Below are 56,341 nucleotides of genomic sequence, written 5' to 3'. Positions count from 1 at the left end.
CCGTCCGCATCGGCGCATGGGATCTCCCGAACCGTATCGTCATGGCCCCGCTCACGCGTTGCCGCTCCAGCGAAGGCCGAGTGCCGAACGCGATGATGGCCGAGTACTACAAGCAACGTAGTTCCGCCGGCCTGATCCTCGCCGAGGCCACGTCCATCTCACCGCAAGGCGTCGGCTACCCCGACACGCCGGGCCTCTGGTCCGCCGCGCAAGTCGAGGGCTGGAAGCTCGTCACCAAGGCCGTCCACGAAGCCGGCGGGCGCATCCTCGCCCAGCTCTGGCACGTCGGCCGCATTTCCGATCCGCATTATCTGAATGGCGATCAGCCCGTGTCCTCCAGCGCCATCGCCGCGCCGGGGCACGTCAGCCTGCTGCGCCCGCAGAAGCCTTATGATACTCCACGCGCGCTGGAGCTCACGGAGATCCCTGCCATCATCGAGGACTATCGCAAGGCCGCCGAGAACGCGCTCGCCGCCGGCTTCGATGGCGTGGAGATCCACGGTGCGAACGGCTACCTGCCGCACCAGTTTCTCAACGACCGCATCAACCAGCGCACCGACTCCTTCGGTGGCAGCATCGAAAATCGCGCCCGCTTCATGCTGGAAGCCGTGGACGCCGCCGTCTCCGTTTGGGGAGCAGACCGCGTGGGCCTGCACCTCTCGCCCAATCCAGACGACGATTCCGATCCCGCCGCCACCTATGGCTTCATCGCCCGCGAGGCCACGGCCCGCGACATCGCCTTTCTCTTCGTCCGCGAACCGCTCGGCGCCGACCCGCGCATCAGCAAGACCATCCGCAAGTCCTTCACCGGAGCCTTCATCGCAAACCAGGAGCTGACCAAGGCGGAAGGCGAACAACTCCTCGCTGCGAACGAAGCCGACGCCATCTCCTACGGCCGCCTCTACATCGCGAATCCCGATCTCGTCGAACGCCTCGCCACCGACGCCCCGTTCAACCAACCCGATCCCTCAAAATTCTACGGCGGCGGCCCCGAGGGCTACCTCGACTACCCGACGCTAGAGGAAGCCGGGCAGCCCGCCTGATCCACCGGCAGCGCCCATCCCCTGGGAACGCGGAATTCATTCCGCCCGAATGGTCCCCTGAGCTCACCACTCCAACAACGAAGTCAGGCGGGATAAACCCCGCGCTCCCAGTCCCTGCCCATCATCAACCTAATCCAACCCAATCACCCAATCCAACCCAATCCCCCCATCTAACAAAATGAAACGCCTAGCGGACACTCCCCTCTCAGTGCTCGACCTTTCCCCTCTCGCGGAAGGCGGCACCGTCGCGGACAGCTTCCGCAACAGCGCCGACCTCGCCCGCCACGTCGAAGCGCTCGGCTACCGGCGCTTCTGGCTGGCCGAGCACCACAATATCCCCGGTATCGCCAGTGCCGCCACGTCCGTCCTCATCGGCCACGTCGCGGCGGCGACCACCACCATCCGCGTCGGCTCCGGCGGCATCATGCTGCCGAATCACCCGCCGCTGATCATCGCCGAGCAATTCGGCACCTTGGAAGCCCTCTTCCCCGGCCGCATCGACCTCGGTCTCGGCCGTGCGCCGGGAACCGACCAAACGACCTCTCGCGCCCTGCGCCGCGATCCTTCCGCCGCCGACGATTTCCCGGATCAAGTCCAGGAACTCATCTCGCTGTTAGGCCCCGTAAAGGCCGCCCAACGAGTGAAAGCCATCCCCGGCGCGAACTCAAACGTGCCCGTGTGGCTGCTCGGCTCCAGCACCTTCAGCGCGCAGCTCGCCGCCTTCCTCGGCCTGCCCTTCGCCTTCGCCGCCCACTTCGCGCCGCGGCTGCTGCTCCAGGCGCTCAAGATCTACCGCGAGAATTTCCAACCGTCCACCGCGTGGCCGGAGCCTTACGCGATGGTCGGCCTGCCCGTCATCGCCGCGGACACGGATGAAGAAGCGCGCCATCTCTCGACTTCCGTCCAGCAGATGATCCTCCAGCTCATCCGCCACGCGCCCATCCCGGTCCCTCCACCCGTCGTCACCATGGACTTCCGCTGGAGCGCCGCCGAGAAGGCCGCAGTCGATGAACACCTCGGCGCCGCCATCATCGGCGGGCCGGAAACCGTCAAGGCCAAGCTCGAAGAAGTCCTCGCCGCTACCGGCGCCGACGAACTCATGATTCACTCCGGCTTCTACCGCCACGAGGACCGCAAGCGCAGCTACGAGATCGTCGCCGAAGTAGCGCGCCCATAAGGAGTGTCGACATTCTGTCGACACGGCATGGACAGCATGTCCACGCCCCTCACTCCCCATCCAACGGATCCGGCCTCCCCGGCAGTTCACTCCTCAATCCTCGTGACCTTGTAGCCCTTCTTCTCAAGCAGCGAGGGCACCCCTTCGGCACCCGCATAATGCGCTGCTCCCGCCGCGAAGAAATGAACCTTCGCCGGATCCTTCTTCAGGGTCGTCTCGATATAGTCCGCCATGATCCCGTCGCGCTTCTTCAGTATGGAATCCATGAGCTTCTTCATGACCGGGGCCTCCTTGCCTCCCGCAACCTCGGTCATCCACTCCAGCGCGAGGTCGTTGATCTTCTTCACATCGCCGGTGGCGTAGATCTCCGCCGCCTCCTTCATCCGGTCCTTTCCCGCACGCCGGTCTTTCTCAAGGAAGTCGAGGGTCGATGCGAGGAACGTGGTCTGCTCCTCTTCCGTCAGCGCATTGAAGCCTTCCACCTGATCCTTGATTTCCTGCATTCCGGCGGTCTTCTTGCCCTCCTTTTCCGCGCGTTCCCACAGCACCATGTCCAGTGGCTTGATGCCCTTCATCTGCTCCGGCAGGAAAGGCAGCGAATAGGCCACCATCCAGGTTTTCATCGGCTGGAATGGCGTGGCATCCAGCTCAGGATTGATCGCCTTCAATTCGGCCGCCAAGCGCTTCGCGAGGTCCTCGCCGATCACCGCATCGAGCTTCTTCCCGTCGTCGCGCATCATCAGCGGCATCGAAGCCATCTGGCTCTCCATGTCGAAAGCTGCTTCGGTGTGGACCACCGCGGACTCCTTGAAAGCCTTGTCCGCCGCCGGGTGCAGCGTCACCACCTTCTTGTCGCCCACATGCAAGGTGCCGAAGAGATAGGACGGCTTCTCAATGCCGGGCCCCTCGACCTTCCACAGCAGCGGCTTCGCCGGATGCTCCGCCTCTGCGCGCACGGGCGAGATGGAGCAAAGGACAGCCGTGGCGGAGATCGCTAGACAAGGAATCGAACGGGACAGGAGATACATGATCATCACTCTGGCAGCCCGCCGCGGCCCTGCACCAGTAGGAATTGCTGCCCGGTTTCCAATTACCGGATCAATCCCCATCCAGGGGATCCGGGCACTTGTCCCGCAACCGGCATTTCCCGCAGAACTCCCCGAGAAACAACTCATCCACCCAGCGGACGAGCTTCTCCAGATCCTCCCGCTCATCGGTAAGGAAGCCCGCCTCGAAGTTCCGCTTGTCCGCGTGCTTCGCGCCCATCCCGGCACCTGTTAGATTCGGCGAACCGACGAACGCCTTCTTGCCATCCGCGATCACCGCCTTCGTATGAACTCGCGGACAGAGCACCCGCTCGAAGAGATCGCTTTCCACCAGCACGGGATAGCGGTCGAAGTCCTCGCGGAACCGCGGCCCCGGCTCCTTCGCATGGATCAGGCGCACCGCCACCCCCTCCTCCACCAGCTCCGCCAGTACCTGGAGAAACGGCACCGCCCGCCTCCCGCGAGCGACATGCATGTCCTTGATATCCGCCGTGACGATCCACAGGAAGCGCCGCGCCTGCGGCACCAGCTCCCCGATCACCCGGGTGTGGATCTCCTCGTTCAGGATCAACTCGCGCACGTCGTCATTGAAGCCCGGCCCGGCCGATCCGTCGATCCCGCGATGTCCGAAAGGATCTCAATCATCTTCCGGTTCGTCACCGCGTCCTTCACCGCCAGCCGCACCGCGCGCTCGCCGAGATGCGAGCCCATCGCCGCGGCATCGCGAAGGAAGAGCTCCCGCTCGCGACACGCGGCCACGATTTCGCGGGCGGCAGGGACATCTTCCGGCACATGGGCCAGCAGGAAATTCGCCGAGCCCGGAATCACCTCCCAACCCAGCTTACGCAAATCCCTCGCCATCGAGTCCCGCAGCGAGGCCGTTTGCTTCCAACGACGAACATAGTAGCTCGTGCTTTCCAAAGCCTTCACCGCCGCCACCTGCGACGGCAACCCGACCACCCACGGCGGCGTGAGCGCGCGCAATTCTTCGAGGTGATGTTGCCCGGCGCACAGATACGCCACCCGCATGCCGCTGAGCGCATAGGCCTTCGACATCGACTTGCACACGATCAGGTTCTCGTGGCGCGCCACCAATCGCTCCACGCTCTCGCCGGTGTAGTCGATGTAGGTTTCATCGATCCACACGCGGGTCCGCGATGGCGCTGCCGCAAGGATCACCTCGATCTCCGCGGCCGTCAGGCCCCGCCCTGTCGGGCTGTTGGGATTCACCAGCACCACCAGATCCGGACCCGAGGAAATCCACTCCACGAGCTTTCCAATGTTCACCTCATAGCCATCGGCCCGCTCCAGCGGAAAGCGCTCCACCCGGCAGCCGATCACCTTCTCCAGCACGTGCGCATACTCGCCATAAGTCGGATCGAGCAACACGGCCCGCGACCGCGGCGTCAGCCATCGCGGCAATGCGCGGAAGATCAGATCGGACGAGCCCGCGCCGGGAAGGATGCAGGATTCGGGAACCCCACACGCCGCAGCAATGGCCGCCACCAGCCCTTCACAGGCGGTCGGCGGAGAAGTCCGCATCAGCCACGGCAGGTGCTCGCGCAGGGCCTCCATCACCGCCGGCGCCGGCGGGAACCACGCGTCGAGCACATCCGCATTGATGATCGATCGATGCCGCCCCAGCGACGCGAAGTCCGCACCGATCGCACCGAAGAATGCCCCGCCATGGAAACACGATGCCGGCTTCCGCAGCGGCACCTGCAATTGCCAGTCCACCGCGGCCTCGATGCGATCTAACAACTTCCTCTTCCGGTCCACCGTCCCGCGAAGGGTCGCGATCCCGGCGTGTAGCAGATCGTAGGTCACCGCACCGGCCTTCACCGAGCGCCCGGTGTCGCTCATGCCCGCCTTCAGATACATCGTCTTCACTTCGCGGCGACCGATCGCCACCACGCGGCTTCCACCGCGCGCTTCGATCCAGCGGAAGGCAGCCATCATCAGCGCCGCCGCCAGTTCCGAGGAGCGATGACCCGGCATCACCGTGAGCAGGCGGATCTCGAATAGACCCTCGTCCACCACGAAAGGCAGCTCATCGCGACCGAAGTACTTGTCGATCGAATAGCCAGCCTCACCCGGCGGCGTGATGCTGACGAAGCCCGCCAGCTCATCGCCATCCATCGCAACCAAGTAGCGGTTCGAGGCGTCGAGCGCATCGGTCAGCCTTGCCTCCGGATTCGGTGAATGCTGGCCGATCTCAAGCGCATAAACGCGGTGCCGTGCTCGATAGATTCGCTGGCGGATCTCCTCGCTTGCCCCGGTGATGACGATTCGATGGTCCGACATGCTGGGCATGATGCGGCCATTGCGTCATCGCCGGGCATCGATAATCCGATGCGACTCATCGCGAACAGCGATCGTCAGAATCTCACGAGGTCGGCTCACTCAGCTCGCTGCCGACCATTTCGGCGATGCCGGCAAAGGTCTCCTCGATCAGGCTCAGCGAGCGGTCGGACTTATAGAAGATCCCCCACTCGCGCTCGATCGGTTCGCCAGCGACCGGAATGCGCACCAGCGAGCCATCGTCGAATTCGCGCTTGGCGACCCATGGTGCGACCAAGCCGACACCGAGGCCGATCTTGGCCATGCCCTTGATCGCCTCCATGTCGCCGAGCACCAACGGCGGACGAAGCCGCACGCCGAGCTTGTCGAAGTGCTCCTCCACCAGGCGATGCGTCTCGGTCCCACGTGCGTAGGTAATGAACTGGACCTTCCCAAGATCCTCCGGATCCGCACGCCCGGTCTCGGCCCATGCATGGACCGGTGGCACGACAAACGTCAGCCGGTCACGGAAAAGCGGCCGATAGGCCTCCGTGGTGCCCACCCGCGGTCGCATGCCGAGCACGATGTCGAGGTCGTGGTCGGCCATCTTCTCCAGAAGCTTCGCCGTATCGTCCGCCTCGATCGTCGGCTCGCAGCGCGGAAAGCAGTCGCGGAATTCGCGCAGCACGGTTGGCAGCAGGAATTGGCAGAGCGAATGCGGCGCGCCGATGCGGATGCGTCCCTGGCCCCAGCGCTTCAGGCCGTCGAGTTCGCGCCCGGCGTCCTCCAGCTCGCCCAGCACCCGGCGGCAGCGGCGGAGAAACACCTCTCCCTCCTCCGTGAGCACGGTCTTCTTTCCCAGCCGCTCTAACAGGCGGCAGCCGAGGCTATCCTCGAGCGCCTTCATCGAGTGACTGATCGCCGACTGGGTAAGGAACAGCTTTTTGGCAGCGAGCGTGAAGCTCCCCTCGTCCGCCACGGATACGAAAGCACGGAGTTGGCGTAGGTCGGGCAGCAGGTCAGTCATGAACCGGTCTCATCGAAAATTCATCTGCAATCCAGCACGGGACATGCCAAGGGCGCGGGGTTGGCACCCTTTCCGCTACGCCAGCCGGTCATGGAGAGCCCCACCATCGTCGAATCCCGTTCGCCCATCCGCCTCGGCTTCGTGCCGTTGAACGATTGCGCGCCGGTCGCGGTGGCGCACGAGCTGGGACTCTTCAAGAGCTACGGCCTGAACGTCAGGCTGTCGCGCCAACCCGGCTGGGCCACGGTGCGCGACATGCTCTCCTACGGCGAGCTCGATGCCGCGCAGTCGATCGCCGGCCTCGCCTTCTATTTGGCGCTTGGCCTGAACAAGATGCGCCGGGAAATCGCGGTGCCGCTGGTACTAAGTGCCCATGGAAATGCAATCACCCTCTCCCGGGAGCTGCCGCCCGAGTCGATCCGCCGCGGCGAGGGCCTCGCCGCCCACCTTTCGCACCGCTGGCGGAAAAACCGGCCGTTCACGCTGGCCGCTGCCCACCGCTTTTCCTCTCACCACCTCTTGCTGCACGCGTGGCTCCGCCGTCACGGAGTCCAGCCCGGCCGCGATGCCGAGATCGTCTTCCTCCCACCGCCACTCATGCCGCGGAACCTCGCCGCCGGCCACATCGATGGCTATTGCGTCGGCGAGCCATGGAATTCGGAGAGCATCCTCGGAGGTCAGGGCTGGTGCCCGGCGACCTCCGCCGAGCTGGCCACCGGCCATCCGGAAAAGGTCCTGCTGGTCACCGGTGAATTCGCAGGCGACAGCCGCGAGGAATGCGTGGCGCTCGGAGCCGCGCTGCTCCACGCCTGCCGCATGTGTCAGGACCCGGCCTTCCGGAATGAACTGATCACCATCCTCGCCAAGCCCGCCTACACCGGCTGCTCGCCGACCACCCTGCGCAACAGCCTCGGCCCTGTATTCGACTCCGGCCGCGGCAACATCGACGCGTCCGATTTCCACCTCTTCTTCGGCGGCGACCTGAATTGCCCCACCGCCGACAAGGCCTCGTGGTTCCTCTCCGGCATGCGCGGCGCCGGCCTGCTCCCGGAAACCACCGCCGCCCCCCTCACACGGCTCTACCGCCAGGACCTCTACCGCGCCTCCGAGAAGATCCTGCTGCCCGCGTGACCTCATCCGCCATCCGAATCCCCGCGTAGTCCGGGAGCGCCATCCGAATCCCGGAGGGATTCCAGCAAGTAGCCGGGGGTTGAGCGCAGCGATACCCCCGGGTCCGCAATGTCATGAGAGGAATCCCGGATGGGATTCAAGCCGGGCGCGAAGAACGGACACGACCACCCATCATCTTCATCTCCGCTTTATCAAGCCAGCGCGCGGTGCATTGCTAACCTCGCTGGAATCCTCCTCCGGGATTCGAGAGGTTTTGGGAGAACGATTCTACGGATTTTGCGCCAGATTGACCCATCCATGCATATCCCGCATGCATATGGCCCAGGAAAATGAATTCCGCCGATTTCAAGGCGCCCGATATGAAGCCCTCTTGCCGGGCGCATGAGATTTCACCGCATGCAACTCATCGCCACGTTGGCACCATGGCGTGGAGAAAGCTGTTCCAAGGGTGATTCACATCCTCGCCATGAACCACAGCCAACCTCTCTCGCGCCGCGACTTCCTCGCCCGCTCCACCAAAGTCACCGCCCTCGGCCTTCTCGCTTCCGGCCTGCCCACCGGCTGGGTTGGCGCACAGACCGCCTCCGATGCCCCCGAGACCGCGAACGTCAATTTCGGCATCATCGCCCTGACCGACTGTTCGCCCATCGTGATCGCCCACGAAAAGGGACTCTTCAAGAAATACGGCATCAACTCCACCGTCACCAAGGGCGCGAGCTGGGCGGCCATCCGCGACTCGCTGGCCAATGGCGACATCCAGGCGACCCACATGCTGCTCGGCATGCCCATCGCCTCGACCATGGGTCTCGGCGGCGCGCCGAAGGTGCCGATGGTCGTGCCGTGGATCCTCAACCGCAACGGCCAGTCGATCAGCCTCGCCAACTCGCTAAAAGGAAAAGTCGGTGCCGATCCGAAGGCGCTCAAGCCTCTGGTCGATGCCGCGAAAGCCTCCGGCAACCCGATGACCTTCGCGATGACCTTCCCGCCGGGCACTCACGCCATGTGGATCCGCTACTGGCTCGCCGCTGGCGGCATCAATCCCGGCGACGCGGCGGGCGCAGGGGCCGACATCTCCCTCATCACCATCCCGCCGCCGCAGATGGTGGCAAACATGCAGGTCGGCAAGATGGATGGCTTCTGCGTCGGCGAGCCGTGGAATGGCAAAACCGTCGCCGACGGCATCGGCTTCACCGGCATCAATACCCAGGCGATCTGGAAGGATCACCCGGAAAAGGTATGCGCCTTCACCGAGGAGTTCGCCAACAAGAATCCGAAGACCGTCAAGGCCATCCTCAAGGCCCTCCATGAAGCCAGCGTCTGGCTCGACGTCATGGAGAACCGTCCCGAGCAGGCGAAGATCGTCAGCGCTCCCACCTACATCAACTGCCCGCCGGAATCGATCCTGCCACGCCTGCAGGGCAAGTACGACATGGGCGACGGCCGCAAGTTCCGCGACCCGGACTATATGATCTACAGCAGCCGCAACTGCAACTACCCGCAGCCGAAGTACTGCAAGTGGTGGCTCACGCAGCTTCGCCGCTGGGGCTTCACGCAAGGCGCGCCGGACTATGAAGCCATCACCAAGCAAGTGATGCGCACCGATCTCTACGAATCCGCGATGAAGGAGATCGGCTATACCCACGACGGCCTCAGCAATGCTGCCGAGTCGTTCTTCGACGACACCAAGTTCGACCCCACCGCCGACATGGAAGCCTTCGCCGCGTCCTTCTCCGTCAAGACCCTCAAGGGCTAACCCTCTCCTGATCTTCTTCCTGGTTGCACATTCGGTTCCCCGCGGGTGCCCGGTGCCGGGACGCCCGCGGGCTTTCTTCCTCACTCGTTCGTTCCCATGAAATTTCTCCAATCTCTCAAGCTCGAAATTGTCCTGTTGCCGCTCGTCGGCATCATGCTTTGCCTCGGTGGCTGGGCCATCATCTCCGGCAAAGCTTCCACCACCACCCTGGTCGACGACTGGGGCGACACGGTCACCAAGACCGAGCGCCACGGCATTTCCAAGAACCTGCCATCGCCCACCGAGACCTGGACCGCCAGCAAGCCCTACATCGTCGAACCGGTCGCCAAGCGCGGTGAACTCGACCAAGGCATCCTGCGCTTTGCCTGGCTGTCGCTGAAGCTGGTCGCTCAGGGTTACTTCATCGCGCTGCTCATCGGCACGCCGATCGGCTTCCTGCTCGGCCTGTCGAAGAATTTCACCAAGGCCTTCGACCCGATCATCCAGATCCTCCGCCCGGTTTCGCCGCTCGCATGGCTGCCACTCGGCATGGTGCTGTTCAGCGGCCTGAGCATTGCGGATGCGAACGGTCGCGTGACCTTCGGCACGTCGGATGCTGCCGCCCTCTTCACCATCGCCATCTGTGCCATGTGGCCCACCGTGCTGAATACCGCCGTCGGCGTCCGCGCCGTCCCGCAGGACTACCTGAACGTGGCGAAAGTACTAAAGCTCTCGAAGATGAAGACGCTCTTCAAGGTGCTCATTCCCTCGGCACTGCCCTACATGTTCACCGGCTTCCGCCTCTCGCTCGGGATCGCTTGGCTGGTCATCGTCGCGGTGGAAATGCTGATCGGAAAGCCCGGTGTCGGCGGCTTCCTGTGGCAGCAGTACAATGCGAACAGCTACGCCCACATCATCCTCTCCATCCTCACCATCGGCGTGATCGGCTACGTGCTGGACCGCTTGATGAGCGTCGTGGAAGGCCGCTTCCGGACCGCGTGAACAGACCATAGGATCTAAAAGCCACATACGACCTATGCCACCTATTCTCCAGCTCACCTCGGCCTCAAAAAGCTTCGGCCGCGGCTACGCGCAGACCACCGTCCTCCGCGACCTGAACCTCACCGTCGAGGAAGGCGACTTCGTCTCCATCATCGGCTACTCGGGCACCGGCAAGAGCACCCTCATCAACCTCGTCGCCGGCTTGCTCAAGCCGGACACCGGCACGGCGAAAATGGACGGAGCCGACATCAAGGGCCCCGGCCCCGAGCGCGGCATCGTCTTCCAAAACTACTCGCTGCTGCCGTGGCTCACCGTCACGGAAAACGTCCGCCTCGCCGTCGATCAGATCTTCCCGAAAATGTCGGAGAAGGAACGAGCCGACCGCGCCGCAGAATACATCGACATGGTCAAATTGACCCCCGCTTCCGGGAAGCTCCCACGCGAACTCTCCGGCGGCATGCGCCAGCGCGTGTCGGTCGCCCGCACGCTCGCGGTGAACCCGCGCATCCTCCTGCTCGATGAACCGCTGTCCGCGCTCGACGCCCTCACCCGCGCCACCTTGCAGGACGAGATCGCCGACATCTGGCAAAAGAATCGCACCACGGTCATCTGGATCACCAATGACCCCGATGAAGCATTGCTCGTCGCCGACCGCGTGATCCCGCTCCTACCCGGCCGCGACGGCGCCACACTCGGCGAAGAAATCACCGTCGATCTCGCCCGCCCCCGCGACCGCAAGCAACTACTAGGAATGCTGGAGTTCAAGGACCTCAAGCTGCGCCTCGTCAATACCCTGCTCGGCGCGAAGAAGGACAGCACCCCGGTGGTCACCAAGAAGCTCTCGCCGCCGGACATCCTGCCCGAAGACCTCGCCAAGCCCCGCAGCTCCTCCTTCTTCGACCGCCCCGCCCCGCGCCGCCGTTCCCAGCTCCACCGCGAGGAACTCCAGATCGAGGTCTGACCGCAAAAGTGGCCGCGGCTTCCAGCCGCAAGCCCTCAATCACCCAATCTCTTAATTCCCTAATTTCTCAATCTCCATGGCCCCCGTCCTCGAACTCTTCAAGCTCTCCAAGGCCTACGGAAAGGCCGTCATCGTCAAGGAGTTCAACCTCAACATTGCTCCCGGCGAGTTCGTCACCCTCATCGGCCACTCCGGCTGCGGGAAATCCACCGTGCTCTCGATGGTCGCCGGCCTCACCGGCGTGACCGACGGCGCGATGATCCTGTCCGGCCGCGAAACCACCGAAGCCGGCCCCGACCGCGGCGTGGTCTTCCAGTCTCCCTGCCTGCTGCCGTGGATGACCGCTTTCGAAAACGTCATGCTCGGCGTGAACCAGGTTTACTTCACCGCGCCCAAAGCCGAGCGCAAGGAGCTCGCCGAATACTACCTCACCGTCGTCGGCCTCGGTGGCGCGATGCACAAGTATCCCGGCGAGCTTTCCCAAGGCATGCGCCAGCGCGTCGGCATCGCCCGCGCCTTCGCCCTGCAGCCGAAGATGCTCCTGCTCGACGAGCCCTTCGGCATGCTCGACGCCCTCACCAAGATGGAGCTGCAGGAAGTCCTGTTAGAACTCTGGCGGCGCAACAAGCTCACCACCCTCATGGTCACCCACGACGTCGATGAGGCCATCTTCCTCTCCGACCGCGTCGTCATGATGACCGACGGCCCCGAGGCCGAAGTCGGCGACATCCTAACGATTCCCTTCGAGCGTCCCCGCAACCGCGCCGCCATGCTCGCCGACCCCCGCTACCCGGAAATCCGCAACCACCTGCTGACCTTCCTCAACGAGCGCTCCCACATCCGCCCGAGCCGCATCGTCTCGCCCGAGCCGGAAATGATCGCCGCGTCAGCGCGCCCCCTGCCCGCCGGAGCGACCGCCTCAAGCCACTGAAAAGGCGTAAGCCAATCCATCCGTAGGCGCGGTGGTGACACCGCGGAAGCTACCTGAAAAGCGGCGGTTTCCCTCGGTTCCCGTGTTCTCACGACTGCGCCTACGGCCGAGAGAATCGAGCCGCCAGCGTCCAAACTGCTCCCCGGCGGAACTCCCGTGAGCCGGATTCATGCATCCGGTGCCGGTGAATTCATCCCATTCCCACCGCATCCGGCCATCCCCGCATGCCGGATGCTCCTTCAACCGCTGAACAAACTCGCGCCATGGTCAATCTCAGCGACTCCGGCTTCACCGCCGAACAAACCTCCTACCTCTCCGGTTTCGTGTCCGGCATCCTGCAGGGACGCGAACTTCCGTTCCTCGGGCAGGACGGCGACAGCCGTTTCACCCACGAGCCCGAGCAGGCCGTCTTCGGCACCCCGCTCGAGGACCTGTGCAAGGAGGAACGCATCAAGCACCAACAAAACGGCCTCGATTGCTACGACGCCATCCTCGCCAACGCCGCCGCCCGGATGTTCCCGCAAGATGGCGATGTCTTCCGCTACAAGTTCTACGGCCTCTTCTTCGTCTCGCCCGCCCAGGAAAGCATCATGCTCCGCTGCCGCATCGCCGGCGGCGCACTGAGCACCTACCAATTCCGCGGCCTCGCCGAGATCGCCCAGGACTGGGGCCCCGGCCACGTGGACCTCACCACCCGCGCGAACGTCCAGATCCGCGAGCTGATGCCGGAGAACTGCCCGGCGGTCCTGATGAAGCTCGATGACATCGGCCTCACCTCGCAGGGCTCCGGCGCCGACAATATCCGCAACGTCACCGCCACCCCCACCACCGGCTTCGACCCCACCGAGTTGATCGACGTGATGCCCTACGCCCGTGCGATGCATCACTACATCCTGAAGAACCGCGACCTCTACGGCCTGCCGCGGAAATTCAATATCTCCTACGACTCCGGCGGCTGCGTGTCCGTCTGCGCCGATACCAATGACATCGGCTTCTACGCCTTGAAGGTCGGCGAAAACGACCAGGGCATCGCGCCCGGCGTCTACTTCCGCATGCAGCTCTGCGGCATCACTGGTCACCAGCAATTCGCCACCGATTGCGGTGTGCTACTGACTCCCGCCGAGACTATCCCGGTCGCCGCCGCGCTGATCCGCGTCTTCATCGAGAACGGCGACCGCACCAATCGCAAGCGCGCCCGCCTCAAATACCTCGTCGATGACTGGGGCTTCGCCAAGACCCTCGAGGAAACCCAGAAGAAGCTCGCCTTCCCGATGCGCCAGTTCCCGCTCGAGTCCTGTGAGGCTCCGGCACCAAAGGACAAGCAGGGCTACCTCGGCATCCACCCGCAAACGGACGGCAAGCACTACATCGGCGTCTGCACTCCCGTCGGCCGCATGACCGTCGCCCAGATGCTGGCGCTGGCCGATGTCGCCGACCAATTCGGCCGCAGCGAGATCCGCCTGACCGTCTGGCAAAACCTCATCATCCCCGGCGTCTCCGAGGAAAACCTGCAAGCCGCCCTAACAGCCATCCAGGCCACCGGCCTCGATCACCGGAACCACAATCTCACCGGAGGCCTCATCGCCTGCACCGGCAGCCGCGGTTGCAAATACGCCGCCGCCGACACCAAGGGCAACGCGGTCGCACTCGGTGCCCACCTGGCGTCCAAGATGATCCTCGACCAGCCGGTCAACATCCACCTCACCGGCTGCCAACACTCCTGCGCCCAGCACTACATCGGCGACATCGGCATGATGGGCACCCGCGTGAAGATCGAGGACGGCTCCACGGTCGATGGCTACAACATCGTCCTCGGTGGCGGCTGCGATGACCAGCAGTTCATCGCCCGCGAAGTCTGGAAGTCCGTCAAAGCCGACGAGCTCAACCCCCTCGTCGAGCAACTCCTCTGCGCCTACCTCGCCGGGCGCAACGAAGACGAATCCTTCGCCTCCTTCAGCCGCCGGCTAAATGTCGAAGAACTCCAAGCCCTGGTCGATCGCAGCGAAACGACCATCGCCGCCGCCTGATGCCTTCTTCCACTGATCACTGATCACCGATCACTCGTCACTTCCCGTGCCTTCCACCCTCCAACGTCTCCCCGCTATCCCGGCTTCGAAAAGCCGTCACGCGCCGACCGCGGACGTCCGCACCTTGATCGATGATCTCATCGCGGAGCAGAAGACGCTGCAGACCCCGATCGCCCGCTACTCCGATTACCACGACACCGAGCCCGATCTCGCCCCGCACTACCGCACGCTGATCCCCCTCACCAAGCCGGGCGATGGCGAGCAGTATGCCTTCGAGGTTTCGCTCGACCGCTGCACCGGCTGCAAGGCCTGCGTCTCCGCCTGCCACTCGCTCAATGGCCTCGATGACGAGGAAGCATGGCGCGATGTCGGCATGATCCACGGTGGCCGCAAGACCCCGGGCTGGCAGCAGACGATCACCACCGCCTGCCATCACTGCGAAGACCCCGGTTGCATGAATGGCTGCCCCGTCGGCGCTTACGAAAAGGACAAGGACACCGGCATCGTCCGCCACCTGGACGACCAATGCATCGGCTGCTCCTACTGCATTCTCAAGTGCCCCTTCGACGTCCCGAAATACTCGAAGAAGCGCGGCATCGTCCGCAAGTGCGACATGTGCCACCAGCGCCTCGCCGAAGGCGAAGCGCCGGCCTGCGTGCAAGCCTGCCCCACCGAGGCAATCCGCATCGTCAAGGTATCCACCGGCAAGAAGGAAACGCCTGTTTTTCTAACAGGTGCGCCCGACCCCGCGATCACCCGTCCGACGACCCGCTATGTCGGCCGCGAGGTGCCGGAGAGCGCCACTGCCGCGGACCGCGAATCGCTGGTGCCCGAGCATGCGCACTGGCCGCTGGTCCTGATGCTCATGCTCACCCAGGCCGGCGTCGGCATGCTCGTCGGCGGCATCGGAAACTCCGTCACCACCATCCTCGCCAGCGTGCTGTTCTTCGCCGGCATGGGTGCCTCGGTCCTCCACCTCGGACAACCGCTGAAAGCCTGGCGCTTCTTCCTCGGCCTCCGCACCTCATGGCTATCGCGGGAAATCCTCGCATTCTCGATGTTCGCTCCGATCCCGATGGTGCTCGCCGCGCTGCCCTTCCTGCCCGACTTCCCCTACAAGGATCTCGCCACCCGCATCACCACGCTTTCCGCACTTCCTCTCGGCCTGATCGCCGTCTTCACCAGCGTGATGATCTACCACGATACCCATCGTACTTCGTGGCGCTTCCGGCTCACCGCCGGCCGCTTCTTCGGCACCGTCGCCACCTTCGCCGCGCTGGGCAACTTGCTCGCGCACCCATCGCCGCTCCCCACGCTCCTCTTCGCCGTTGCAGTCATCGCGAAGCTCATCCCGGAAGTCCGCATCGCCCACCTCGCCAACGACCGCAATGCCGATTGGTCACCGGACCTCCACACCGCGAAGCTCCAGCGCGGGCCGCTCGGCATGATCTACGAGGCGCGCGTGCTACTCGCCCTCACCGCCGCCGCGTTCTCCTTGCTCAATCCGTGGATCACGCTGCCGCTGCTGCTCGCCGCCGAACTCTTCGAGCGCCAGCTCTTCTTCCAAAGCGTCCACGCGCCGAAGATGCCGGGCAGCTTCGGACCGAGGCGGGCCCATTGAAGAGCACCGGCTGAGATTTCACCGACAAGCCCGGCCTCCGGCGGCGGTTCTTCTGAAGTGATCCCTGCGCCCCGGACGATCCCATGAAGGCACGACTGCGACGGCTGATGCCCGGAGCGCTGGTCCTCCTGTGCGGATGGCTCGGCTATTGGCTGGTGCAGGATGCCGCTCCTGCCCCTAGCCCGCCATTACCCCGGAAGCAGCTTGTGGCCACCCCGCGAAAGCTTCCGCCGGAAGCACCAAAGCCGACCAAGAGCCACGTCCGCGACCGCTTTCCCGACGGCACCACGATCGAAGTCTTCGGCAGTTGCCGCGAGGAGGAAATCATCCTCCGCTTCCCCACCGAGGCGAGCTACGACTCCTTTCTCCACGCGCTAAGACACAGCAGCGTCCGGCTGATCGATCGCCTCGACCTCCTGCGGGCAATCCGGATCGGATTCAATGCGGAGGAAATGGTGGTACTGACGGCCTTGTTCGCGGACGAGCAAATCACCACTTACAAGACCCTCACCCGCTTGCCCGAAGCGCCGCGCGCATGGGGCGGCGCTTCAGCGCACGCGGTGGCCTTCGGCGCCCAGGTGCTGCCATGGCTCGGCGTCACCGGCGACAATTCGCGCTGGGGCAGCGGGGTCAAGCTGGCCGTGCTCGACACCGGCATCGTCGCCCATCCCGCCTTGCCCCCCATCGCCCGGTCCATCGAGGTCTTTCCCTTCCCCGACGATCCCGCGACCACCCACCTCCACGGCACCGCGGTCGCCTCGCTCATCGCCGGCAAGCACCCGATGGTGCGCGGGGTGGCTCCCGCGGTGGACCTCATTTCAGTCCGCGTGCTCGATGACCGCGGCACCAGCGACTCCTTCGCGATTGCCGCTGGCATCCTCGCCGCCATGGATGCCGGCGCTGAAATCCTCAATCTCTCGCTCGGCGAACAAAGCGACAGCCCCTTGGTCGGCGAAGCGATCCGCATGGCCATCGATCGCGGGATCGTGGTCGTCGCCAGCTCGGGAAACGAAGGACTGCAGGAAGCGAAATACCCCGCCGCCTACGAGGGCGTGATCGGCGTCGGCGCGGTTGATGCCAGCGGCGAACGCATGGCCTTCTCGAATCTCGGCAGCGGCCTCGGCCTCACCGCCCCGGGCTATGGCTTGAATGCCGCGGCCCCCGGCGGCGGCTTCGTCGCCGTCAGTGGCACCTCGGCAAGCGCGCCCCTCGTCGCGGCCGCCATCGCCGCCGTGATGTCCGATGGCTCCGGCCGCCGGGTCAGCGCGGCAGAAGCGGTAAAAACCGTGCTCGCCTACACCGATGACGAAGGCCTTCCCGGACCCGACGCCGAGTATGGCAGCGGCGTCCTCAATCTCGGCCGCATCATGAACCGCAGCGTCCCCGGCCTCAGCGACGCCGTCATCACGAACCTTCGCCTCGTCCCCGCCAGCGGAGGAACCTCCCGCGATGAAGTCCAACTCACCGTCCAAAACCGCGGCACCGCGACTTTGATCAATACCCTCGTGGAAATCACCACCCCCGCTGGGAAAACCGCCATCAATGCCACCACCATCCCCGCCTGCGGCATTCAGACCTTCACCGTTCCACTAGGCACCGGGCGCGGCGACGGCACGATCTCCGCATCCGTCTCCTTGGGAAACTCGGCCATCGATCTCACGCCCCAGAACAACCACATCGAATCGGCCTTCTCCCGGCATTGATTCCCATCCGCGGCGCAAGGAGCCGCGCCTTACCGTCGCGACCGCCCATCCCCGTGGTAAGGAGCAGCGACCTCACTGTCGCTTTGGACGGTCCGGCCTCTTCGCCTCAGGAAATCGCGAAGGCAAAGTGTGTCCGGGAATGGTCGGGACAGTAAGGTCCCGGCGCCTCAGGGCCGGGCACTCCGCCGCTACTGCACCGCGTTCTTCCTCCCTCTTCTCATGCCTTTAAATTTCGCGCTTTTTCGCGCAATTTCGCGGTTCACCTCAAACTCCCCAATCGCTCGAAAAGCCAAGGCCCTTCGCCGCGAATCAACCGCCACGAATTTCGCAACATGCTCCAAACCACCACCCGCGTTTTGCCGCATAAAGACAAACCCCACCGCGCACACCGCTTCCATAAGCCATGCTCCGCGCCCTCACCTTCGCCCTGCTCCTCCTCACCCCACTCACCGCCGCCGAGAAGCGCATCGCCGTCTTCGTCGGCCTCTGCGACAACGCCACCCAAGGCATCGTGAAAGTCGGCGCAAAGATCGGCGACGGCGACAAGCCCGCTGACAATCTCTACTGGGGCTGCACCGACGGCCTGCGATCTCACTTCAAGGCAAGCAAGCGCTGGAAACTCGAGAAGACCGAGACCGCCACCGGCGACGACCGCATCCTCGAGCGCGTCACCTTCCGCCATGTCTCCGGCGATGCCATACTCGTCGCCGAGGCATGGCGCGGCTCGAAGCTTAAGGACTGCTACGAGGCCTGCGAAAAGGCCATGCTCTCTGGCGACAACGACCTCGTCACCTTCATCGGCCACAACGTGCTGATGGACGTCGCCATCGATGCCCCCGCCGAGAAAGCCAAGGGCAAGACCGACGCCATCGTCCTCTGCTGCATCAGCGACCGCTACTTCCGCCAGCGCCTGGAAAACGCCGGCGTCCGCCCCGTGGTGCTCACCACGCAGCTCATGTATCCCGGCTCCTTCATTCTCCACGATGCACTGGAGCCATGGCTCCAAGGAAAAGCCCGCGGCAACTTGCGCGATGCCGCTGGCCTAGCCTACGCGAGAAACCAAAATCTCAAGCCGGCCGCAGCGAAGGGCGTCTTCGCGCGGCTCGACCCGTGAGGTTTGTTAGATCAGATGGCGGACGGTTCCTTTGCGACCACGACTTTCGTCTTGGCCCACTCATCACCGAGCCGGCGCAGTGGCCCGCCCTTGTCCTTGCGCGTGAAGAGGACCACGAGCTCGATCAGCCCCACCAAAGGAATGGCCAGCAGGATATTGCGGGTGACGCTGGCTCCCCAGTCGCCTGAGAGGCTCTTGCCCTCGAGCGTCACCGCTTTGATCTTCATGATCCGCTTGCCGAGGCTATGGCCCTCCATGAATGGCAAGGCATCGCGAACCAGCATGTAGCCGATCCACGCCAAGATCGCGATCCGGGGAATCATCATCGCCACCACCATGTAAAGCCCACAGGCAACAAAAGAGTCGATGATCCCCGCAATCGCCCGCGTCTCGAAAGCAGCATCGGAGCCGGGCGTCGCCTCGTCGTCATCATCCCCATCCATCACCGCCTTGGACGGCGGCGTGTAGGGATCGACTGGCGGCGGTGGCGGCGGCATGTCACCCGTCGTCGGCAGGCTCGCCGGTGGTGGCGGCGGCGGCAGGTCCGGCGGCGGCGGCATCGAGGGTGGCGGCGGCGGCGGGAGATCTGGGGGAGGAGGACCGGACGACGGCGACTTGTCTGGTTCGTTTTCCATGGCTTCGGCGAATCTAGCAGAAATTCCTACACGGGTCGAGGGGCATCTGGGTCACAACTCCTCGCGCAGCCCGGCGAAGACGCGGTGCGAGAAATACCGCTCCATCCGATCGGGAAACACCGTGATCACCCGCACCTCCGGACCCAGCCGGCGCTTCACCTCCAGCGCCGCCGCGTAGTTCAGGCCGGAACTGGGACCAGCCGGAAAGCCGAGCGCCCACAACCGCTGCGTAAGATCCAGACAGAGTTCCTCGCGCACCACGATCTCCTCGATCGCGCCGCCTCGCGGGCCGTTTTGCCAATCCCGATACAGCGCCGAAAGCCCCTGCACCACCCCCGGCACCTCCTTGCTGAAAGCCAGGCTACAACACTCCGCATTGTCCCCGAAAGCCCGGCCCTCGGTCGGAATCGCGGCATACGCCCTCGCCCCGCAGCCCGCATCGTCGAATGCCTCCCACAGCCCCCGCAGCGTCCCGCCCGTGCCCACCCCGCTGACCACCGCATCCACACACCCGCATTCCATCTGCGACAGGATCTCCGGCCCCGTGAAAATCCGGTGCGCCTCGGCGTTATCGGGATTCTCGAACTGCCTCGCCGCGAACCACCCATGCGCCAGCGCCGCCGCCTCGGCCGCCTCCAGCACCGCCATCATCCCCCCCTCCACCCGCCGCACCTCGCCCCCATACGCCCGGATCATCAGCCCCCGCTCCTGGGTCGCCGTATTCGGAATGAAGGCCACGAATTTCAGCCCCATCTGCGCACACGCCAGCGCCAGCGCGATGCTGGTCGAGCCACTCGACGCCTCGACCACCGTGCCCCCCTCCCGGATCTCCCCCCGCCGCCACGCCTTTTCAAGGATGTGCCGGGCGATCCGGTCCTTCGTCGAGCCGCTGGGGTTCATGAATTCCAGCTTGCACCAGACCGGCCCCAGCGCCGCCTCGAGCGTCACCGGGACCAGCGGCGTCGGCGGGATCTGCCGGATAAACCGGCCGCCGGACGGGACCGAGCGCGAGACGGGTGCGAGTGCCATGGTCGAGTGCTACTCCGCCGCCCCCCGCCGACTCAAGCACTGCCACACCGGACCATCTAACCACGATCGAATCTTGCCCTGAAGGACGTTCGCGGCATCATTGCACCATGCAAGTGGTGACTGACCAGATCCGGAATTTCCTCCAGTACATCGCCGTGCAGTTCATCGAGTTCCCGGCCGAGGCCCAGCTCAAGGTCACCGAGCTCGGTCCCAAGCGCTTGCGTTTCAAGCTGGTGCTGCGCCAGTCGGATGTTGCCCTGCTCATCGGCCGCAATGGCTTCAGCGCCTCCGCCATCCGCGGCGTCCTCAAATCCGTCTCCGAGCGCGAGGACGTCAACGTCAGCCTCCAGATCCACTCCCACGAGGAAGAAGCCGAAATGCAAGCCCGCGACCCCCGGCACTGACCGCCAAAGGTCCGCAGGTCCCGGCTACCCGCTACCTGCTCCCTGCTCCGGAGGTTCTCCTTGCCAACCCGCGCCGCCCCCCGCTACCTTCCCGCCCGCCGCGCGAGACGCCTCACCGCGTTTCCCACAACGGTCCCGTAGTCCAACGGATAGGACGATGGCCTCCGAAGCCGTAGGTACAGGTTCGATTCCTGTCGGGACTACTTCTCATTGCAAATGAGCAACTTGCGGAGCTTAAACCAAACTCCGCAGGCCCGAATGGGAACAGGACCGGGAACGAATCCAAGGAAGACTTTACCGTTCGGCTAGTCGTCTCCCAGTTTCTCGGCGTCAGATGAGACCTCCCTTTCGGTGGTATCGTAATCAATGAGGAAGCTCTCAGGGCTCACTTTCGCGCGAGTCACGACACAGTGGCTCCATCCATTGTGCGAGAGCACCCGCTCAACATAGCTCGTCTCTACCTTGCTCCGCCATCCGATGATGACGCGGCGAACGCAGAAAGGAGGGATGGGGCAAAAGTAGAAGCCCCCGCCAATCTTGCATTCGGCCAGACTCTGGTAGAGCCGATACTCTTTTTCGTAAGCCCAACCTGTCGATTTCCGCGACGAGAGCTTCTTAAAAATGGGATCAAAGTATTCACGCCCGCCCTCGCCGTAGAACGAAGCGTAGTCAACGGATAGGCGCTCGTCTGAATACTCCATCTTGATGCACTTAGACGGATCGTCGGTCACTTCGAATTCCAACACAATCCCTCGATGATGATCCGCATAATGGGACCAGAGCACTGACTCTCTCGCATTATCGCTAAAGCAAATCACCCCAGCAGACTCACTCAAAACCCCTACGAATTTCCGCATTATGTAGTCCGCGATAGCTTCGCCTTCCGGGCGAATCCCAACAAGCCCGGGCAAGCACTCGAAGGGATCGTTCAACGCGTGGATTCGCCCAACCCGCAGGCGTTTGTCCTCAAGCGTTCGAAGAGCACCCACCGAATCGAAATAGCGAAAGAGACGCATGCTTCAGAGGGCTATCGAAAGTAGCGCGGGACGCACTATTTTTCGAGACCTTCAATTGCGCAGCACCAGCCACGCCTCCTAGGAAACCGTTTAGGGCTCGCCACCGCCAGCGATGAAGAGGACCGGCGGCGAGCCGGACGTCTACCGGCTGGATTGAGCGCGGGACGCCGGCGCGGGCGGTGGGGAAGCTGCCAACGGTGTTGGGATACGCTGCTCGCTGGAAATCGACTCGCCCGCGCGGCGGCACCTTCCCTACCAGTGTGCCTCGTGGCACTTCGATATTGCATGGAGGGACGTGGCAGTCTAACCGCTGGCGAGTGTATTTAATCAGTCCTGCCTCCGCCTGTAACCAAGCCGAGAGGCGGCGAGCCGGACGGCTGGTTTGAGTTGCAGCAGGTAGGAATGTTCGGCGTCGTCCAGACAGACTCTCCCGTATGACCCTCCTACAGAAAATCCTTTCCGCATTCGGTATTACTTCGGCGACAGGAGCGGCCAACCGTCGACGGACGAATCCGAACGAGTGGGCCAATAATGCCGCTGAACACTACGCCGGGGTTGCAGCAGGCGTTGAAATTAACAAGCGCTGCTCGATTCTCTCGCCAGCAGACGCCTTAAAGCTCGAAAACGACTTTGACGCTTTCACCGTAGCGCTATCTGGCAAGATTCATTCCGAGTTTTTGAGGCTCGCCAGGAAAGCGGCCAAGGACCTTGCAGCGGATGAGCCATATGGTTCATGTAGCTCCGATGCTCGAAAGTCGATTGAGGAAGCACAGGAGTCGGTAGCGTGGTGGCTCGACGAACTCACAAGCCATCCGGGCCAGCAGAACCCAACCATCCCACCTAACGCCTGAGCTGACATGAAAGCCAAGTCCCCGCGGCTCCTGCCGCTCCAGAATTACTTCGCTGAGGCCCTCCGCGAGATCCTCGAGGATGGGGAGCTGGCGCAGGCACGCGTTGCGGAAGCCACCGGCATCCCCGCCAGCCATCTCACCCAGATGAAAAAAGGCCGCCGCCGTTGCACCCCTGAATACGATCTCCGGCTCGGCAAGTTCTACAGTGTCAGCCCCGGCTACTTCCTCCGCCTCCAAATGGCCTACGAAATGGAAAAGACGGCGCGCGAGAAGGCAGCTCAACTCGCCCTCATCCAGCCTCTCCATCCGGTCTGATTCGCCAAACATCCCGCCCCGCTACCTTCCCACCGCCGCGCGAGACGCCTCACCGCGTTTCCCACAACGGTCCCGTAGTCCAACGGATAGGACGATGGCCTCCGAAGCCGTAGGTACAGGTTCGATTCCTGTCGGGACTACTTTTTGAAACTACGGGCCTTTCTCAAAGCCACAACGGATTCCGGCCACACCAACCGGGGAGCCGGCGGCATCGCCCTGGGATTTGCCGCCCGAAACCGGACTTCGGGATTGAATTACGAACCCTGCTTCGCGTTGCTTCCCCCCCGATGCGTATTGTCCCGCTACTCCGGCGCCTGTTGCCTTGTCTCGTCGCGGTCTCCGGAATCTCGCTCGCCGACCCGATCATGGTGGGTCAGGTGCTGGGTTTCACTCCCGGCATTCATGGGGCAGTGGAACTTGTTTTCCCGTCGGAACCCGCCAAATACTACCAGGTCCAGATTAGCGCCGACATGGCGACTTGGGATAACGAAGGATACTCGGTGAAGGGCACCGGCGGCCAGGTATCCGTCCTTGCCCGAACCCGCAATCTTTCGAGGGCATACTACCGGCTTCGCGATGACGGAGACCCCGGCAATGCCGCGCCTGCCGGCCCCGTGGGACCTGCCGGCAGCGACGCGAGCGTGACCGCCGCCAATTTGCTGGCGGCATTGCAGGCGATGAATGCGGCACAGGAGAGCGAGGCGCGGGCCGCCATCCAGGCCGGGGGCATCGCAGATTCACCGGTCCATGCCCCACCGCTTCTCGGCACACCCCATGCGCTGGAGAAGATCGCGTCAGGGCTGCCGCTGCGCATCGCTGCCGTCGGAGACTCGATGGCGAGCGGCCTCGATGTCGGCCCATTGATGGCCAAGCGCGGCTTCATCGGACTCACCGTCGCGGAAAGTCTCAAGACAGGAGCGGTGACCAATGTGACCTCTGATTTCGCTTCGTGGGTCAATGGGACACTCCAACGGTTCGCCCCAGGCAGCGCAGGCGAGTTCGTGCCCGACGGGTTGACGGGGGCCAATGGCTACACCCAGGGGAACAAGGCTGCGGTAATCTACATCGCCCGGCCCGGCGCGGGCACGTTCCGGCTTCAATCAAAATCGTTGGCGGGAGTCACAGTCGTGCTGGACCCGGCGATAGATGCCACCAGGGACGGCGCGGGCAACAAGGTCGCCGTGCCGACAGGAGTGGTACGGGAATACAATCTCCCCATCTCCGGCTATCCACCCTTCCGCCTGGTGGTGGACGCCGTCGCGGGCGGAAATGTGGATATCATTTGCGGCGCCATCTTCCCCACCATAGGGGGCGGCGTGACCGAGGTCCGGACGCTGTTGGCTACCGGCGGCGGACTCGAGCTCACGCACTCCTTGCAAACCCCGGCCACGATTCTCAATCCCATCTGGAAATGGCTCGCACCGGACGTCGTCTTTTCCATGTGGGCCGATGATGGCGCGAATTGGCAAAGTGGCGGCAACTGGCGCACCTACTACTCCCGCCTCATGGCCGCCCATGCGGACTGCGACTTCGTGCAGGTTTCGCGCAACCCATCGAGCGGAGAGGATGCCCTTTGCTCGGCCCAGGCAGATGCCCAGAGGGCATGGGCGCTCGAGGCCAACGAGGCGTTCATCGACATCAACTCGCTCTTTGGCGCGAGCTTCGCCAACGCGGCTGCCATGGAGGTGATGGGGGACAACGTGCACCTCAATGCCAAGGGCCACCGCCTGCGAAACCAGCACATTTGGTCAGTCCTGCCACTCGGGCACGAGCAGCTCGGGGCTGCCGGGCCGGATCGCTTGATCCAAGCCATGGCCGAGCCGAACTCGACGCCAGCATGGCTTTTCAAGAACCAACTCGCGGTGGCGAAGGGCCTTCGGATTCAGGACTATGTGCTCACCGGCACGGATGACTATTGGAACATCGATTCCCTTTCCCGGGTGATGACATTCAAGCGAGGGGCTGCCACTTTTTTTTCGTTCTCTGCCCAGGATGGCATGTCTGGAATCTATCCGGGATACAGCGGAATGAGCCTCGGCAATTCATCATTGCGATGGCGCGTCTTCGGGACCGGTCAATCCCTGGGCATCGTGACCAAGACCACGACCTATACCCCTCTCATCGATGACCACACGATGCTTGGGAATGCAAGCGGTGGAGCATTCTCATTCGTGCTGCCACCTGCGAACGCCACCGGGATGCCCGGGCGAATCTACGTGTTCAAGAAAATCGATTCGAGCCTGAACGCAGTGACGATCGACGGTGCGGGAAGCGAGACCATCGACGGCTCGCTCACCATCAGGCTAAACTCGCGGTGGGAGCGCGCGCAGATCCAGAGCAACGGCACTGCGTGGTTCCGTCTCGAGTAGCGCCCGGCTGACGGGCAGATTCGCCCGATGGACGAGCGCCTGCATTTGCCAAGCCTCCTCTTTCCATGAGGACTTACCTCAGATGATGAGGCACGGGGCCTCGCAGGGAGGGTCTCACGACCGTGCAAGACGCCTCACCGCGTTTCCCACAACGGTCCCGTAGTCCACGGACAGGACGAGGGCCGCCGAGGTCGTTAGTATAGGTTCGATTCCCGTCGGGACTGCTCCTTGAAAAGAAGGGGTTCGCACCACGGGCCGCTTTTCCTGCTCAATCGCTGGCCCAGTGCCGGGTTGGTGATTGGGAGCATTCGATGAACGTCTTCCATTGGTTCCTGAGCAAGGAGAGACAATACTTCCCTACCGGGCGCACCCGCCAAGAAGCGCGATGACTTCGACGACCACCACGTTGCGCCATTCGTTCAGGCACGCTAGGCTTCGGCGTGACAATCACAGAAGCGAAACGACTGGCCGATCTCGAATTGTGGGAAGATGCATGGCAGGCCATAACGGAACTGCCGCCAGAGGAGCGGACTGCGCCGCCGTTCATCCGGCTTCGCCTTCGGTGCGCCATCGGACTTGAGCGATGGGAGACGGTGAAGGAACTGGCCTCGCACTTGGCCAACGGCAGCGACGATGACCGCGTGGCAGCGGCCAAGGCTTTCGTGACGGTTGCCGGTGTCGCTACCAGATTCCGCCAGATTGAATCTGCCAGGCACCTGGTGCGATCCGCTGTTGAGGCGTGGCCCGACATCCGGGAGGAGGTCATCGACGATCCCGACCTGTCGGAGCATTTGCCTTAGCCGGACTCAAAAACCGACTTGGCGATACTTGGGACGGCGACCCATTTTAGGCTGACGCTATCGGCCAGTAGAAAAAACCGTCGGTTGCTTACTGCAGGAGCGGCACTACCGGTTCCGGACATGTCAGCAAAACAGAAGAAGCAGTTTGGCGTAGGGCTCGATTCGCGCCACGCCACGATCGTCGGATATCGGGATGCGGAGGCGACGGAATTCTCGGTGCTCGGCCATGCCGAAAACAAAGGCGCAGGCAGCAACTCCAACGAAAATGCCGCCAACAATCTTGAGAAAACACTGCTCCGCCAATACTTTGAGAAAATCACCAGCTACATGCAGAACGCAGACGAAATTCACCTCACAGGTACTGGAACGGTGCAGGAGCAATTCATCCACTACCTCGCGGACACCCCGCAGTTCAAGAACACGGTGACCACGGAGAGCACGTCCAGCAAAATGAGCGACGAGAAGCTGGTCGAGTTCGTGAGTTCCAAGTTCAACTAACAAGTGCTCCGGGTAGCAGCGTTCAACGCCGGTGGCTTTCGGCCTGCCGCCGCAATCACGGTGCCACTCTAGGGAGAAGGTTGATGGCGGTGGACGTGCCGGCTACCCTTTGCCGGCCGTTCGGTCTCTCATACCTGCTGCCGGGCACCCCTGTTTCATGGCGGCCGTCGCTCGAAGGTGTGGCGTTCTCACGCGCTCAACGTTCGGCAGCCTTCGCCTTGGCGGCGCTATAGGACTCCACCCATTCCTCGGCAATATGGACTTTGGCCCTGCTGCGCTCGTCGGCGTCGCCAATGTTCGCGATCACCTGATCGGAATAAACCTGCATCAGCTTGGTGTAGAGCTGATCGATGGAAGCCTGTAGCACTCGAATGTTTTCATCGCCGGTGGTCATTGCACCCGACGGATAACGAAAAGCCCTGCTCCTTGTCGAGAGCGCGAGGTCGGCGAGTGATCACCCCTCTCCCAACAACTCCCCGACCTTCGCGAAAAAAGTCGCGAACTCATCATCTCCCAACACCGGCTTGGAGGCGCCAAGCGCACCGTCCGGCGGCTCCGGCATGGTCACCCAACTACGACATCCGCCGTACTTCGCTTCGTAGGGAAATTCCCACGGCTGGGCGAGTTCGCTGACCCGCACCAGCGCGACGTGGATGCTGCCGCTGGCCATTCCCTTCCCTTCCCAGTCGAAGCGCTGGCGGATCGTTTCCTCGGTCCAGATGTGGAAGGGCTCCAGTGCGGCGACCTGATCCCAATCGGTCAGCGTCTTCGCCCACAGTGCTTCGGCGTGGTGGGTGATGGTGATCGTCTCGCCGATGGTCCACTCCGGCTTGGCCACGATCGAGCCTTCGCGGACGAACTGGTCCTGGTTGTGAAAGCGGGTGGGAAAGAGGAAGAAGCTCTCCTCGGCGAAGGAGAAGCCGGCGCGGCCCTCGTGGATGCCGCCCTTGCGCAAGATGATCGCCTGCCGGCCGCTCGCGAGCGCATCGCACACCACCTGCCATTCCTTGAAGCCGCTTGCCATGCGGCGGAGGTAGCGGGGCGGCGGGCGGCACTCAATGGCAAAGAGTGGTCCGCACACTCCGTGTGCGGTGGAAGCGAGAGGGTGGCGGACTTCACCCTCAGCTTCCCGGGCTGGCGAACCGCACACGGAGTGTGCGGACCACCTGGTATGCGGACCACGTTAGAACGCATTCTCCACCCGGTGCACCCGCGGCTTCTCCCCATCGGTCAGGATCACCTCGATCACGTCGAAGCGCCACGGAACCTCGCGCGTGCCGAGCAGCCGCAGCCACTCGGTGGCACCGCGTTCGATCAGCTTCTCCTTCTCCCGGTCCACGGCATCGAGCGGCCGGCCCACCATCCCTCCGGCGCGACGCGTCTTCACTTCGGTGAAGAGCAGCAGCTTGCCATGGCGCGCCACGATATCGACCTCGCCGCCACGCGGCGCCTTGAAGTTCTGGTAGAGCACCTTCGCCCCGCTCGCCGTCAGCCAGGCGCGGGCGATCTTCTCGCCCATCAAGCCAATCGCCGCGGAGCCAATCCCCTCGCCATCACGCCGGCTCAAACGGCAGCGGCAGTTGAGCGACGGGCTGAAACGAGCGGCGATGATGGCGGCAAGGCCCATGGCGATGGAGCGCTTCGAGGTGCTCCCTTGTGCCATATCCCATGTGCCGCTCAAAGCCGTATTGCGGAAATTCCAGCGCCACCTCCGTCATCAGCCGGTCACGCGTGACCTTTGCGATGACGCTGGCCGCGGCAATCGACAGCGACTTGCTATCCCCCTTTACCACGCCGTCGTGCGGCCATGGGAAAGCCGGCAAGCGCAGCCCATCGATCAGGCAATGATCGACCGCGCGGGCGAGCCCTTCCACCGCGCGCGCCATGGCAGCATGGGTGGCGCGCAGGATATTGATCCGGTCGATCTCGTCCGGCTCGGCGAAGGCGACGCACCACGCCACCCGCTCATCGGAGGTGATCCTGGCGTAAAACTGCTCGCGCTTCGCCGGGCTCAGCTTCTTCGAGTCATCGAGCCCCTTGCACCGCCACTTGGCAGGAAGGATCACTGCCGCAGCCGAAACCGGACCCGCCAAGGGACCCCGGCCCGCCTCGTCCACGCCGGCGACCATCAACAGGCCGCGGGCGCGGAGAGCGGACTCGAGCGAAGTATCGGGCACGCGACTAGAACTGCCGCATCCGGTCCACCATGGCCATATGAGAATGGTTCTGGGTGGCAAAAATCTGGGTCGCGAAGACCGTGCCGTCGCTATCGACGACCACGCCGATGCCGGTGGCATTCCACTCGCCCTTCATGTTCTTGTCGTGGCCGGAGGAGCCCTTCCACGCGCCGAAGAGCGTGTTGGCCGCGCTGCCGAAGTTGCCGCTGCACGTGGCGATGTTCTCGGCCACGCCGCTCATGCTCATCGTGCGCTGGGCATTCAGCGCCCGCTCTTCGAAGCCGTAGTGGGTGAGATTGCCCGAGGAACCGCTGAATTTCCCGCGATTGCGGCGCATGAATTCGGAATGCTGCTGCGCCATCCGGTCGAGACCGTCATGGCGGGAGAGGGCGGACTTGCCCTTGGTGGCGCGGTAGGAATTGACCTGCGCGTGGATGTTTCCGGCGATGCTTCCGTCGGACTTGGACACCGGCCCCGAGGACATCAGGACGGTAGTGGAATCGAGCTTCGGCCCGCACGACGCCAAGAGCATCGCACCCGCCGCAGCCACAAAAAGGTGGCAAGGAATCGTTTTCATGTGTGGGACAGCACACGCCGTATCGCAAAAGAGGCCCGAAATATAAAGTAAATTTTATATTCCCGAGACCTAACAATCCCAATCCATTGTCCCATTTTAGAAAAACAATCCACCCGACCCGCCTGCATTGACACCTTTTATCGTTCCTCCGGCCCCGTGACGCACCCGCTGCTTGCGCTACCGGCAATCCGCCCACACTCTGCCGAGCAGCGCATGGCCGAAGCGTCAACGGAGCAAACGATTCTTCTCGTCGATCAGGACCACGACTTTCTGGAGTGGGCCACCAAGCACTTGTCCGCGAAGGGAGTGCGCATTTTGCGCTGCGACCACGCCGACAATGCGGTGAAGGTCGTGGAGAAGACCGCAGTGGACGTCGTCGTGGCGGACATCCAGCTCCAGCCCTACGATGGCCTCGAGCTGCTTTCCCGCATCCGCCAGACCTCGCCGAATACCCTGGTGGTGCTGACCGCCGGCTTCCCGAGCACCGGCCAGGTGATCGAGGCGACCCAGCGCGGCGCCCACGATGTGATGCGCAAGGAATCGCTTCCCTTCGAGCTGCGCCCCGTCATTGAAAGCGCGCTACAGATCGTGGAAGATCGCCGCTCGGCCGACCAACCCGCCGCGGACATGCCGGTGCTCGATGGCCGCGTGAAGATCATCGGCGTCTCCCGCGCCTTGCAGGATGTTTTTAAGATTGTCGGTCGCGTTGCACGCTCAGATGCGCCGGTCCTGGTCACCGGCGAAAGCGGCACCGGCAAGGAGCTCGTCGCCAAGGCGATCCACGAATACTCGCCGCGCCGCCAGCAGGAGCTCATCACCATCAATTGCGGCGCGATCCCTGAGAATCTCTTGGAAAGCGAGCTGTTCGGTCACGAGAAAGGCTCGTTCACCGGGGCAATCGCGCGCCGCGCGGGTCGCTTCGAGCAGGCCGACGGTGGCACGCTTTTCCTCGATGAGATCGGCGACATGCCTCTGTCCGTGCAGGTGAAGATGCTGCGCGTCCTGCAGGACGGCACCTTCTCCCGCGTCGGCTCGAATGAAACCCAGAGCGCCGACGTGCGCATCGTCGCCGCAACCAACAAGATCCTATCCGCGGAAGTAGCCGGCGGGCGCTTCCGCGAGGACCTCTACTACCGGCTCAATGTCGTGGAGATCCGCCTGCCCCCGCTGCGGGATCGCGCGGAGGACATTCCCTTGCTGGCGGAGTTCTTCCTCCAGCGCATCACGCGCAAGAATGGCATGGCGAGGATCCGGCTGTCGGCCGAAGCGATCGCCGCCCTGCAGGTCCATCGCTGGCCAGGCAACGTTCGCGAGCTGGAAAACACCATCGCCCGCGCCTGCGCTCTCGCTTCCTCGACCGTCTTGCTCCCGGCGGACATCCCGCTGGCTGCGGCACCGGGGGCCGAGAAGGGCGCGCTGAAGCAGTCGCTCGACCGCATCATGGACTCCGTGCCCGCCGGGGAGAACTCCGTCCGATGGCTGGCCTCGGAACTCGCGACCCGCGCGCTGGAACGTGAATCCGGCGACCTGAAGGAAGCCGCGGCCCTGCTTGGCATCGGCATCTCCGACTTGCGCAGTCTCCTGGCAGAGACCCACACCGGCTCGCTCGAAGCCGCGAGCGGCCGCTGAGCCGACTCGTCCGACTCACCGCTGGCCATCCCTTTCGCCGCACGCTACGGTCCGCCCATGTTTCGCCGCACCCTGCTCGTCCTGCCTTTGGCGACGATGCTGTCCGCGGCCCCGAAACCCGCGGCCATCCCGGCTTTCAAGGAAGGCCTCGACGCTCTGTCGGCCCGGCTCTGGGAAGTCGCCACCGCCCGATTCGAGACGGCACTGGCCACGCCCGACCTCGATGCCGCCGGCCGCCAGACCATCCTGCTGCGCCTCGCCGAGACCCGCATCCGGGCCGGTGAGTCCGCGGCAGCGCTCAAGACCCTGGAAGACCCGGCGCTGACCGGCCATGCCGAGCTCGCCTTCTGGAAAGGCCAGGCGCTGGCCGCGGCCGGGCGACTTCAGGAGGCATTGGCCGAGCTCGATGGCCCCGCGATCCTGCCCGCCGCCCCGCATTGCCGTGAGGCCCTCTTCACCCGCGCCGCGCTGCTACAGGCGCTGGGCAATCCAAATGGTGCCTTGGAAGCCCTCGCCGTGCTGACCAAGGACCGCGACGCGGCCACGTTCCTGCGCGCTCGCTTGGAAAGCGCCGATATCCTGCTTTCGCAAGGCCGCGCCGAGGACGCCCTCCTGGCGATCCCACCGGTGAACGCACGGATGACGCCGCGGCAGAGTGCCCGTGCCGAACTCCTGCGCGCCCAGGCGCAATTGGAAAAGGGCGAGTACAAGGCCGCGCACGGCATCTTCTCCGCCCTCCTGGCCAAGGCGAAGGACGACCCGGCCGCCAAGGCTTACCGTCACGAGGCCGCCGTGGGTCTGGCTCGCGCCCAACTCGCCGCCGGCAATCGCGAAGCGGCCACCGACGGCTTGATCGCCTTCATCGAGGAAGAGCGCGAGTCGCCGAAGATCGGCCTGGCCTTCCCCGCCCTGCTCGATTGCTTTCCGGCAACTCTCGCCGCGGACGATGTGATCCTGACGCGCCTGCGCGAATGGTGCCCGCCACCCGTCATCAAGGTCCCTGCCATGATGTCCGCTGGAAATGGCGGCGCGGGCGTCTGGCCGGCGAGTCCCATGGACGACGATGAGCTGGCCACCCAGGCGCTCTATCATCTCGCGCTCGGCCTGCGGCGTGAAGGATCCCCCCCCTCGAAGGAACAGGCGCGGCGGCTGCTGACCCGGCTGCGGCTCGATTACCCGAAGCATCCGCTGGCGGAGCGGGCATTGTTAGAGAACGCCCGCTGGGACCTGGCCGATGGCCGGAACGATCAGGCCGCCGCAGCACTGGCCGCGCTCGATGGCAGCAGCAGCGCACCCGCCTTGCGCGCGGAGGCCTCGATTTCCGCCGCCGCCAGTGCCTTCGCCGCGGGCGACTACGCGCTAGCTTCCGGCGAGTCGGCGAAGGCTGCGAGCTTGCTCGATGGCGACGCCCGCCGCGGTGCCACGCTGAATGAAGCGATTGCACGGCTGGCCGCCGGCGACTTGCCCGCCTTTCAGAAGCTCATGGCCGATCCCTCGGCGCAGGGCGCGGTGAAGACCGAGCTGGAGCTGGAGCGTGCGCTGTTCCTGGTAGCCAGGCGGGATTCCTCCGCCTTGGCGACGCTCGACCGCTTCATTCTCGACCACCCGGATCATCCCCGCCTGCCCGAGGCGCGACTGGCGGCCGGCTTGGCAGCATTGGAAAGCACACCGCCGGATCCGGTCTTCGCCACCGCCCAGCTCGACAGCCTTTCGCCCGAGCAAGCCGGTGAATTGCCACCCGCCGCACTGGCGCTGGCCCGCATTAAGATCGCCGACCGGGAGCAACGCTGGGCCGATGCCGTCGCGCTGGCGCAGGAGTTCCTCACCAGCTTTCCCAACGATCCGCGGCGCAATGAGTTCCGCTTCGAACTCGGCAACGCGCACTACGAAAACGGCGATTACAACGACGCACGTCTCGCGCTCGCCAAGCTGGCCGCCGAAGCTCCGGACGCGCCCCAGGCAGAGGCCGCGCTGCTGCTCGCGGCACGCTCCTCGGCACTGGTCACCACACCGGAAGCGAAGCAGGAAAGCCTCGTCCTCTTCGACAAGGTGATTGCCCGCAAGGGCGACCTTGCCGATGCGGCGCGGCTGATGAAAGCCCGCGCGCTCGGTCCAGCCGATGCCGCCAAAGAACTGCTCCCGTGGTTCGAGCAAATGAAAAAGGACCACCCGTTGCGCCTGCGGGTCGGCTTGGAACTGGGCGACGCACTCTACAACAGTGCCGTCGCCGACCCCGCGCCACTGGCACAGGCGCTGAAGATCTACGAGACCCTGCTCGCCGAGCTGCCGGCAGATTCCCGCGACCGCCCGGAGATCGAGTACCAGCGCGGCCGCGTGCTGGAGCTATTGCCGGATGCGAAGCTGCCGACCAAGAAGCGCGAGGCCGAAGCGCTCGATGTCTATTTCTCCGTGCTGGAAGCCGCCACCCGCCAGGCCCCGGCCGACTGGCGCTGGGTGGACCGCTGCGGCGTGCGCGCGCTGAAATTGTTGGAGACCGCCCAACGCTGGGAGGCCGCGATTGGCGTCGCGGAGATGCACGCGAAACTCGCCAGCCCGGGCGCCCCGGGGGCCGCCGAACGAGCCAAGGCCCTCAAGCTGGAGCACTTCGTCTGGGACGAGGAGTGACCGGCGGCGACGGGATTGACCGATCCCTTCAATGCTCCACCATCCCGGCAATGTCCTTGCCGACTTCGCTGAAGGGAATCCGCTGGAGGAACCGGCTCATCGGTGTCTTTCCCTTTTTGGCGAAGCTCAATGAGCGGCGCTGGATCCTTAAATACGCGGACATCTGGCGGAAGCAGGGATGGCAATCCGAGCCCGCCCCGTTCTTCGTCCGCCGTGCGATGATCCTCGCGGAAGCCCGCGCGATTAATGCGCAGGTGTTTGTCGAAACCGGCACCTTGTATGGGGACACCCCCTGGCACTTCCGCCACACCTTCCAGAACATCCACACCATCGAGGTGGAGCCGAATCTCGCGCAGCTCGCCCGCGAGCGCTTCCACAAGCAGCCGCACATCCGGGTCTGGGAGGGCGACTCGGCATCCCTGCTCGCGGAGGTCTGCCAAGGCATCGAGAAGCCCTGCGTCATCTACCTCGACGGGCACTACTCGCACGGCATCACCGGCATGGGCGAGGATGAGTGCCCCGCCATCAGCGAGCTCCGGAATATCTTCGAAACGCTGCGCCACCCCTTCCGCATCGTCATCGACGACGCCCGCCTGTTCGGTACCAACCCGGCCTACCCATCCATCAAGGCGATCGAGGACTTCCTCGCAAAGAACGGCTGGTCCGCCGCCATCACCGTCGAAAACGACGCCATCCTAATCCGCCCCTAACAGGCATCCGGGTAGCCCACGACTCCGTCGGCGGAACGTGGTGCATGCTCCCCACTGGGAACGCGGAATTCATTCCGCCCGAATCGCAGGTCCCCACCCTACAGGCGGGATAAATCCCCCGCGTTCCCAGTAAGCCGTCCTCACCCCCGCGAGTTCTCCTCATCGATCTGCCCGTTCAACGTGCAGTAGTCGTAAAGGTAGCCGATCAAGAACAACCCGCCCGTCACCATCCACAACAGCCCCGTCCAGATCTTCCCCATATAAAAGCGATGGATGCCGAACATCCCCAGGAAGGTCTGCAGCAACCACGCCACCGAGTAATCGATGCGGCCGGTCGCAAACTTCCGCGCCGCGTCCCGCTCCATGCTTGGGATCAGAAACAAGTCGATCAACCACCCGATCCCCAGCAGGCCGAGCGTGAAAAACCAGATCGCGCCGGAAATCGGCTGGCCGAAGTAGAAGCGGTGAGCACCGGTAAAACCGAAAATCCAAAGCAGGTAACCGATGACCTTGCTGTGCGTTTGCGGACGTTCCATGGCCAAGCATCATCGCCGGATTACGCCAACGCGCGATGGGAATTGCGGGACGGGTTTGGAGTCTCAGGTCAGCGCTTTTTCTTTGTTGCCGGGATTTCCACGGCACCTGAGAGATCCATCTGCGACAAAGAGGTGGCCTTTGCCGACCCGTCGACGCCGACAATCATCACCTTGTCATCTACCGGCGGAAAAATAAGCACCGGGCGTCCCGGATCACCTACCGGAACCGCGTTGCCCGGAAAGTAATACCACTTCGCCCCGGGATCGTCGCTCACTCCAAGCAAGCGGTCCAAGTCATCCACGCAACCCGCGGCTTCCAACTGCTCCAAAACCCTGGGACCGGTAAGCCCGGAGAAGGCAGGCACCTCTTTGGCCAGCTCGTTAGAAGGAAACGACCCATAGTCGTTGTCGAAGTGGATCAGCGCGAGATTGAGTTGCTTCGCATGGGTGATCACTTCCGTTCGATAGGATTCTTTTTTTCTCTGCTGCAAGGTCGCCAGCAGCAACATCGCCACGAAACTGGTGATCGCCAGCCCTGCGATCCACCAAGCATAGCTCTCTTGGCGCCTGTTATTTCCCACGACCACGACTCCCACGGTGACCAAGAAAGTAGTAAAGCGCAAGTTTGGCACCATCGGACCCGGAGTTTGACAGCTCCCCTCCGCCACCGGAGCATCGCCCATGACCAAAGCCCTGCTCACCGCCGTCATGTCTGCCGCCCTTGCCACCGCCACTATCGCGGAAAACGAATTCCGCCACGTCGTCTTCTTCAAGTTCAAGGCCGAGGCCACGCCGGAGCAAGTGAAGGAGATCGAGAAAGCCTTCGCCGAACTGCCGAAGAAGATCGACTCCATCAAGGGCTACGAATGGGGCACCAGCGAGAGCGTGGAGAAACTCAACGACGGCTTCACCCACTGCTTCTTCGTCACCTTCAAGGACAAGGCCGCGCTGGAAGCCTACCTGCCCCATCCCGCCCACAAGGAGTTCGGCGCCAAGCTCAAGCCTCTCCTCGAAAAGGCCTTCGTCTTCGACTACACCGCAAAGAAGGACTGACCGCCTTCCGGCTCCTGGTTGGCACTTGGAACTTCTCACTTGGAACTTCACCCGATGCGCCCGCTCCTCATCCTGCTGTCCCTCATCTCGCTCGCCCGGGCGGAACTCGATCTCAAGCCGCTCGAAATCTGGCTCGGCAAGCAGAAGACTCTCCAGAGCCTCGATGCGGAGTTCGTGCAGGAGCGCAAGCTACCCTCGCTGAAGAAACCCGTCACCACTCCCGGCCGCATGCGCATGGTACGACCCGGCAAGCTCTGCTGGGAACTCGGCAATCCCGTCAAGACCCTCGCCGTTTCCGACGGCACCACGATGACGCTGCTCGATGTGTCCAAGAAGCGCGGCAAGAAGATTGACACCAGCTCACCGGAAGCCCGCCAATTCACGCTGCTCTCCGACGAGGCGTTCCGCGACCTCGCCGGCTTCCAGAATACCTTCGAGCTGGTCGAGTCCCGCATGAGCGGCTCGATCTATCAGCTCACCGTGCGCCCGAAGGACAAGTCGATGCGTAAGCACGTCACCTGGATGTTCCTCGACATCGACACCCGCAACCACGAGCTGCGCGCGCTGGATCTGGAGATGGACGACAAGTCGCGCATCCGTACGGTCTTCTCCGACACCAAGATCAATGCCAAGGTGGATCCCGCGATCTTCACGCCGGATACCGCCGGTTATCTCATGAAGTGAGGTGACCGGGGGCAGCGGCCACATTGCCCGCCAGAGGGGTTTGACGGAATACCGCGATTTCCATCTTCCCCTCCCCCGCCAGCGCCCTGTTAGTTTCATCCCATGAGCCCCGAGATCCGCGCCTTGATCCACAATGCCTTCACCGGCGGAGCCAGCGACGTGTTCATGATCGAGGGCGAGCGGCCCCGGGTCCGCGGTGACGGCGAGATCATCATCGCCCACGGCGGCCCGATCACCTTTCAGGATGTGGCGGAGATCTGGAAATCCTGCGGGCTCAATCCCGAAACCGACAGCGACGGCGACTCCAGCTTCGAGGTGGAAGATGTCGGCCGCCTGCGGGTGAATGGCTACCGCACGCTCGGCCGGCTGGGCGTGGTGATGCGGCCCATCAAGAAAAAGATCCCTTCCTTCGAGGAACTCGGCCTGCCCGGCCACCTGCTCGCCTCGTGGATGGAGCGGCGCTCCGGCCTCATCATCGTCAGCGGGCCGACCGGCTCGGGCAAGTCCACCACCATCGCCGCCTGCCTGGAATGGGTGAACCGCCACCAGCAGCGCCACGTCGTCACGATCGAGGATCCCATCGAGTATCTCTTCGAGAACGACCGCGCATGGTTTTCCCAGCGCGAGGTGAAGCGGGATACGGAAAGCTTTCACATCGCGCTGCGGGCGGCGCTGCGGCAGAACCCCGACATCATCCTCTTCGGCGAGATCCGCGATGCCGAGTCCGCCTTCGCCGCCCTGCGTGCCGCCGAAACCGGCCACCTGGTGATCTCCACCCTCCACGGCTCCGGCGTCGCCGGCGTGCCGGTCGCGATGGAGCGGCTGAACCGCATCATGAGCGACTCGGTTTACACGGGCGCCGCCAGCCTGCTCTCGCACCAGCTCATCGGCGCGATCGCCCAGCAGTTGCTGCCTCGCCTCGACGGCGGCGTGGTCGCGGTGCTGGAGTATTTCCAGAACGAGGCGATCACCCGCAAGTTCCTGGGCGAAGCCAATTACGACGAGCTCAAGGATCACCTCAACAAGTGCGACGAGACGCAAGGCTGCTCCTTCCTGCGCTACCTGATCGCGGCCACCCAGCAGGGCATCATCGATCCCGCGGTGGCGCGCTCGGCCACCGACCGCCCGCAGGATTTTGATCGCGCCATGCGCGGGATCTCCTAATTTCACCGAACATTCCCGTGAGCCAGGTCCGCGAAATCACAGATTACCTCCGCCAAACCGTCGAACTCGGCGGTTCCGACCTCCATCTCTCGGCTTGGGCACCTCCCGCCGCGCGGGTAGGAGGCAACCTCGTGCCGCTGGAGGAATTCCTGCTCGATCCCGACACCACCCGCCGGCTGATCCTCGACACCCTGACCGAGGCCCAGCGCTCGTCGCTCGAGGCCAATCTGGAGCTCGACTATGCACTGCACCTCGAAGGCGTCGGCCGCTTTCGTGGCAATGTCCACCTCGCCCGCGGCTCGCATGAGGCGGCCTTCCGCCACATCCCGCAGCACATCCCGGAGCTCGGCGAACTCGGCCACCACGCGGTGGTCCATGACGTCTGCACGCTGCGCCGCGGATTGGTGCTCATCACCGGCATCACCGGCTCGGGCAAGTCCACCACTCTCGCCTCGATGGTCCGCCGGATTTCCGAAAACCGCTCCGGCGTGATCGTGACGATCGAGGATCCCATCGAATTCATCTTCACCCACGCGAGCTGCCTCATTAAGCAACGCGAGGTCGGCAGCGACACGCGCGGTTTTCCGATCGCGCTCCGCCAGGCACTCCGCCAGGACCCGGACGTGATCGTGGTGTCGGAGTTGCGGGATTTGGAAACCATCCGCATCGCCCTGACCGCAGCGGAAACCGGCCACCTCGTGCTGGCCACCTTGCACACCGTCGATGCCCCGCAGTCGGTGGACCGCCTCGTCGATGTCTTCCCGCCGGACCAGCAAGCGCAGGTCGTGACCCAGCTCGCCGGAACGCTGGAGGCCATCGTGTCCCAGCGCCTCATCCAGCGCGCCGATGGCCAAGGCCGCGTGCTCGCCTCGGAGGTGCTGCGCGCCAACCACGGCATCCGCGCCTGCATCCGGGAACGGAAGCTCGAGCAGCTCGTCGGCCTCATGGAAATCGGCTTCAAGGACGGCAACCGCACCATCGACCAATCGATCGGTGGCCTGCTCGACAGCGGCTACATCACTCGCGAGGAGGCGCTCTTCCACTGCCGTGAGAAGCGGACCTTCGAGACACCGCCGCCTGATCCTGCCGACGCGAAGAAACCCAAATCGATCTGGACCTGATGGACCCGCGCGTAGCTGCCATCCTGAAGTGGACGCTGTATGGCGTCCTCGCCCTCGCGACCTTCATTTACGTCTCGCGATATCAAAAGCGTGAGAAGCGCAAGGATCAGATCGTCGCCGACATGCGCGGCCTGGTCTCGGAAGCATCCTTCTACCGGGCGATGACCGAGAAGGACGCCCGCACCACCTTCCTCCGCGGGATTGCGCTCCTCCACGATGCCAAGCAACTGGGCGAGGATCCCACGGTGGTTTTCAATCGCGTCTTCGACGACAAGGAGAACAAGTCCGACAGCGACGACGAATTCGACGACTACCCGTCCCGCGAGAAGCTGGCACGTGAGACCTTCAACCGCGCCTATCAGCACGCCGGGCAGCTCGGCCTGCTCGCCGGCCCCGAGGAAGTCGCCGCCCTCCGCCAGGGCGAACTGCCGGGCACCCCGGCCCGCTCCGCCATCATCTGCGTGATCGATCCCGCCGTCGCCCCCGGCCTGGAGAAGGTGGTGCCGAATTTCGAGCTGCGGCCCTTCGACAACAAGAACGCAGCGCCGAACGACACCGACATCGCCGCCGCCCGCAATCTGGCGAGCGACTTGGCCAGTTCGCAGATCATCGACCGCGAGACCGAATCCAAGATCAACCTGCACTTCCGCCCGAAGGAGAAAGAGCCGGAGAAGGACAAGGCGGCGAAGTAAGCGGGGTCAACGCCGCCGGCGGCGCGTCGCCACCAGCAAGCCGAGGGCACCCAGCAAGGCGACGGAAGGCTCCGGCACCAGCGCGACATCCACGATCTGGATGCCGTTGAGCACCGCGAAGCGCGAGTTCAGGCCGTCGAGGTCGCTACCGGCATTCACCCCGGTGACCACGTTCGCGTAGCTGAAATTGATGCTGCCGGACGCGGTCGGCAGCACCGAAAACTTCACGTATTCGATCCCCTCCACCAGCAGGCCGTTGCCACCCAGCACGCCGTCCCACGAGGTCTGCTTCGAGACGCCGTTGATGGTGATCAGGGCGTTCTGCCCGTCGGAGTACTCGCCGAGGAAATTGTCGCCCTGCGCGTAGAGGTAGATGTCGTAGAGCTTCAGCGGATCCAGCCCGGTGATCGAGCCGTTCTTCGTGATCACCTGCGTGTTCGTCGGCGACGAGAGGTGCACGTAGTCCGACATCAGGTCCTGATAGGTCAGCGCCGCACCGCCATTCTCCTGCTGCCCGGGGAAGCTCGAGTAGCTGCCATTGATCTCGAGACTGAAGCCGACACCGTCCACCACCTCACCGCTGGAATTGGTCAGGACGGAAGACGAAATCGTGGTGTTGCCACTGCCGTAAAGCTGGTTCCAGATCGCGGCACTGCCGGAGGGATCGGGCGCGGCGGCGAGCCCCTGATAGATGGGGGACGTACCGTCCTTGTCGAAATCGATATTGATAACCTGGGCCGCAAGGGGCCCGGCGAACGCTGCAAGCAGCGCCGTGAGACTAGGGGTGATTCTCATGGCCGGTTGAGGGGGTGAACAGACGGCGAACAGCAGATCTCTAGCCAATTCAAGCCGTTAGGTCAATCCAACCTTTTATTTAAGGGCCCCGTGCATTCCGCCTGCCAGTCCAGCCAGATCAAATCGTCGTCGCCGCCGCCCACGCCTCATTGAGGCGCTTGAGTTCCTTCTGCCCGGCCTTGCCGAGCGAGCGGAATTCGCGGACCTGGAGATCGTGGAGGCCCTTGAAGACGGCATCAGGCGCAGCCTTGCCATCCTTCGACCTGGTCACGGCGATGTCCTTCGGAATGTCGCGCTGCAAGCGGGCGAACCACTCGGCGCGATCCTTTGCATCGGGCAAGCCGCCAGCCACCGCCGAAAGCTCGCCAAGCCATTCCGGTGCCGCCTTGCCCCGCCGCTTCCCATCCAGCTTGAGCAGGTCGGCCAAGCGCTTCTCCAACCGCTGCTGCGCGGCCCGCGGGCCATCCACCGCGACCTCGAATTTCAGCTCCAGCTCACGCACGGGCGCACCATACGGCATCTTCAGCGCCTCGCGGCGTGCGATCTCCTGCTTCAGCATCCCGTAGGCGGCAGCGCGAAGGGACTTGTCCGCCAGCGCAGGCGAGTATGCCGCCGCGGCGATAAAGGGGGCCACAACATTGGCCACCAGCGTCGAGTCCTTCTTCGGATTGGCCCCGCCTTTGACCGGCTTGAGGTCGTTGAAATCGGTACTGGCGGACAACTCCGCATGATCCTCCGCCGCCTTCGTGGGATCGAGCAGCAGCGTGTCAAAGCGCACAAGCAAGGCATTGGTCGCCGCCAGATCGCCACGCGACCAGTCCGCGAGTTGGTACCATGCTTCCAGTAGATACGGGTTGAGCGCCGTCGCCTCCTCCGCCAGGCGCACCGCGGTGGCCGGATCCTTCTCCCGCAACCGTCGCGCGGAAAAGAGCGCGACGCGCGCGTCCTGCCAGCGGCCGAGTCCCGCATTCATCGCCAGATTGAGCGCCACGTGCCACTCGACGCCGACCTTCACGCCAGAGGCTTCGCTGCCGCTGACCCGCTGGCCTTGCGGTGCCGGCAGCAGCCACTGCGCGGTCGAGCGATCAGGGCCGGTAATGCTTTGCTCGAGCTTCGCGAACCACAGGCCCGCGGAGTCGCGATTGTAGGAAAGCATCGCGCGATGGCCGGGCTGATACATGCCGACCGCCGGCTTGCCGAGGGCCGTGCAGGAAAACTGGCCGAGCGTGGAAAGCCGGCCGCAGACACCGCCGTCCTCGGCGATGCGCGGGACCGAGTTGGGGTGAAACGCGCTCACCTTCCAGCGCACCGCGGGCACGCGATCGTAGTCCCACGAGTAGCGCGAATAGGTCTTCCAGCGCGAGCCATCGGCATACGGAGTCTCCCCGCGGAAGTGATCCCACAGATAGTCCGCCTCGCTCCGCGGCAAGGTCTGTCGCAACGGTGCAAGCAGCGGCCACGGCGTCTGATCGATGGCATACAGCGGCCACTGCGGCCCGCTGCTGAAAGGTTCGAGCTTCGTCTCGTAGCGCTCGATCAACAGCTTCAGCGAATCCGCCAGCTCCATGTTTTCCCGGCGCGGATAGGTGCCCGTGGCATGAGCCAGGTCCTCCCAAAATGCCCCTGCCTCGCGTTTGCCCGGAACTTCAACCTTGGCCTCCTTGAAAACAGCATCCCCCATCTCCCGAGCCTGCAGCACGGAAAGCCCGGCCGTCTTCAAGTGCGCGGCCACCGCCTCAACTCGTGCATCCGCCGGCTTGGCAGACGCAGGCCCTCCATCGGGCGCGCGTAATGACACCGCGAGCAGCAGCGACGCGTAGCGCTCCGACTTCTCCGGCCCAAGGGCACGGCGCATTTCATCGAGCTGCGCCACATGGTGCGCCGGCACCGGGTCCGAGCTGGTGAGCAAGCCGCTCAAGATCTCCGGGTGGCGGTCGAGCCACGTCATCAGCTCGGGCGTCGCCGCCGCCAAGACCTTCGATCGGGCATCGGCCAAGTACGCCTCGCGGAGTACTGGAGAAAAGACCGGTGGGGTCTCTGCTGCCACGGTCGCGACCAGGGCGAAGGGAATGAGCCATCGGTGCGGGATCATGATTGGAGGATTAGACGCAAATTTGTCCGGTGACTTCCCGAAATTTCTTCCGGGAAGTCACCGGAACCCGCCGGCACAGGGGCCGGGACCTCGTATTGTACCCAGGGAAATCGTCAGTGCAGGCGGCAGCGCTCAGGGCACGGTCACCTTCAAGCGGGCGAAGACCTTCGAGCTACCGACCGGCAGCATGAACTCGATGGACGTGTCGAGATCGGCGACCCCGAAGGTCGCATCCGCCCAGCCGCCGGGCTGGCCTTCCGCCGCCAGATTGCTGGAGGTCTGCACCACCCAGGTCGCTTGGGCGAGCGGGTCCTTCGGCCAGGTGATCTTGCTACCCACCACCTGCGGATTCGGGGTGAAGGTGGAGCCGGTCTGGCCCATCAGGTACTCGACCGCGTTCGGCACGCCGTCCTTGTCGTAGTCGCCATTCGCCCCTTCCCCACCGGCATTCGCCATGGCCCAGGTCGCATAGGTGGAGCCGGCCGCTGCCGCGGTCAGTGTGACGGCCTTCCCCGCATAGGCTGGATCATCGTAGTCGATCACGAAGTTCTGGCTGCCCACGGTGACGATCGCGCCGTCATCCAGTCCCGTAAAGGTCCCGGTGAGGCTGCCGGCGGTGTAGTCGATGAGCACGAACTTCTGGCCCGTGGTGAAGGCGGCCGGTCCGGCGTTCTCATCGATGAGGCTCAGGCTCGCGTTGCTCAGGATCGTCGCTCCGGAAGCCGTCAGCTTGCCGAAATCGAAGTTCACCGGGTCACTGAAGTAGTGGAACTCGAACACGCTGCCCGCATCGAAGAGGACGTCATTCCCGGAGCCGATCGACAGCAATGCCGTGGCGACGGAAGAGATTTCCAAGGTGGTGCCGCTCACGGTGAGATTGCTGCCCGGCGTGTTCCGCAAAGTGGCGGTATCGTTCAGCAGCACGGTCGCATTCGTCGCGGCCTGGCCCGTGATCGTGGTTGCTTGCAGCGCGCCGGTGCCTGCCACACTGACGGTGGCGGTGCCCATCGGCCCACCGCTGTCTTGGACCAGGGTGAGGGTCTCGGTCTTGATCACGCCGTCGGTCGTCGCGATCGTGCCGTTCGCCGTTTTGATGTTCGGTGCTTCGCCGATGCCGAGCTGGATAGTGGTCGCATCGAGCGTCCCGGCGCCGAAGGTGAAGTTACCGCTGGTGGCGCGGTTGAAGTTGCCGGTGCCGGTGGAGTGGCGGCCGATCACCAGCGTGCCAAGCATCGCATCCAGCGTGCTGCCGGATCCCAACACCTCGACCGCGGCGGAGCCGCCTGCATAGTCGGAATCCTTCTTGTGGCCGAGAGTCATGTTCGCCCGGCTGCTGCCGCCGGCCGTCCCGCGGATGACCAGCGACGAGTTGCTGGCATCGCAGCGGAGCGAAGTGATGCCGTTCTCGGCGCCGTTCACTCCGATGGCGATGGTATCGGCGTTGATCGTGTTCGACTCGCCAAGGGTCACCGAGGCATTGGAAGTGACTGCGGCACCACCAGGACCCCCGTTCGCAATTCCGAAAGACCCAGCGGTGATGGTGTTGGTAAGGTAGCCGGCGGTGACACTGGCGTTGCCTCCACTGGCAGTGGTCACGGCATTGAAGCTACCCGCCGGGCTGTTGAGGACGAAGGAGTCGACCATCGTCAGGCTGAGGCCGCCTTGATTGGCCAGGAAATTGCCGCCTTGGACGGTGAGAGTCTTGCCGGGGTCGGCGACCACATCCACCGAACCCGCCGGAGTCTTCGTGAACGACGACACCGTCAGGTTGAGGTCGTTGAAATCCAAGGTTCCACTGGCGAGAAGCAGGCCGGTGCCCGCAGGAATCGAAGAGCCCGAGGAATCGAGCTCCAGTCTGCCACCGCCGCTCACGCCCGTGGTGCCGGTGTAGCTATTGGCACCCGTGAGACGAAGGATCCCGGTACCGCGGTGATCGATCGAACCGGAGCCGGAGACGACGTTGGCGAAATCGAGGTCGTCGGACCGCTGAATCCCGAGCGTTCCATTGCTGGTCACCAGGCCGGTGATGGAGCCGGTGGTGCCACCGTTCCCGATCACCAGCGTGCCGGCCGCGATGGTCGTGCCACCGGTATGACCGGCCCCCGCAGCAAGCACCACGGTGCCCGGGCCGCTCTGCAGCAATGCACCCGTGCCGGTGATCTCCGGAGCGATGGTGAGCGTGCCCGTGCGGTTGAAGGCCAGCGTGCCGTTGGTGGTGATCGCAGAAGTGACACCGAGGGAGCCGCTCGCGCCGCCATTGCCCACTTGCAAGGTGCCGGCAGTGATGGTGGTGCTGCCGGTGTAGCCGCTGTCGGCAGTGAGGATGGTGGTGCCGCTGCCGAGCTGGGAAAGCGCACCGGCTCCCGAGATCACGTTGGCCACGGTGGACACGTCGGACCGGTTGAAGGCGAGCGTGCCGGCGTTGGCCACGGCCCCGCTGCCAATGCTGCCGGTGGTTCCACCCGCGCCGATCTGGAGCGTTCCATTCGAGATGATGGTATCCCCGGTATAGCTGTTGTTGTTCGCGATCGTCAGCGTGCCCGTGCCCGATTTGGTGAGCGTGGTGATCCCGCCGATCGCACCGCTGCCACTTAGGGTGTAGTTTTTCATCGAGTGATCGAAGACCACCGATCCAGGGGTCGCCACTTGACTGAGGACCACGCTGGGGGATCCGGTGGCCGCGTCGGTGAAGCTTACGTGGTCGAATTGATAGTACTTGTCCGGGCTGCCGCCATTGGTCCAGTTACTGGACGAGTTGATGTCCCAGGTGCCACCCGGAGGGCCATTCCAGACCAGCGCCGCAGCGGTGCCGGAGAAGGTCACGCTGATCGCGGAATTACTACCCGCACCGTAGTTCACCGCCGGAGCGAGGCGGGTGTCCCCCAGCCCGGCAAAGGTGACCGGAGGATTGCTGGTCAGCGCTCCCTGGTAGGTCACCAGCGTGTAGGGCGTGCCCAACGCGGGCGGCGAGGATACCTGCACCGCGATGTCGCCTGCCGCCCGGGAATAGTTGCCGCTGATGACCGGTGTGACCCCGAGGTCGAGCAGCAGGGATCCTCCGTTCTGGGTCAGCGAGGCAAGCGTATTGGTGCCTACGCCCAGGCCACCATCATTCAAGGTGACCGGGATGGCCGGATTGATGGTGCCGGTGAGCCGCAGATTGGCGGCCCCGGCCTTCGTGAACGCTAGGCCATTGCCAGCAGTGAAGCCGAGCGCACCCGCGTAGGTTCCGTTGGTGGTCTGGTTCACCGTGAGGGAGGATGAGACACCGACCCCTTGGATCGTACCCGCAGCCCCCGTGAGGTTGCCGATGGATGAGGCGGCGTTCCCGATGCTCACCGTACCGTTGGTCACCGTCAGCGCGCCGGCGGAATTGTTCCACGGGTTCGTCAACACGAGCCGCGAGGCCGAATTGACCAGCGTGATCGCGGGCGCGGCATCGAGACCGGAGGCGACGTTGTTGTTCAGGCTCCAGCCGTTGCGGATTTCATAGGAGCCCGTGCCGAGCGAGCTGCCCAGGCTGAAAATGGTGACACCGCCATTCGAGGTGCTGGCGTTGTTCAGGACCACGGTGCCGGAATAGGCGTTCGCCAGGCCGCTGGCGATGTTCACGTTGCGGCCGGCACCGCTGCCATTGTTCGTGAAATTGAAGGTCAGCGTTCCGCTGCCGTAGAGGGCGCGGTTGAAGTTGAGGTTATGGGTGAAATTGGAACCCGTCCGGTCGATGATGTTGCTGCCGCTGAAATTGAAGCGCGCGTTGACCGCCTTGGTCGTGCCATTGGTCGAGGCGAAGGTAAGGGAGCTGCCGGTGACCTGCACGGCGGTGGCCGGGTTCGTGGCGCTAGCGGAGCCCAGCTCGCCGCCGGTGAAGGCGTAGGTGTGGGTCACCGTGCCGCCGCTGCTGCCGGGGAAGGACAGCGTGCCGCTGCTGATGGCGAGATTTCCCCCGGCGAAGGTGGCCGTGGCAGCCGTTGTCAGGCTGGGTGCAGCCAGAGTCTTGCTGGTGACGCTGTAGTCGTTCTCCGGGGCGGGTGCCAGTCCGTTGCTCCAAATAAGGGGATCGGTCCACGTCCCCCCGCTGGCACCGGTCATGGTCACGGAGTCGGCGAGCGCGGGCAACGCCGAGAGGGAAACGGCCCCGAAAAGCACATAGGCCGGGGCGAGAAAAACAGAGGTCTTCATGGAGATTTTTTAGGTCGAGGTCATGTCCACGAAAACCGGCGGGATCCGGCCTCCGGATGGACATTTGACGCAGGATGTCAGACAAATCCTGACCTTGAAGGACAGGCGCGACTGAAAATCTGCCAATTTCACCTTTGCAGATCATGGCCGGCGCTGTAGCCGGTCGGAACATGGCAAGGATCGAGCGCAGGACCACCGCCGAGATCGCAGCGGACGCGATCAAGTCGGAACTCGCCGCCGGACGCTGGACGGGACGCCTCCCCGGCTCGCGCCTGCTGGCAGCGGAAACCGGTGTCAGCCAGCCGACTGTGGCAGCCGCCCTCGCCCTGCTCGTCGAGCAGGGCTGGCTCGAGTCGGGAGGCGACCGGCGCGCCTTTCGCGTGATTCCCCGCGCCGCGGTGGCCCCGCAAGCTCCTGCCCGGATACTCCGCCGGGCGGTCGTCGCGACCCATGCGGATCTGGGAGATCTGCCTCACACGGCCCGGCGCGTGATCGAAGTCACCCGCGAAAAACTCGGTCGCCGCGGCTGGGCGGTGGAAATCGTGACCTTCGATTTCCTCCACGCCAAGCGGCCGCACCGGTCGTGGGATCATTTGCTGCCGATCGATCCCGACGTGCCGGTGATCGCGGTCTTTGGCCGCCCGCCGATCGGCGAATGGGCCATGAAGAACCGAGTGAGGATGATCTTTCTCGGTGGACTCGTTGGCGAATGGAAGATCCCCATCGTGGCGGTGAAATCATCCCTCCTCGCCGCCGAAGCGATGGAGCGACTGACCCGCCAGGGCCACCGCCAGATCGTGCTGCCGCTCTGCGATCGACCTCACGGTTTTTCTGCCAGTATCAAGGAGGCCGTGAAAGCGGGTCTCGAGCGTGTCGGCGTCAGCTACGTGGAATCCTATCACACGCCGGAGAGTCCCTACCAACGGCCGGAAGTCGTGTGGAACATGGTGGAGGCGGCCATGGACCGGGCCGTGCCCACCGCTCTGATCCTGCTGGATTGGAAGGAACTCGTCACCGTGAGCTGCCTTCTAACAAAGCGCGGGCTGCGGGTGCCGGACGATGTCTCGCTGATCCTCCTCAACGAGCAAATGGAAGCGGATTGGTATGTCCCGCACCTCGCATGCTTTCGCTTTCCCGTGATGCGCCTGGCCAACCTGCTCACGCGATGGGTGGAGGGACAGCCGCTGGATCAGAGCAAGCTCCCTCTTTCCGCGGACTTCGAAGCAGGCGAATCCATCGCGGCACCGCAGGGATGGCCTGCTTGAGTTAGCGGTTGCTCTTGTCGATGTAGGCCCGGGATTCCGACGGGATGTAGATCACCTTGATGCCCCCGCCGTTTCGCTGGCGCTTTTCGTAGGTCAGATAAGCCTCCACGTCCTTGAGCATGACCGCGCCAAAATAGTCGGAGGGCGGATGCACCTGAATCGAGCCGCTTCCCGGCGACAACGGCCAGCCCTTCTCCTCGGCAAACTTCTGGAACTCCGCTTCGCTCACGAGGTAGGTCAGCGAAACCGCGCCACTGATATTGCGGGCTTCGAAGACCTCGATCGAAGTCGCCGACGCGGGAGCCAGGCCGTGCTGCCGCACGTCCTTGGCATAATACGGATGGTTTCCAAACATCCCGTAACCCAGAATGCCGATGGCCAGCGCGACTAACAAAACGGCGACGCCACACCCGATGGCGGTAGCTTTACGGGACTTCATCATGCGCCTTGTCTCAAGCCACCGACGCCTTCACCAGGGCCGGCTTGGCCGCAGGGATCGGAAGATCCTCGGGCTGCAAGTCGAGTCCGCGGGATGGAGCGGCCTTCTCGATCTCGTCCATGATATCGAGCTCCGGCCGGAAGTCCGCGGCGTGATACGAGCTGCGCACCAGCGGGCCGCTGGCCACATGACGGAAGCCCTTCGCGATCGCGATCTGCTTCAGCTCATCGAAGGCGACAGGCTCGATGTATTCCACCACCGGCAAGTGCCGCGGCGTGGGACGCAGGTACTGGCCCATGGTCAGCACGGTCACATCGGCCTCTAACAAATCATCCATTGCCCGCAGGATCTCGTCCCGGGTTTCGCCGAGACCGAGCATGATGCCGCTCTTGGTGGCGACCTTGCCATTCACCATCGCCTTCGCCTTTTTCAGCACCGCAAGGCTGCGGTGATACTTGGCACGGGAGCGAACCAGCGGGGTCAGTCGCTCGACCGTCTCAAGGTTGTGGTTGAAGATGTGCGGGCGGGCATCCATCACCATCTGGAGCGCCCAGTCGCGGTCATTGAAATCGGGCACCAGCACCTCGATGACGAGGCCGGGATTCATCGCGCGGACTGCCTCGATGGTCTGTTGGAAATGCTCGGCACCTCCGTCCTTGAGATCGTCGCGGGCCACCGCGGTGATCACCACGTGGCGGAGCTTCATGCGGCGGGTCGCCTCGGCCACGCGGTAGGGCTCGTCGGCTTCCAACGCATCGGGCTTGGCGGTTTTCACCGCGCAGAAGCCGCAGGCGCGGGTGCACTTCTCACCGGCGATCATGAAGGTCGCGGTGCCCTGGCCCCAGCATTCCCAGCGGTTCGGGCACTGGGCTTCCTCGCAGACGGTGACCAGCTTGAGGTCGGTGATCAGCGACTTGGTCGACCAGAAGACCGGGTTGTTCGGCAAGCGCACCTTTATCCAGGACGGTTTCTTGTCCTGGTGCAGGGCGGGATCCATCTTCATCTGGGGTCCGTGGCAGCCGCTCATGTCGGGCGGACGCTAGGACGCCCTTTCCGCGGGGGAAAGGGGAATTTCTCGCCCCGTCCGGGCCGGCGGCGCGCCCAGCGGCGACTTCCGGAAGGTCTCCGCCCCGGCAGCAAAGAAGCCACGGGACTTTCCTCCATGGAGCAGGCCGGGGTGATCATGCTCGGTTTCGAGCAAAATCAGCCGCTTTCCCGAGATTCGGGCGTCTTCGATGCGGCGGCGCATCAGATCGCTGGCGACTATGCCATGGCACTCGCCCAAAATGCCGCCCGGCGTCCGCCACGGCAGCCCCCTCATGCAGGAAGAATGGCGGATGCTGTGGACGACGATGGTGTGGATCGCCGGGTCATCCAGCCAGTGGTCGAAGGGCGTTTCGTTTGCCACGCCACCATCGAGAAAGTCCTCGCCGCCAATGCGCTGGGGCATGAACAGGACCGGCATCGCCGAGCTGGCGATGATGAAGTCATTCAGCGGACCGGAGCTGCGGATTTCGCCAAGCTTGCGTGTAAGATTGGCCACCGCGATCTCAAGCCGCGGACTCTGCAAGTCCTCGATCTGCCGGTCGCCGATCACCCGGCGGAGATAACGGCGCATCCGCACCCCGGACAGCAGCCCCGCCCCGGCCAGGCCGGTCAGAATACCCGGCCAGCGGTAAAAGGCGCCGAGGTCGAAGAAGGCGCGGCGGAAATGGAAGTCGTAGATCACCTTTTCCAGCGCCTCGTCGCGCAAGCCGGCCGCCCACAGTCCACCGGCGATCGCACCGGCCGAAGCACCCGCGATCCGGCCGGGCCGCAAGCCGGCCTCCTCCATCGCATTCAGCAGGCCGAGGTGGGCGTAGTAGCCGAAGAACGACGAAGACAGGCAGACGGCCAGTCCCGGATCGTGGCCGGGTCCGGGTGCCATGCCGCTCATGCTTCCGCTTGGGTGGTTTCCTCGATTTCCTTCATCGATGTCCGGTCGGACGGCCGCAAGAATAACAGACCGCCGGCAAATGCCCAGAACAGCGTTCCGGCCGCAAAACCCACCAGCGACCCGAGCACCGAGATCCCCGGCTCGAGTCCGACCAGATCATTCATCAGCGTCTTCAGCGCGATCTCGCGCACGCCGATGCCCGAGATCGAAACCGGCATCGCGCTCGCCGCATCCACCACCGGCATCGCCGCAAACACCGGCAGGAAGCCCGTGTCACTGCCGACAAAACGCACGCCACACCAGAAGGTCGCGTAGTAGAGCGGCAGCATCACCACGCTGGCGGCTAGCGCGGGCAGCACCAGCTTCCACTTCTTACGAAAGACATCGTAGATCTCCGGCACCCGCCTCATCCGTGCGATCCGGGGATTGCTGACCCGCTTCTGAATCCGGTCATTCACCCACGGGCTCGCCATCACGAACATCAGGCCGACCACGGCCAGCCCCCCGGAGAAATAGATCCAGCCGAACTTGATCGCCGTCTTTCCCAGCTCGCTCTGCGACTCCACCGCTTGGAAGCGGCCCGCAGTGACGGCGAAGAAAGTCAGCGACATCGCCACCAGGCCGACGAGGTGATCGACCAGCACCGACATGGTCACGGCTAGCTTGTGCTCCCGGTGATCGCGAATCAGCAGGAAGATCTTCGCCGCGTCCCCGGTCACGCTGCTCACGCCCATCAAATTGAAAAGTCCGCCGATCAAGGTGAGCTGGGTCGCCCGCCCCAAGCCGACCGGGATGCCCTGCGCGAGCAGCAGCAGCCACCAGCGGAAGGCAGACAGGAATACCGTGAGGCCGCCGAGTGCGACCGCGGCAAGCGCCCACCCCCACTCCGGATCCTTCGGCCAAAAGGAAGCCGATTCCTCCAAACGCTGGCCCGACAAGGCCCACCACAAGCACGCGGCGGTGAAAGCCAGCTTCGCCAGAAAGAGCAGCCACTTCTTCATCGCGGGCCCTTTCCCCCTGAAGCTGACAGGTTCCGGCTCAACCCTTCTCCTCGATTGCCTTCGCGATGGTCTCCACGCTTTGCAGGACGCCTTTCGCCTTCTCGGCGTCGGCGATCTTCAGGCCGAAATGCTTTTCAACGGCCACGACGAGTTGGAGCGCATCCACCGAATCCAACCCCAGGCCACCAGCACCGAAGATCGCGGTTTCGTCGGCAATCTCCCCCGCGTCGAAGTCGAGCATCAATTCCTCGACCATCACTTCCTTGATTTTTTGCCGGAGTTCCGCGCCTTGAGCCATGAGTCTTAACTTGTTAGAAAATGCCGCCGTCGATTTTCAGGGCGGACCCTGTGACGTAGCCAGCATCGTGGCAAGCGAGAAACAGCACCGCGGATGCCACCTCGGCAGGCGTTCCGAAACGACGCATTGGGATGCCCGCTTTCGCGCGTTTTGCCCCCTCCTCGTCCATGTGGGCCAACGCCTCGGTGGCAATGTAGCCGGGCAAGATCGCATTCACCGTGATGCCCGCACGTGCAACCTCCTTCGCCAACGTCTGCGTGAGCGCCACCACCCCCGCCTTCGCCGCGGCGTAGTTCGTCTGCCCGAGCGGCGGCAGGATCGCGCTGAGCGAGGAGATATTGATGATGCGCCCGAAGCGCTGCGCCATCATCGGCCGGACCACCGCGCGGCATCCCAAGAACACCGCATCCAGATTCGCCGAGATCACCGAAGTCCACGCCTCATCCGGCATCGCGGCGAGCAAATGGTCGCGGTGAAGCCCCGCATTATTGACCAGCACATCGAGCCGGCCGTCGGTTTCCATGATGCTCGCGACAGCGCTTTCCCAGCTCTCCTTGGAAGTCACCTCAAGATCGATGCATGCACAACGCCCGGAGAACTCCGCGGCAAGCGCCTCCGCATTCGAACGATTGCTACGAACCCCGAGCCAAACCTTGGCCTCCGGATCCTTCTCCAGGAAGTAGCGCCCAATGCCCGAGCCAAGCCCGCCATTGCCGCCGGTGATGAGAATGCTGCGCACGGGACGAGCTTCGCGGGACACGGAAACACGGGCAATCCGATATAACGGTCACACCCGATAAAAGCCGAAGGCCCTCGGACTGCTGCGGTCATCCGCAGCTTTCGAATGCAAGGCCCGGCCCGTTCCTCTCGGGCGCTGCAGCGATCCCGGAAGCCCGCTTCCATCCACCGAGGCAGCCCGCCTCACCCTCCACTCGAAAGCTGCGAAAAAATCGCAGCAGTCCAAAAGCGGCTGCGCCGCGATCATTGCTTCATCCGACCTCTTGGGTGCTCGCAACCAACCTGGCTGCCACTAACTCTGGAGCATCGTCATTCTCGACCACCGTCACGTCCTCCCCCAACTCCAACGTGCTGAGCTGCGAATCCAACAAGCTCGCCGGCATGAAGTGTTCACGGGTGGACAGTCGCTCTTCCAACTCCGTGCGATCCGCCGTCAGAACAAAGAACCGGACCGGCCCGGCGAGTTCCCGCAACCGGTCGCGATACACCTTCTTCAATGCCGAGCAAGCGAGCACGATGGAGTCACGCCCCGCCAAATAAACACCCAGCGCCTCCAACCACCCCGCACGATCCGCATCATCGAGTGCGATCCCGTCGCTCATCTTCGAGATGTTCTCCGGCGGATGGAACCCATCCGCATCGGCGAACTCGCAGCCGAGCTTCTCCGCCACCAGCTCGCCGATGGTGGTCTTGCCGCTGCCGCTGACGCCGCCGATGACGATTCGCATGTTAGTGTTTAGAGCTCAATGATCACCTTGATCGCTCCGAGCTTGGTATCCGTGAAGCGCGAAAATCCGCCCGGTACGTCATCGAAGGCGAGGCGATGGGTGATCCAAGCATCGGTATCGATCTTCCCCTCCCCGATCAACGCAATGATTTCGCCGAAGTCCTTCGGCAGGGCATTCCGCGAGGCGAGCAGCGTGAGCTCCCGGCGATGGAAGACGGGAGCATGCGGGAACGCGACCTCCTGCGTCGTGATGCCGACATAGACCACGCGACCGGTGAAGGCGGCGTACTGGAAGCAGTTCGACATCGATACCGCCGAGCCGGTGGCATCGATGATCACATCGGCGAGCTGGCCGCCGGTGATCGCCTCGAGTTCGGCGAGTTCCGAGCCGTCGCCCTTGAATACGATGCCATGCTGGATACCGAGCCGGTCGCGACAGAAGTCGATGCGCCCGGGCACCATGTCCATGATCACGACCCGCAGGTCCATCAGCTTGAGAAACTCCAGGCAGGCGAGGCCGATCGGCCCGGCACCGATCACCAGCACCGTTTCACCCGGCTGGGGATTGCCGCGCTGCACGGCGTGATAGCCGATTGCCAACGTCTCCACGAGCGCGAGCTGGTCGTAGGAAAGTTGGTTTCCCGCATGCAGCTTGCGTGCCGGAACGATCCACGAGTCGCGCAGGCCACCATCCTGATGCACCCCTAACACCTGCACGCCGGGACAACAATTGGAAGCGCCCTTCTGACTGGTCGGCGTGGTGGGATCATTGACGTAAGGCTCCAGCGAGCACCTGTCGCCGACCTTCACATTCGTCACGCCTTCACCGGTAGCGAGCACCTCCAGGCCAAGCTCATGACCGGGAATGCGCGGGTAGGAAAAGAACGGCATCTTTCCGAGGTAGCCGGAGAGATCCGTGCCACAGATGCCCATGCGGTGGGTGCGGACAAGCGCCTCGCCCGGCCCCGGCGCCGGTGGCTCGGGAAGTTCGATGACGTTGATCTCCTCGGGGCGGGTGAACTGGATGGCTTTCATGAACGAAGGGCGATCATCGATTCAAGGGTCTGGCTGGCGGCGGTGTCCGCATCAGGCAGCGGGAAGATTTCCGCAGAGATGTAGCCGGAGTACGAGATCTCTCGTAGCGCGGCCATGATCGGCACCGGGTCGGTGTGGCCGAAGCCCATCGCCTGCCGGTTCGAGTCCGCCCAGTGGACATGCCCGAGCCGCGGGGCCGCCTCGCGCAAGGCCTCGGCGATATCTCGCTCCTCAATGCTCATGTGAAACAGGTCGGCCAGCAGCACGACATTGGCAACCTCGCGCCGGTCGAGGAACTCCGCGGCGGCGGCAAGGTGGTTGAAGAGGTTCGTCTCGTAGCGGTTGAGCGGCTCGTAGATGAAGGGCACGCCACAGGCGGCGGCGGCTTCACCGGCGATACGGAGCGAGCCCGCCAACAAATCCAGCGCCTTTTCCCGCGGGACATCAGCACTCCATTTCCCCTGCATCGAGCCGAGGATCGCGGGCGCACCGAGTCTGCCGCCGAAGCCGATCATGCGCAGAAGGAAATCCAGCGCCGCCTTGCGCTTCTCCGGCGACGCATCGGTGAGGGACAGCCCGTGCTTCACCATGCCCGCACCGGTACCGACGGCAGCGATGGCCAAACCGTGCTGTTGCTGGAGAGCATGAATCTCGTCCGCAGGCACAGCGTCCGGCCCTTCCAGGAAAAGCTCCACGGCATCGAAACCGTGCCCGGCCGCTTTGGCAAAGCCCTCCGGCAGCGGGTCGTGAAAAACAAAGGGACCGGCGGCCGACTCCGGCACGCGGCACAAGGTAACAGCCGTCTTCATCAAGCGGATTCGAGGATGATGTTGCCGTACGGTGTCGGGTCGCCGGTGCGAATCAGGCCGATCGCGTGCGGCACCCGCTTCTTGAAATCCACATGCGGCTCGCGGGTGAGCGGGAGGTCGCCGAAGGACTTGGCGAAACGGTCAACGCAATCCTCCCGATTGCTCGCGAGGAACTCCTCCGCCTGCCAAATGCGGCCGATCTTGAAGACCGGCGTGAGCAGGTCCAGCACGTCGAGCACGGTCGGAATCCCGTGCGTGAGCGAAATATCCACCGTTTCGATCTGCGGCCAGAAAGGAAATGCCCAGTCCGCGATGACCAGGGTATTTGTATGACGAATCCGCGCGATCAGTTGCAGGATATGGGGATTAAGGATGCCGCTCTGAAGCATGCGGGTGATCATGCATGGCCAGCGGAGCGCGTCATCCCGGAAAGCGTCCTTGTTTCCACTGGAAGCACCGGCGGCGACCGTTCTAGCGTCCTGACGTGCAACGACGAAGCGCCCAGATCGCCGGAGAACTCGAGCAGGAAATCCTCGCCGGCAAGCTGCCTCCCGGCGAGCGCCTGCCCTCCGAGGAGAAGTTCTGCGAGCGCTTCAAGGTCAGCCGCACGGTCATCCGCGAGGCCATCCAACAGCTCCGCGGCCGCGGCCTGCTGCGCACCCTGAAAGGCAGCGGCACCTACATCGCCGACCCGAGCCTGGAGTCGCTCGGCAGCGCGGTGGAGAGCTACTCGGTGCTCGCCGAGGAAAGCGATTTCCTCGAGCTGATCGACTTCCGCATCCTGATCGAGACCGAGTGCGCGCGGCTCGCCGCAAAGAACGCCGGCGAGCAAGTGATCCGCGAGCTCAAGCGCATCGTTGAAACGATGGACAAGGCGCGCGGCACCAAGGACAAGTTCAGCAAGGCGGACATCGCCTTCCACCTCGCCATCGCCCGCGGCTCGGGCAACAGGATCTACTCCATCCTGTTAGGCGCGCTGGAGAAGCGCTGCATCGCCTATGCCCAGGCAAACCGCGGCGACGGCGATTGGTCCACGCCCGTCATCTCCGGTCACAATGAGATCCTCGAGGCGATCGAGGCCGGCCTGCCCGACAAGGCGGGCGACGCGATGCGGAAGCACCTGCTCTCCTCGCGCCGCCACTTCGTCGATCTCTCAACGTGAGAAGCCGTCAGGCCCCACCCACTGGGAACGCGGGATTTATCCCAATGCCTTTAAGGACCTGTTAGATCGAGGGTGATCTTCTTCACCAGCGGGATAGAGGTCGGCTGGCGGATCTTCTTCCAGTTCTTCGTCGGCTGGCGCAGCCCGCGATCGCAGCTGCGGGGCTTGCGGTCCGGTATCAG

At 63.9% G+C, this 56,341-nt stretch carries 54 protein-coding genes and 2 tRNA genes (1 of these 56 cut by a window edge); 29 read left to right on the top strand and 27 right to left on the bottom strand.

From position 1 onward, the window contains the following. Window positions 1-1,043: the 3' portion of an alkene reductase gene (locus OKA05_RS27695; protein ID WP_264490469.1), read on the top strand. The gene continues 19 nt to the left of window position 1, outside the view; 1,043 of the gene's 1,062 nt are visible here — the last part of the coding sequence; its start codon lies beyond the left edge, outside the window; it ends in the stop codon at window positions 1,041-1,043. Between the two features lie 178 nt (window positions 1,044-1,221). Then, complete coding sequence (locus OKA05_RS27690) at window positions 1,222-2,220, top strand: LLM class flavin-dependent oxidoreductase (RefSeq protein WP_264490468.1); 999 nt, start codon at window positions 1,222-1,224, stop codon at window positions 2,218-2,220. Window positions 2,221-2,306: 86 nt separating this feature from the next. Here the strand turns inward: OKA05_RS27690 and OKA05_RS27685 are convergent, their stop codons facing one another. From OKA05_RS27685 to OKA05_RS27670, 4 genes are all read right to left on the bottom strand, one after another. Next, on the bottom strand, window positions 2,307-3,176 hold the full coding sequence (locus OKA05_RS27685) for a TraB/GumN family protein (protein ID WP_264490467.1): 870 nt from the start codon (window positions 3,174-3,176) through the stop codon (window positions 2,307-2,309). Between the two features lie 142 nt (window positions 3,177-3,318). Further along, window positions 3,319-3,846 (bottom strand): phospholipase D-like domain-containing protein, encoded by a 528-nt coding sequence (locus OKA05_RS27680; RefSeq protein ID WP_264490466.1) that lies wholly within the window; start codon window positions 3,844-3,846, stop codon window positions 3,319-3,321. Then, a complete protein-coding gene (locus OKA05_RS27675; RefSeq protein WP_264490465.1) occupies window positions 3,834-5,570 on the bottom strand; it encodes a histidinol-phosphate aminotransferase family protein in 1,737 nt (578 codons plus the stop codon). Before OKA05_RS27675 ends, OKA05_RS27680 begins: the two co-directional genes overlap by 13 nt. Window positions 5,571-5,652: 82 nt before the next feature. Beyond that, the gene (locus OKA05_RS27670; RefSeq protein ID WP_264490464.1) at window positions 5,653-6,573 is read right to left on the bottom strand and encodes a LysR family transcriptional regulator; all 921 of its coding nucleotides are present in this window, start codon (window positions 6,571-6,573) and stop codon (window positions 5,653-5,655) included. A gap of 90 nt (window positions 6,574-6,663) precedes the next feature. Between OKA05_RS27670 and OKA05_RS27665 the strand changes: the two genes are divergently transcribed. The 9 genes from OKA05_RS27665 (at window position 6,664) to OKA05_RS27625 (ending at window position 18,795) form a co-directional block, all read left to right on the top strand. After that, a complete protein-coding gene (locus OKA05_RS27665) occupies window positions 6,664-7,704 on the top strand; it encodes a CmpA/NrtA family ABC transporter substrate-binding protein (RefSeq protein ID WP_264490463.1) in 1,041 nt (346 codons plus the stop codon). A gap of 466 nt (window positions 7,705-8,170) precedes the next feature. Beyond that, entirely contained in the window at window positions 8,171-9,457 is a 1,287-nt protein-coding gene (locus OKA05_RS27660) for a CmpA/NrtA family ABC transporter substrate-binding protein (RefSeq protein ID WP_264490462.1), read from the top strand. A 96-nt stretch (window positions 9,458-9,553) separates the two neighbouring features. Next, on the top strand, window positions 9,554-10,438 hold the full coding sequence (ntrB, locus tag OKA05_RS27655; protein ID WP_264490461.1) for a nitrate ABC transporter permease: 885 nt from the start codon (window positions 9,554-9,556) through the stop codon (window positions 10,436-10,438). Between the two features lie 34 nt (window positions 10,439-10,472). After that, complete coding sequence (locus OKA05_RS27650; RefSeq protein WP_264490460.1) at window positions 10,473-11,399, top strand: ABC transporter ATP-binding protein; 927 nt, start codon at window positions 10,473-10,475, stop codon at window positions 11,397-11,399. A gap of 76 nt (window positions 11,400-11,475) precedes the next feature. Beyond that, a complete protein-coding gene (locus OKA05_RS27645; protein ID WP_264490459.1) occupies window positions 11,476-12,330 on the top strand; it encodes an ABC transporter ATP-binding protein in 855 nt (284 codons plus the stop codon). A 263-nt stretch (window positions 12,331-12,593) separates the two neighbouring features. Then, window positions 12,594-14,357 carry a NirA family protein gene (locus OKA05_RS27640; protein ID WP_264490458.1) on the top strand — a complete coding sequence of 588 codons (1,764 nt, stop codon included), beginning with the start codon at window positions 12,594-12,596 and terminating at the stop codon, window positions 14,355-14,357. A gap of 46 nt (window positions 14,358-14,403) precedes the next feature. Further along, a complete protein-coding gene (locus OKA05_RS27635; protein ID WP_264490457.1) occupies window positions 14,404-15,978 on the top strand; it encodes a DmsC/YnfH family molybdoenzyme membrane anchor subunit in 1,575 nt (524 codons plus the stop codon). Window positions 15,979-16,061: 83 nt separating this feature from the next. Further along, window positions 16,062-17,681 carry a S8 family peptidase gene (locus OKA05_RS27630; RefSeq protein ID WP_264490456.1) on the top strand — a complete coding sequence of 540 codons (1,620 nt, stop codon included), beginning with the start codon at window positions 16,062-16,064 and terminating at the stop codon, window positions 17,679-17,681. 403 nt (window positions 17,682-18,084) lie between these two features. Next, window positions 18,085-18,795, top strand: a complete 711-nt coding sequence (locus OKA05_RS27625; protein WP_264490455.1) for a hypothetical protein — start codon at window positions 18,085-18,087, stop codon at window positions 18,793-18,795. An 11-nt stretch (window positions 18,796-18,806) separates the two neighbouring features. On the opposite strand, the gene OKA05_RS27620 is transcribed toward OKA05_RS27625, so the two are convergent. Further along, window positions 18,807-19,430 carry an RDD family protein gene (locus OKA05_RS27620; protein ID WP_264490454.1) on the bottom strand — a complete coding sequence of 208 codons (624 nt, stop codon included), beginning with the start codon at window positions 19,428-19,430 and terminating at the stop codon, window positions 18,807-18,809. Window positions 19,431-19,481: 51 nt separating this feature from the next. Beyond that, the gene (locus OKA05_RS27615) at window positions 19,482-20,459 is read right to left on the bottom strand and encodes a PLP-dependent cysteine synthase family protein (protein ID WP_264490453.1); all 978 of its coding nucleotides are present in this window, start codon (window positions 20,457-20,459) and stop codon (window positions 19,482-19,484) included. Window positions 20,460-20,566: 107 nt separating this feature from the next. Between OKA05_RS27615 and OKA05_RS27610 the strand changes: the two genes are divergently transcribed. Continuing rightward, window positions 20,567-20,863, top strand: coding sequence for a KH domain-containing protein (locus OKA05_RS27610; protein WP_343227005.1), 297 nt, complete (start codon window positions 20,567-20,569; stop codon window positions 20,861-20,863). Between the two features lie 131 nt (window positions 20,864-20,994). Further along, window positions 20,995-21,066, top strand: a tRNA-Arg gene (locus OKA05_RS27605). 102 nt (window positions 21,067-21,168) lie between these two features. Here the strand turns inward: OKA05_RS27605 and OKA05_RS27600 are convergent. Next, window positions 21,169-21,879, bottom strand: coding sequence for a DUF2971 domain-containing protein (locus OKA05_RS27600; RefSeq protein ID WP_264490451.1), 711 nt, complete (start codon window positions 21,877-21,879; stop codon window positions 21,169-21,171). Between the two features lie 434 nt (window positions 21,880-22,313). Here OKA05_RS27600 and OKA05_RS27595 point away from each other — a divergent pair, with 434 nt between their 5' ends. The 6 genes from OKA05_RS27595 (at window position 22,314) to OKA05_RS27570 (ending at window position 26,712) form a co-directional block, all read left to right on the top strand. Then, window positions 22,314-22,730 carry a hypothetical protein gene (locus OKA05_RS27595; protein WP_264490450.1) on the top strand — a complete coding sequence of 139 codons (417 nt, stop codon included), beginning with the start codon at window positions 22,314-22,316 and terminating at the stop codon, window positions 22,728-22,730. Window positions 22,731-22,736: 6 nt separating this feature from the next. Then, window positions 22,737-23,045, top strand: coding sequence for a helix-turn-helix transcriptional regulator (locus OKA05_RS27590; RefSeq protein WP_264490449.1), 309 nt, complete (start codon window positions 22,737-22,739; stop codon window positions 23,043-23,045). 68 nt (window positions 23,046-23,113) lie between these two features. After that, window positions 23,114-23,185 (top strand) — tRNA-Arg (locus OKA05_RS27585). Between the two features lie 147 nt (window positions 23,186-23,332). Then, window positions 23,333-25,414, top strand: coding sequence for an SGNH/GDSL hydrolase family protein (locus tag OKA05_RS27580; protein ID WP_264490448.1), 2,082 nt, complete (start codon window positions 23,333-23,335; stop codon window positions 25,412-25,414). A gap of 440 nt (window positions 25,415-25,854) precedes the next feature. Continuing rightward, window positions 25,855-26,214: a hypothetical protein gene (locus OKA05_RS27575; RefSeq protein ID WP_264490447.1), complete on the top strand. Its 360-nt coding sequence runs from the start codon at window positions 25,855-25,857 to the stop codon at window positions 26,212-26,214. 120 nt (window positions 26,215-26,334) lie between these two features. Next, the gene (locus OKA05_RS27570) at window positions 26,335-26,712 is read left to right on the top strand and encodes a hypothetical protein (protein ID WP_264490446.1); all 378 of its coding nucleotides are present in this window, start codon (window positions 26,335-26,337) and stop codon (window positions 26,710-26,712) included. A gap of 196 nt (window positions 26,713-26,908) precedes the next feature. Here OKA05_RS27570 and OKA05_RS27565 read toward each other — a convergent pair whose 3' ends face one another. The 5 genes from OKA05_RS27565 to OKA05_RS27545 all read right to left on the bottom strand — a co-directional run bounded on the left by OKA05_RS27565 (window position 26,909) and on the right by OKA05_RS27545 (window position 29,466). Next, entirely contained in the window at window positions 26,909-27,106 is a 198-nt protein-coding gene (locus OKA05_RS27565; protein WP_264490445.1) for a hypothetical protein, read from the bottom strand. 60 nt (window positions 27,107-27,166) lie between these two features. Further along, complete coding sequence (locus tag OKA05_RS27560) at window positions 27,167-27,736, bottom strand: DUF1802 family protein (RefSeq protein WP_264490444.1); 570 nt, start codon at window positions 27,734-27,736, stop codon at window positions 27,167-27,169. A gap of 159 nt (window positions 27,737-27,895) precedes the next feature. Next, window positions 27,896-28,279, bottom strand: a complete 384-nt coding sequence (locus OKA05_RS27555) for a YraN family protein (RefSeq protein WP_264490443.1) — start codon at window positions 28,277-28,279, stop codon at window positions 27,896-27,898. After that, entirely contained in the window at window positions 28,266-28,889 is a 624-nt protein-coding gene (gene rnhB, locus OKA05_RS27550; RefSeq protein ID WP_264490442.1) for a ribonuclease HII, read from the bottom strand. The genes OKA05_RS27555 and rnhB overlap by 14 nt, the downstream gene beginning before the upstream one ends. Window positions 28,890-28,893: 4 nt before the next feature. Further along, the gene (locus tag OKA05_RS27545; protein ID WP_264490441.1) at window positions 28,894-29,466 is read right to left on the bottom strand and encodes a CAP domain-containing protein; all 573 of its coding nucleotides are present in this window, start codon (window positions 29,464-29,466) and stop codon (window positions 28,894-28,896) included. Window positions 29,467-29,679: 213 nt separating this feature from the next. On the opposite strand from OKA05_RS27545, the gene OKA05_RS29310 reads away from it, so the two are divergent. The 3 genes from OKA05_RS29310 to OKA05_RS27525 are packed head-to-tail and all read left to right on the top strand — an operon-like array spanning window position 29,680 to window position 34,430. Then, on the top strand, window positions 29,680-31,095 hold the full coding sequence (locus tag OKA05_RS29310) for a sigma-54-dependent transcriptional regulator (protein ID WP_319800672.1): 1,416 nt from the start codon (window positions 29,680-29,682) through the stop codon (window positions 31,093-31,095). Between the two features lie 57 nt (window positions 31,096-31,152). Continuing rightward, window positions 31,153-33,720, top strand: coding sequence for a tetratricopeptide repeat protein (locus OKA05_RS27530; RefSeq protein ID WP_264490440.1), 2,568 nt, complete (start codon window positions 31,153-31,155; stop codon window positions 33,718-33,720). Window positions 33,721-33,770: 50 nt separating this feature from the next. Next, window positions 33,771-34,430: an O-methyltransferase gene (locus tag OKA05_RS27525; protein ID WP_264490439.1), complete on the top strand. Its 660-nt coding sequence runs from the start codon at window positions 33,771-33,773 to the stop codon at window positions 34,428-34,430. A 140-nt stretch (window positions 34,431-34,570) separates the two neighbouring features. Here the strand turns inward: OKA05_RS27525 and OKA05_RS27520 are convergent, their stop codons facing one another. Together OKA05_RS27520 and OKA05_RS27515 are read right to left on the bottom strand one after the other, a co-directional pair. After that, window positions 34,571-34,966: an NINE protein gene (locus OKA05_RS27520; RefSeq protein WP_264490438.1), complete on the bottom strand. Its 396-nt coding sequence runs from the start codon at window positions 34,964-34,966 to the stop codon at window positions 34,571-34,573. 68 nt (window positions 34,967-35,034) lie between these two features. Further along, a complete protein-coding gene (locus OKA05_RS27515; protein ID WP_264490437.1) occupies window positions 35,035-35,601 on the bottom strand; it encodes a hypothetical protein in 567 nt (188 codons plus the stop codon). Window positions 35,602-35,647: 46 nt separating this feature from the next. On the opposite strand from OKA05_RS27515, the gene OKA05_RS27510 reads away from it, so the two are divergent. The 5 genes from OKA05_RS27510 to OKA05_RS27490 all read left to right on the top strand — a co-directional run bounded on the left by OKA05_RS27510 (window position 35,648) and on the right by OKA05_RS27490 (window position 39,680). Then, window positions 35,648-36,019, top strand: a complete 372-nt coding sequence (locus OKA05_RS27510; RefSeq protein WP_264490436.1) for a Dabb family protein — start codon at window positions 35,648-35,650, stop codon at window positions 36,017-36,019. 54 nt (window positions 36,020-36,073) lie between these two features. Then, complete coding sequence (locus OKA05_RS27505) at window positions 36,074-36,703, top strand: outer membrane lipoprotein carrier protein LolA (RefSeq protein ID WP_264490435.1); 630 nt, start codon at window positions 36,074-36,076, stop codon at window positions 36,701-36,703. Between the two features lie 102 nt (window positions 36,704-36,805). Continuing rightward, window positions 36,806-37,867: a type IV pilus twitching motility protein PilT gene (locus OKA05_RS27500; RefSeq protein ID WP_264490434.1), complete on the top strand. Its 1,062-nt coding sequence runs from the start codon at window positions 36,806-36,808 to the stop codon at window positions 37,865-37,867. A gap of 17 nt (window positions 37,868-37,884) precedes the next feature. Next, complete coding sequence (locus OKA05_RS27495) at window positions 37,885-38,988, top strand: type IV pilus twitching motility protein PilT (protein ID WP_264490433.1); 1,104 nt, start codon at window positions 37,885-37,887, stop codon at window positions 38,986-38,988. Then, window positions 38,988-39,680, top strand: coding sequence for a hypothetical protein (locus OKA05_RS27490; protein WP_264490432.1), 693 nt, complete (start codon window positions 38,988-38,990; stop codon window positions 39,678-39,680). The genes OKA05_RS27495 and OKA05_RS27490 overlap by 1 nt, the downstream gene beginning before the upstream one ends. A gap of 6 nt (window positions 39,681-39,686) precedes the next feature. Here the strand turns inward: OKA05_RS27490 and OKA05_RS27485 are convergent, their stop codons facing one another. The 3 genes from OKA05_RS27485 to OKA05_RS27475 form a co-directional block, all read right to left on the bottom strand. Continuing rightward, window positions 39,687-40,475: a hypothetical protein gene (locus OKA05_RS27485; protein ID WP_264490431.1), complete on the bottom strand. Its 789-nt coding sequence runs from the start codon at window positions 40,473-40,475 to the stop codon at window positions 39,687-39,689. Window positions 40,476-40,593: 118 nt separating this feature from the next. Continuing rightward, entirely contained in the window at window positions 40,594-42,567 is a 1,974-nt protein-coding gene (locus tag OKA05_RS27480; RefSeq protein WP_264490430.1) for a hypothetical protein, read from the bottom strand. A gap of 132 nt (window positions 42,568-42,699) precedes the next feature. Then, window positions 42,700-46,749 (bottom strand): beta strand repeat-containing protein, encoded by a 4,050-nt coding sequence (locus OKA05_RS27475; RefSeq protein ID WP_264490429.1) that lies wholly within the window; start codon window positions 46,747-46,749, stop codon window positions 42,700-42,702. Window positions 46,750-46,892: 143 nt separating this feature from the next. Here OKA05_RS27475 and OKA05_RS27470 point away from each other — a divergent pair, with 143 nt between their 5' ends. Beyond that, entirely contained in the window at window positions 46,893-48,014 is a 1,122-nt protein-coding gene (locus tag OKA05_RS27470; RefSeq protein WP_264490428.1) for a substrate-binding domain-containing protein, read from the top strand. Between the two features lies 1 nt (window position 48,015). Here OKA05_RS27470 and OKA05_RS27465 read toward each other — a convergent pair whose 3' ends face one another. The 10 genes from OKA05_RS27465 to OKA05_RS27420 all read right to left on the bottom strand — a co-directional run bounded on the left by OKA05_RS27465 (window position 48,016) and on the right by OKA05_RS27420 (window position 55,398). Then, window positions 48,016-48,453 (bottom strand): hypothetical protein, encoded by a 438-nt coding sequence (locus OKA05_RS27465; protein WP_264490427.1) that lies wholly within the window; start codon window positions 48,451-48,453, stop codon window positions 48,016-48,018. A 13-nt stretch (window positions 48,454-48,466) separates the two neighbouring features. Further along, entirely contained in the window at window positions 48,467-49,480 is a 1,014-nt protein-coding gene (gene lipA / locus OKA05_RS27460) for a lipoyl synthase (protein ID WP_264490426.1), read from the bottom strand. Window positions 49,481-49,492: 12 nt separating this feature from the next. Beyond that, window positions 49,493-50,380, bottom strand: a complete 888-nt coding sequence (locus OKA05_RS27455; RefSeq protein WP_264490425.1) for a patatin-like phospholipase family protein — start codon at window positions 50,378-50,380, stop codon at window positions 49,493-49,495. A 5-nt stretch (window positions 50,381-50,385) separates the two neighbouring features. Further along, window positions 50,386-51,390 (bottom strand): lysylphosphatidylglycerol synthase transmembrane domain-containing protein, encoded by a 1,005-nt coding sequence (locus OKA05_RS27450; RefSeq protein ID WP_264490424.1) that lies wholly within the window; start codon window positions 51,388-51,390, stop codon window positions 50,386-50,388. 37 nt (window positions 51,391-51,427) lie between these two features. Continuing rightward, a complete protein-coding gene (locus OKA05_RS27445; protein WP_264490423.1) occupies window positions 51,428-51,688 on the bottom strand; it encodes an acyl carrier protein in 261 nt (86 codons plus the stop codon). 13 nt (window positions 51,689-51,701) lie between these two features. Continuing rightward, window positions 51,702-52,448 (bottom strand): SDR family oxidoreductase, encoded by a 747-nt coding sequence (locus tag OKA05_RS27440; protein WP_264490422.1) that lies wholly within the window; start codon window positions 52,446-52,448, stop codon window positions 51,702-51,704. A gap of 229 nt (window positions 52,449-52,677) precedes the next feature. Further along, window positions 52,678-53,154, bottom strand: a complete 477-nt coding sequence (locus tag OKA05_RS27435; RefSeq protein WP_264490421.1) for a gluconokinase — start codon at window positions 53,152-53,154, stop codon at window positions 52,678-52,680. 8 nt (window positions 53,155-53,162) lie between these two features. Continuing rightward, window positions 53,163-54,188: a zinc-binding alcohol dehydrogenase family protein gene (locus tag OKA05_RS27430; protein ID WP_264490420.1), complete on the bottom strand. Its 1,026-nt coding sequence runs from the start codon at window positions 54,186-54,188 to the stop codon at window positions 53,163-53,165. Beyond that, window positions 54,185-54,997: a sugar phosphate isomerase/epimerase family protein gene (locus tag OKA05_RS27425; RefSeq protein ID WP_264490419.1), complete on the bottom strand. Its 813-nt coding sequence runs from the start codon at window positions 54,995-54,997 to the stop codon at window positions 54,185-54,187. Before OKA05_RS27425 ends, OKA05_RS27430 begins: the two co-directional genes overlap by 4 nt. Beyond that, window positions 54,997-55,398 (bottom strand): RbsD/FucU domain-containing protein, encoded by a 402-nt coding sequence (locus OKA05_RS27420; RefSeq protein ID WP_264490418.1) that lies wholly within the window; start codon window positions 55,396-55,398, stop codon window positions 54,997-54,999. Before OKA05_RS27420 ends, OKA05_RS27425 begins: the two co-directional genes overlap by 1 nt. A gap of 83 nt (window positions 55,399-55,481) precedes the next feature. Here OKA05_RS27420 and OKA05_RS27415 point away from each other — a divergent pair, with 83 nt between their 5' ends. Next, window positions 55,482-56,159: a FadR/GntR family transcriptional regulator gene (locus tag OKA05_RS27415; RefSeq protein WP_264490417.1), complete on the top strand. Its 678-nt coding sequence runs from the start codon at window positions 55,482-55,484 to the stop codon at window positions 56,157-56,159. The last annotated feature ends 182 nt before the right edge of the window (window positions 56,160-56,341 follow it).

The sequence above is a fragment of the Luteolibacter arcticus genome (assembly GCF_025950235.1).
Classification (GTDB): Bacteria; Verrucomicrobiota; Verrucomicrobiia; order Verrucomicrobiales; family Akkermansiaceae; genus Haloferula; species Haloferula arctica.
This window is presented reverse-complemented; position numbering and strand designations above follow the sequence as displayed.

Coding starts and splice junctions, on each gene's coding strand:
- OKA05_RS27595 (WP_264490450.1), top strand. CDS start 22,314: ATGACCCTCCTACAGAAAATCCTTTCCGCATTCGGTATTACTTCGGCG.
- OKA05_RS27510 (WP_264490436.1), top strand. CDS start 35,648: ATGACCAAAGCCCTGCTCACCGCCGTCATGTCTGCCGCCCTTGCCACC.
- OKA05_RS27520 (WP_264490438.1), bottom strand. CDS start 34,966: ATGGAACGTCCGCAAACGCACAGCAAGGTCATCGGTTACCTGCTTTGG.
- OKA05_RS27515 (WP_264490437.1), bottom strand. CDS start 35,601: ATGGTGCCAAACTTGCGCTTTACTACTTTCTTGGTCACCGTGGGAGTC.
- OKA05_RS27525 (WP_264490439.1), top strand. CDS start 33,771: ATGTCCTTGCCGACTTCGCTGAAGGGAATCCGCTGGAGGAACCGGCTC.
- OKA05_RS27640 (WP_264490458.1), top strand. CDS start 12,594: ATGGTCAATCTCAGCGACTCCGGCTTCACCGCCGAACAAACCTCCTAC.
- OKA05_RS27665 (WP_264490463.1), top strand. CDS start 6,664: ATGGAGAGCCCCACCATCGTCGAATCCCGTTCGCCCATCCGCCTCGGC.
- OKA05_RS27560 (WP_264490444.1), bottom strand. CDS start 27,736: ATGGCAAGCGGCTTCAAGGAATGGCAGGTGGTGTGCGATGCGCTCGCG.
- OKA05_RS27435 (WP_264490421.1), bottom strand. CDS start 53,154: ATGCGAATCGTCATCGGCGGCGTCAGCGGCAGCGGCAAGACCACCATC.
- OKA05_RS27425 (WP_264490419.1), bottom strand. CDS start 54,997: ATGAAGACGGCTGTTACCTTGTGCCGCGTGCCGGAGTCGGCCGCCGGT.
- OKA05_RS27650 (WP_264490460.1), top strand. CDS start 10,473: ATGCCACCTATTCTCCAGCTCACCTCGGCCTCAAAAAGCTTCGGCCGC.
- OKA05_RS27455 (WP_264490425.1), bottom strand. CDS start 50,380: ATGGCACCCGGACCCGGCCACGATCCGGGACTGGCCGTCTGCCTGTCT.
- OKA05_RS27470 (WP_264490428.1), top strand. CDS start 46,893: ATGGCCGGCGCTGTAGCCGGTCGGAACATGGCAAGGATCGAGCGCAGG.
- OKA05_RS27500 (WP_264490434.1), top strand. CDS start 36,806: ATGAGCCCCGAGATCCGCGCCTTGATCCACAATGCCTTCACCGGCGGA.
- OKA05_RS27660 (WP_264490462.1), top strand. CDS start 8,171: ATGAACCACAGCCAACCTCTCTCGCGCCGCGACTTCCTCGCCCGCTCC.
- OKA05_RS27600 (WP_264490451.1), bottom strand. CDS start 21,879: ATGCGTCTCTTTCGCTATTTCGATTCGGTGGGTGCTCTTCGAACGCTT.
- OKA05_RS27570 (WP_264490446.1), top strand. CDS start 26,335: ATGTCAGCAAAACAGAAGAAGCAGTTTGGCGTAGGGCTCGATTCGCGC.
- OKA05_RS27615 (WP_264490453.1), bottom strand. CDS start 20,459: ATGGCACTCGCACCCGTCTCGCGCTCGGTCCCGTCCGGCGGCCGGTTT.
- ntrB (WP_264490461.1), top strand. CDS start 9,554: ATGAAATTTCTCCAATCTCTCAAGCTCGAAATTGTCCTGTTGCCGCTC.
- OKA05_RS27610 (WP_343227005.1), top strand. CDS start 20,567: ATGCAAGTGGTGACTGACCAGATCCGGAATTTCCTCCAGTACATCGCC.
- OKA05_RS27475 (WP_264490429.1), bottom strand. CDS start 46,749: ATGAAGACCTCTGTTTTTCTCGCCCCGGCCTATGTGCTTTTCGGGGCC.
- OKA05_RS27490 (WP_264490432.1), top strand. CDS start 38,988: ATGGACCCGCGCGTAGCTGCCATCCTGAAGTGGACGCTGTATGGCGTC.
- OKA05_RS27580 (WP_264490448.1), top strand. CDS start 23,333: ATGCGTATTGTCCCGCTACTCCGGCGCCTGTTGCCTTGTCTCGTCGCG.
- OKA05_RS27480 (WP_264490430.1), bottom strand. CDS start 42,567: ATGATCCCGCACCGATGGCTCATTCCCTTCGCCCTGGTCGCGACCGTG.
- OKA05_RS27690 (WP_264490468.1), top strand. CDS start 1,222: ATGAAACGCCTAGCGGACACTCCCCTCTCAGTGCTCGACCTTTCCCCT.
- OKA05_RS27625 (WP_264490455.1), top strand. CDS start 18,085: ATGCTCCGCGCCCTCACCTTCGCCCTGCTCCTCCTCACCCCACTCACC.
- OKA05_RS27420 (WP_264490418.1), bottom strand. CDS start 55,398: ATGATCACCCGCATGCTTCAGAGCGGCATCCTTAATCCCCATATCCTG.
- OKA05_RS27430 (WP_264490420.1), bottom strand. CDS start 54,188: ATGAAAGCCATCCAGTTCACCCGCCCCGAGGAGATCAACGTCATCGAA.
- lipA (WP_264490426.1), bottom strand. CDS start 49,480: ATGAGCGGCTGCCACGGACCCCAGATGAAGATGGATCCCGCCCTGCAC.
- OKA05_RS27465 (WP_264490427.1), bottom strand. CDS start 48,453: ATGAAGTCCCGTAAAGCTACCGCCATCGGGTGTGGCGTCGCCGTTTTG.
- OKA05_RS27675 (WP_264490465.1), bottom strand. CDS start 5,570: ATGTCGGACCATCGAATCGTCATCACCGGGGCAAGCGAGGAGATCCGC.
- OKA05_RS27485 (WP_264490431.1), bottom strand. CDS start 40,475: ATGAGAATCACCCCTAGTCTCACGGCGCTGCTTGCAGCGTTCGCCGGG.
- OKA05_RS27565 (WP_264490445.1), bottom strand. CDS start 27,106: ATGACCACCGGCGATGAAAACATTCGAGTGCTACAGGCTTCCATCGAT.
- OKA05_RS27620 (WP_264490454.1), bottom strand. CDS start 19,430: ATGGAAAACGAACCAGACAAGTCGCCGTCGTCCGGTCCTCCTCCCCCA.
- OKA05_RS27445 (WP_264490423.1), bottom strand. CDS start 51,688: ATGGCTCAAGGCGCGGAACTCCGGCAAAAAATCAAGGAAGTGATGGTC.
- OKA05_RS27590 (WP_264490449.1), top strand. CDS start 22,737: ATGAAAGCCAAGTCCCCGCGGCTCCTGCCGCTCCAGAATTACTTCGCT.
- OKA05_RS27530 (WP_264490440.1), top strand. CDS start 31,153: ATGTTTCGCCGCACCCTGCTCGTCCTGCCTTTGGCGACGATGCTGTCC.
- OKA05_RS27545 (WP_264490441.1), bottom strand. CDS start 29,466: ATGAAAACGATTCCTTGCCACCTTTTTGTGGCTGCGGCGGGTGCGATG.
- OKA05_RS27645 (WP_264490459.1), top strand. CDS start 11,476: ATGGCCCCCGTCCTCGAACTCTTCAAGCTCTCCAAGGCCTACGGAAAG.
- OKA05_RS27670 (WP_264490464.1), bottom strand. CDS start 6,573: ATGACTGACCTGCTGCCCGACCTACGCCAACTCCGTGCTTTCGTATCC.
- OKA05_RS29310 (WP_319800672.1), top strand. CDS start 29,680: ATGGCCGAAGCGTCAACGGAGCAAACGATTCTTCTCGTCGATCAGGAC.
- OKA05_RS27630 (WP_264490456.1), top strand. CDS start 16,062: ATGAAGGCACGACTGCGACGGCTGATGCCCGGAGCGCTGGTCCTCCTG.
- OKA05_RS27450 (WP_264490424.1), bottom strand. CDS start 51,390: ATGAAGAAGTGGCTGCTCTTTCTGGCGAAGCTGGCTTTCACCGCCGCG.
- OKA05_RS27505 (WP_264490435.1), top strand. CDS start 36,074: ATGCGCCCGCTCCTCATCCTGCTGTCCCTCATCTCGCTCGCCCGGGCG.